At 67.9% G+C, this 57,671-nt stretch carries 41 protein-coding genes (1 of these 41 running past the window's edge); 10 read left to right on the top strand and 31 right to left on the bottom strand.

Translation table 11 applies throughout. The features are described from left to right. Positions 1-10: 10 nt before the first annotated feature. Entirely contained in the window at positions 11-2,734 is a 2,724-nt protein-coding gene (locus WI697_RS24075) for an SIR2 family protein (RefSeq protein ID WP_345960211.1), read from the bottom strand. 197 nt (positions 2,735-2,931) lie between these two features. On the opposite strand from WI697_RS24075, the gene WI697_RS24080 reads away from it, so the two are divergent. Beyond that, positions 2,932-3,633: a cysteine hydrolase family protein gene (locus WI697_RS24080; protein ID WP_062768626.1), complete on the top strand. Its 702-nt coding sequence runs from the start codon at positions 2,932-2,934 to the stop codon at positions 3,631-3,633. A 36-nt stretch (positions 3,634-3,669) separates the two neighbouring features. On the opposite strand, the gene WI697_RS24085 is transcribed toward WI697_RS24080, so the two are convergent. Genes WI697_RS24085 through ptsP form a run of 3 tightly spaced genes read right to left on the bottom strand, consistent with a single transcriptional unit; the run spans position 3,670 to position 9,006 of the window. After that, the gene (locus WI697_RS24085; protein ID WP_345960212.1) at positions 3,670-5,451 is read right to left on the bottom strand and encodes a PTS fructose transporter subunit IIC; all 1,782 of its coding nucleotides are present in this window, start codon (positions 5,449-5,451) and stop codon (positions 3,670-3,672) included. Between the two features lie 34 nt (positions 5,452-5,485). After that, positions 5,486-6,466 carry a 1-phosphofructokinase gene (gene pfkB / locus WI697_RS24090; RefSeq protein ID WP_062768620.1) on the bottom strand — a complete coding sequence of 327 codons (981 nt, stop codon included), beginning with the start codon at positions 6,464-6,466 and terminating at the stop codon, positions 5,486-5,488. Next, entirely contained in the window at positions 6,463-9,006 is a 2,544-nt protein-coding gene (ptsP, locus tag WI697_RS24095; protein ID WP_345960213.1) for a phosphoenolpyruvate--protein phosphotransferase, read from the bottom strand. The genes pfkB and ptsP overlap by 4 nt, the downstream gene beginning before the upstream one ends. Positions 9,007-9,282: 276 nt before the next feature. On the opposite strand from ptsP, the gene WI697_RS24100 reads away from it, so the two are divergent. Next, a complete protein-coding gene (locus WI697_RS24100) occupies positions 9,283-10,293 on the top strand; it encodes a LacI family DNA-binding transcriptional regulator (protein ID WP_062768614.1) in 1,011 nt (336 codons plus the stop codon). 189 nt (positions 10,294-10,482) lie between these two features. Here WI697_RS24100 and WI697_RS24105 read toward each other — a convergent pair whose 3' ends face one another. From WI697_RS24105 to ppc, 5 genes are all read right to left on the bottom strand, one after another. Next, entirely contained in the window at positions 10,483-10,839 is a 357-nt protein-coding gene (locus WI697_RS24105) for a P-II family nitrogen regulator (RefSeq protein WP_014743937.1), read from the bottom strand. A gap of 46 nt (positions 10,840-10,885) precedes the next feature. After that, positions 10,886-13,354, bottom strand: coding sequence for a DUF2309 domain-containing protein (locus tag WI697_RS24110; protein ID WP_345960214.1), 2,469 nt, complete (start codon positions 13,352-13,354; stop codon positions 10,886-10,888). Then, the gene (locus WI697_RS24115) at positions 13,347-14,816 is read right to left on the bottom strand and encodes a proton-conducting transporter transmembrane domain-containing protein (protein ID WP_345960215.1); all 1,470 of its coding nucleotides are present in this window, start codon (positions 14,814-14,816) and stop codon (positions 13,347-13,349) included. Before WI697_RS24115 ends, WI697_RS24110 begins: the two co-directional genes overlap by 8 nt. 92 nt (positions 14,817-14,908) lie before the next feature. Continuing rightward, the gene (locus WI697_RS24120; protein WP_231889520.1) at positions 14,909-15,808 is read right to left on the bottom strand and encodes a LysR family transcriptional regulator; all 900 of its coding nucleotides are present in this window, start codon (positions 15,806-15,808) and stop codon (positions 14,909-14,911) included. 20 nt (positions 15,809-15,828) lie between these two features. Further along, entirely contained in the window at positions 15,829-18,606 is a 2,778-nt protein-coding gene (gene ppc, locus WI697_RS24125; protein WP_345960236.1) for a phosphoenolpyruvate carboxylase, read from the bottom strand. A gap of 175 nt (positions 18,607-18,781) precedes the next feature. Here ppc and WI697_RS24130 point away from each other — a divergent pair, with 175 nt between their 5' ends. Both WI697_RS24130 and WI697_RS24135 read left to right on the top strand, forming a co-directional pair. Beyond that, on the top strand, positions 18,782-19,255 hold the full coding sequence (locus WI697_RS24130) for a low molecular weight protein-tyrosine-phosphatase (RefSeq protein ID WP_345960216.1): 474 nt from the start codon (positions 18,782-18,784) through the stop codon (positions 19,253-19,255). A 127-nt stretch (positions 19,256-19,382) separates the two neighbouring features. Further along, the gene (locus WI697_RS24135; protein ID WP_345960217.1) at positions 19,383-20,408 is read left to right on the top strand and encodes an aldo/keto reductase; all 1,026 of its coding nucleotides are present in this window, start codon (positions 19,383-19,385) and stop codon (positions 20,406-20,408) included. 14 nt (positions 20,409-20,422) lie between these two features. Here the strand turns inward: WI697_RS24135 and WI697_RS24140 are convergent, their stop codons facing one another. From WI697_RS24140 to WI697_RS24160, 5 genes are all read right to left on the bottom strand, one after another. Next, positions 20,423-21,037, bottom strand: a complete 615-nt coding sequence (locus WI697_RS24140) for a potassium channel family protein (RefSeq protein ID WP_345960218.1) — start codon at positions 21,035-21,037, stop codon at positions 20,423-20,425. 203 nt (positions 21,038-21,240) lie between these two features. Further along, complete coding sequence (locus WI697_RS24145) at positions 21,241-21,798, bottom strand: cytochrome b/b6 domain-containing protein (protein ID WP_345960219.1); 558 nt, start codon at positions 21,796-21,798, stop codon at positions 21,241-21,243. Between the two features lie 3 nt (positions 21,799-21,801). Further along, entirely contained in the window at positions 21,802-22,092 is a 291-nt protein-coding gene (locus WI697_RS24150) for a PepSY domain-containing protein (protein WP_296713948.1), read from the bottom strand. Between the two features lie 152 nt (positions 22,093-22,244). Continuing rightward, entirely contained in the window at positions 22,245-24,227 is a 1,983-nt protein-coding gene (locus tag WI697_RS24155; protein ID WP_345960220.1) for an AsmA family protein, read from the bottom strand. Between the two features lie 238 nt (positions 24,228-24,465). Further along, entirely contained in the window at positions 24,466-25,311 is an 846-nt protein-coding gene (locus WI697_RS24160) for an OmpA family protein (RefSeq protein ID WP_014743926.1), read from the bottom strand. Positions 25,312-25,829: 518 nt separating this feature from the next. Between WI697_RS24160 and WI697_RS24165 the strand changes: the two genes are divergently transcribed. Both WI697_RS24165 and WI697_RS24170 read left to right on the top strand, forming a co-directional pair. Continuing rightward, on the top strand, positions 25,830-26,747 hold the full coding sequence (locus WI697_RS24165; RefSeq protein ID WP_345960221.1) for a histone deacetylase family protein: 918 nt from the start codon (positions 25,830-25,832) through the stop codon (positions 26,745-26,747). Next, positions 26,747-27,217, top strand: a complete 471-nt coding sequence (locus tag WI697_RS24170; RefSeq protein WP_385997828.1) for an MmcB family DNA repair protein — start codon at positions 26,747-26,749, stop codon at positions 27,215-27,217. Before WI697_RS24165 ends, WI697_RS24170 begins: the two co-directional genes overlap by 1 nt. 26 nt (positions 27,218-27,243) lie before the next feature. On the opposite strand, the gene WI697_RS24175 is transcribed toward WI697_RS24170, so the two are convergent. The 5 genes from WI697_RS24175 to WI697_RS24195 form a co-directional block, all read right to left on the bottom strand. After that, a complete protein-coding gene (locus WI697_RS24175; protein ID WP_345960223.1) occupies positions 27,244-27,885 on the bottom strand; it encodes a glutathione peroxidase in 642 nt (213 codons plus the stop codon). A gap of 158 nt (positions 27,886-28,043) precedes the next feature. Beyond that, complete coding sequence (locus WI697_RS24180; protein ID WP_345960224.1) at positions 28,044-30,440, bottom strand: DNA translocase FtsK; 2,397 nt, start codon at positions 30,438-30,440, stop codon at positions 28,044-28,046. Then, positions 30,437-30,883: a PAS domain-containing protein gene (locus WI697_RS24185; protein ID WP_041604788.1), complete on the bottom strand. Its 447-nt coding sequence runs from the start codon at positions 30,881-30,883 to the stop codon at positions 30,437-30,439. Before WI697_RS24185 ends, WI697_RS24180 begins: the two co-directional genes overlap by 4 nt. 112 nt (positions 30,884-30,995) lie before the next feature. Next, positions 30,996-31,784, bottom strand: a complete 789-nt coding sequence (locus WI697_RS24190; RefSeq protein WP_345960225.1) for an ABC transporter permease — start codon at positions 31,782-31,784, stop codon at positions 30,996-30,998. Between the two features lie 156 nt (positions 31,785-31,940). Continuing rightward, on the bottom strand, positions 31,941-34,544 hold the full coding sequence (locus WI697_RS24195) for a mechanosensitive ion channel domain-containing protein (RefSeq protein WP_345960226.1): 2,604 nt from the start codon (positions 34,542-34,544) through the stop codon (positions 31,941-31,943). A gap of 356 nt (positions 34,545-34,900) precedes the next feature. On the opposite strand from WI697_RS24195, the gene WI697_RS24200 reads away from it, so the two are divergent. Both WI697_RS24200 and WI697_RS24205 read left to right on the top strand, forming a co-directional pair. Continuing rightward, complete coding sequence (locus WI697_RS24200; protein WP_345960227.1) at positions 34,901-35,974, top strand: TAXI family TRAP transporter solute-binding subunit; 1,074 nt, start codon at positions 34,901-34,903, stop codon at positions 35,972-35,974. Between the two features lie 140 nt (positions 35,975-36,114). Continuing rightward, complete coding sequence (locus tag WI697_RS24205) at positions 36,115-38,076, top strand: TRAP transporter permease (protein ID WP_062768572.1); 1,962 nt, start codon at positions 36,115-36,117, stop codon at positions 38,074-38,076. 43 nt (positions 38,077-38,119) lie between these two features. Here WI697_RS24205 and WI697_RS24210 read toward each other — a convergent pair whose 3' ends face one another. Together WI697_RS24210 and WI697_RS24215 are read right to left on the bottom strand one after the other, a co-directional pair. Further along, positions 38,120-39,433 (bottom strand): NAD(P)/FAD-dependent oxidoreductase, encoded by a 1,314-nt coding sequence (locus WI697_RS24210; RefSeq protein ID WP_296713929.1) that lies wholly within the window; start codon positions 39,431-39,433, stop codon positions 38,120-38,122. 135 nt (positions 39,434-39,568) lie between these two features. Further along, on the bottom strand, positions 39,569-40,465 hold the full coding sequence (locus tag WI697_RS24215; protein WP_296713927.1) for a LysR substrate-binding domain-containing protein: 897 nt from the start codon (positions 40,463-40,465) through the stop codon (positions 39,569-39,571). 106 nt (positions 40,466-40,571) lie between these two features. Here WI697_RS24215 and WI697_RS24220 point away from each other — a divergent pair, with 106 nt between their 5' ends. After that, positions 40,572-41,252: an FMN-dependent NADH-azoreductase gene (locus WI697_RS24220; protein ID WP_345960228.1), complete on the top strand. Its 681-nt coding sequence runs from the start codon at positions 40,572-40,574 to the stop codon at positions 41,250-41,252. Here the strand turns inward: WI697_RS24220 and WI697_RS24225 are convergent. The 4 genes from WI697_RS24225 to WI697_RS24240 all read right to left on the bottom strand — a co-directional run bounded on the left by WI697_RS24225 (position 41,227) and on the right by WI697_RS24240 (position 46,677). Beyond that, the gene (locus WI697_RS24225; RefSeq protein WP_345960229.1) at positions 41,227-42,306 is read right to left on the bottom strand and encodes a PepSY-associated TM helix domain-containing protein; all 1,080 of its coding nucleotides are present in this window, start codon (positions 42,304-42,306) and stop codon (positions 41,227-41,229) included. The two genes, WI697_RS24220 and WI697_RS24225, sit on opposite strands and share 26 nt — an antisense overlap. Beyond that, complete coding sequence (locus WI697_RS24230; RefSeq protein ID WP_345960230.1) at positions 42,306-43,568, bottom strand: RhtX/FptX family siderophore transporter; 1,263 nt, start codon at positions 43,566-43,568, stop codon at positions 42,306-42,308. Before WI697_RS24230 ends, WI697_RS24225 begins: the two co-directional genes overlap by 1 nt. 4 nt (positions 43,569-43,572) lie before the next feature. Further along, positions 43,573-45,720 carry a TonB-dependent siderophore receptor gene (locus WI697_RS24235; protein WP_345960231.1) on the bottom strand — a complete coding sequence of 716 codons (2,148 nt, stop codon included), beginning with the start codon at positions 45,718-45,720 and terminating at the stop codon, positions 43,573-43,575. Between the two features lie 144 nt (positions 45,721-45,864). Then, on the bottom strand, positions 45,865-46,677 hold the full coding sequence (locus WI697_RS24240; RefSeq protein ID WP_298648745.1) for a helix-turn-helix transcriptional regulator: 813 nt from the start codon (positions 46,675-46,677) through the stop codon (positions 45,865-45,867). Positions 46,678-46,868: 191 nt separating this feature from the next. Between WI697_RS24240 and WI697_RS24245 the strand changes: the two genes are divergently transcribed. Next, on the top strand, positions 46,869-48,254 hold the full coding sequence (locus WI697_RS24245) for a multicopper oxidase family protein (RefSeq protein WP_298648749.1): 1,386 nt from the start codon (positions 46,869-46,871) through the stop codon (positions 48,252-48,254). Between the two features lie 2 nt (positions 48,255-48,256). Here the strand turns inward: WI697_RS24245 and WI697_RS24250 are convergent, their stop codons facing one another. The 6 genes from WI697_RS24250 to WI697_RS24275 all read right to left on the bottom strand — a co-directional run. After that, on the bottom strand, positions 48,257-49,036 hold the full coding sequence (locus tag WI697_RS24250) for a DeoR/GlpR family DNA-binding transcription regulator (protein ID WP_014743906.1): 780 nt from the start codon (positions 49,034-49,036) through the stop codon (positions 48,257-48,259). A gap of 107 nt (positions 49,037-49,143) precedes the next feature. Further along, complete coding sequence (locus WI697_RS24255) at positions 49,144-52,494, bottom strand: autotransporter domain-containing protein (RefSeq protein WP_345960232.1); 3,351 nt, start codon at positions 52,492-52,494, stop codon at positions 49,144-49,146. A 150-nt stretch (positions 52,495-52,644) separates the two neighbouring features. After that, complete coding sequence (locus WI697_RS24260; RefSeq protein WP_345960233.1) at positions 52,645-54,576, bottom strand: TRAP transporter permease; 1,932 nt, start codon at positions 54,574-54,576, stop codon at positions 52,645-52,647. Between the two features lie 63 nt (positions 54,577-54,639). After that, positions 54,640-55,776, bottom strand: a complete 1,137-nt coding sequence (locus tag WI697_RS24265) for a TAXI family TRAP transporter solute-binding subunit (RefSeq protein ID WP_345960234.1) — start codon at positions 55,774-55,776, stop codon at positions 54,640-54,642. 79 nt (positions 55,777-55,855) lie between these two features. Next, positions 55,856-57,061: a CaiB/BaiF CoA transferase family protein gene (locus WI697_RS24270; protein ID WP_062768549.1), complete on the bottom strand. Its 1,206-nt coding sequence runs from the start codon at positions 57,059-57,061 to the stop codon at positions 55,856-55,858. Further along, on the bottom strand, positions 57,058-57,671 hold the final stretch of the coding sequence (locus WI697_RS24275; protein WP_345960235.1) for an acyl-CoA dehydrogenase family protein. The gene runs 1,120 nt beyond the window's last position; the window shows 614 of its 1,734 coding nt (coding positions 1,121-1,734); the start codon falls outside the window, past its right edge; its stop codon occupies positions 57,058-57,060. The genes WI697_RS24270 and WI697_RS24275 overlap by 4 nt, the downstream gene beginning before the upstream one ends.

Consider the following 57,671-nt stretch of genomic DNA (forward strand, 5'->3'; position numbering starts at 1 on the left):
GCCAGGCCGTTCATAAACCCGGCGGGTTTCCGTCGTCCACATTCTGTCCGCTCCCGTTTCCTCTGGCGCGGCAGAGAATCACAACGGATTCACCGGATTCAATAACCTTCCGGACGGGCTCAGAGGTTTTAGGGTATCCAGCGGGATGCCAAAGTACATCGAAAGCATTTATTGAGATCAGAACGCGTTTTTTCTTTTTTCTCCGCAACTGGATTGCACTCTCCAGGCGAGACAGCCTTGGCATATTGTGCCAAAGATCGCCATCAAGAGGCGATCCAGTCGAACAATTCCGGCAACCCCAACCATGCGCGGCATATTCCTCCGCAAAAGCAATAAAATCGATCAACCCGTCCAGAACGGACGCAATTTCAGATGAAAAATTCAAATTCACAAAAAACGAAACCGGATACGGAGAGTCATTATGAAGCGCCATTCGGGACAAGAGGCAGAATAAATAGCCACGCCCCATTCCACGAGTGGCCGATATGATAAAGACACGCCGCGGACGATCAAGCCACGGACGACGCATCGACATCTTCATTCCGCGCCACAGTTCGTTCTTGTCGAACGTATTTGCCAGGCTGACCTGTATATCGACGCGATGACGCCCGAACGATATCCGATCGGGCTTGTTGCCAGAACTGCCCTTCTCCTGATGAAAACGCACTGCCGTGTAGCGATCTGCCGGCAATTCTCGCCAACCCCGTTTCCAATCCCCCCACCCCCGCTTTACCTGATGGAGCAAAACGACAATTGATATGTGCTCAGCCAATCCCATTATACCATTGCAAAATGTATTAATATAATGTTGAATATGATTAGCGCGCTGTTCGCTGAATTCTTCATTCGAAATCAATTTCAAAAATTCAATAAATCTGTAGATAATTTCTATTATTGAAATAAAATAGTTATAAATTTCTTTCGATATATTTTCTTTTTTTGTTATATATTCTGAACTATACGATGAATTCAATTTCTTCCAAATTTCTAAGTGTCGTTCGAAATCTTCAGATCCGCGGTTCATAATATACAAGTTTGATCTCTCTTCTTCATCACCAAAACGAATCGTCCTAAGAAAAATTAATAGAGAATCCACTAAATATAAAAGGCTTTCATTTTTTACAAGTTTTGATACTAGATCTTCTTCATCTTCTGGAAATTCACCATAGTGGATCAGATAGATCCCATACTCTACAAAACTCTTGATTGCAAACGCCTCTCGCGCAGAAATAGAAGATTTCGAGTCCCGTATGACGATAACAGGGCGGCTTTTATATGGCCGTCGTGCAACGAATTCGCGAAATGGCCGCAAGACATCTGCCTCTTCCATCCCGATGCCCGCAAAAAGCACCGGATTACCGCCAAAGGTGACGTCCAACCCTTGCCGGAAGAGCATATTCCGCTGATGATCTCCCGCATAAGCGCGCTGATAATCCGTGCTCGTGATTACAAGATCATCATCCTGTGTCGCACGGCCATGAAGATGAATGACCTGAAGATTATAATCTTCGGCATCAAACCCAAAATCGATTAAATTGGTCACCTGCGCCGGCGGAAGCGTCATGTCCCTGGCTCTGCCGCCGAGCGGGCCGATCCGTTCGACTGAATCCTCACCTGTTGCGAGATAACTACCTTCCGGAATCTGGAACCCGAGATCCTGGAAGAAACGTTCGATCTCAAGATCCCAGTTGAGAGTGGCGAAGCGCTTGACCTCCAGATCAAAGGCCATCATGTGCAACTGATCAAGCGCGAGAGGCACCATGCTACTCCTGGATCGCCATGTAGAATCGCCTGAATTCTTCCATATTTCCTCGAATTCATTACAAATATTCAAAATTGATAGTTTATTTTTGTCCTGAAGGAGTGAACTATAAAGAAGTGATACAATAAAATACCCTGAAACAGGAATTTCCCCAGGAGACATCCCAAGAAGTAATTCTGTTAATTTAGACGACAATTCCGTAGTTTTAGATATATCATTCTTATGTTTTTGACATATTTTGTTTAATTTATTAGCAGATTCCCTTCCGAATATTTTCACATAATTGCGATTTCTACGCTCAGAGGCGGTCCGGGACAACGGGGCCGCCTCCCCTAAAATGCCGTCAAGGACTGACGGGTGCTGTGGAGAGCCGCGGAATTCCCTCAGGCCCGCCTGGTCAAGCAGCTTCTCGATGAAGCGATGTTCATCAATAACCTCGCGCATGATCATGCGCCTGAAGAGCGAGCGACCCCGCGCGCCACGCCCTCTCGCATCCATGTCCAGTGGGAGATTCGCGGCCGTCGCAGCCTTGGTCAGATCTTCATCGGAAAGCGACAGCCAGAAATGTTCGCAAATCTCGAGCGCAAATGTCAGATCGCCCCCTCTCCATTCGCGCTTCTCGACATGATCAAGAATCGTCGTCAGGCGGTTTTTGATGCGCTCAGCATGCGGGCCACTGCTATCAAGTTTGATCTTTTGAATGACCCGGAGGTGGTCGATGCAGAGATCTGTCCAACTCACGCGCCCGTAGCTGGTCGACACCCCAGATCCGACCAGTGCCACCAGATTGCCGACATTGAGGGCCCGGTAGAGCAACAGGCGCCCCTGCTGCTCGATATCCGCCGGGTCGAATGTCGATTCGACCCGCGTGTAGTTGTAAGCCCAGTCCTTCTCCAACGCCTCCGGTTTGCCTGCCTCTTGTGTCATTGCCCCCTCCAGAACATCCCGCGCCAATACCGGTATCGATATCATGATTAAATGGTCACTCTATTTATAGTGGAATAAACTGCCTGAATCGAAATTCGTATCCCCGTTGCCCGAGGTAAAACGTGCGCGACCAGAGGCCGGGGCTGGATGTCCCGCCCCGCGCCATCTACCATCGCCTGCACCCCTGCGTATGCTGGCGCGGCGATCCGGATCGTCGCGCCGCACAGGGGAGTCTGCGCGTGATGCATGTCTATATCGATGGTGCCCGGCAGCCGCTGGGCGCCGGGTTCGACGACTATCTGAACCCTGGCCGCACGGCGGTGGTGTCGATCGATCTGCATCGGGGCCATCTGGAGGATGATCCCGACTGCCCCTGCCCCGCCCCCAGGGCGCGGGCGATCGTCGGGGGCGTGAACCGGTTTCACGCCGCGGCGCGGGCGGCCGGCGTGCCGGTGATCCATGTCCGCAGCACGCTGCGCAAGGGGGGCGTCGACGACATCGCCGGCATTCCATCGGCCTGGCGGCGGGTGTTCCCGCTTCATGTCGGCCCGATCCCCAATTCCGACGGCCATGCGATCGAAGGCTCGCGCTGGACGGAGTTCGTGACCGAGGTCGACGATCGCGATCTGGTGGTTTCGGGCAAGAAGCGGCTTTCGGCCTTCTACCCCACCGATCTCGACTTCCTGTTGCGCAATATGGGCGTCGAGGCGCTGATCCTGAACGGCTGCCTGGCCGATTGCTGCGTGCTCAACACCGCCTTCGACGGCTCCAATATGGGCTATCGGGTCACGGTGCTGCGCGATCTGGTGGCGGGCACGACCGAGGATCTGGAAGCCGCATCGCTGAAGATCGTCGCCATGCATCTGGGGCTGGTCGCCGATGCGGAGGATCTGCTCGGCGCCTGGCAGGAGCGGCAGCCCGCTGCAAAAAAACGGGCGGGATGATCGCCATCCCGCCCGCGAGCCCCAAGGCAGACCGGCTTAAACCGCGGCCGGTGCCGCGGGTTTGGCCAGCGGCTTTTTCAGGATGCGCAGCATGATCGCGGTCACCACCGTGCCCGCGATCAGCGCGACCAGATAGCCGCCGAGCGAAACCACGGCATTGGGGATCGGCAACACGAAGATGCCGCCATGGGGCACCTTGAGCTGGGCGCCCACCGCCATCGAGATGGCGCCGGCAAGACCCGAACCGACCATCAGCGACGGGATCACCCGGAACGGATCGCGCGCGGCGAAGGGGATGGCCCCCTCGCTGATGAAGGCGAGGCCGAGCACGGCCGCGGCGTTGCCCGCCTCGCGCTCGTCACCCGTGAACCGGCCGGGGAAGAGCTTGGTCGCGAGCGCGATGCCGAGCGGCGGGGTCATGCCGGCCGCCATGGCCGCCGCCATCGGCCCGTAGATTTCAGAGGCGATCAGGCCGGTGGAGAAGGCATAGGCGGCCTTGTTGACCGGGCCGCCCATGTCGAAGGCCATCATCAGCCCGATGATCAGGCCGAGCAGGATGGCGCTGCCGCCCTGCATGTTGCGCAGCCAGTCGCTGAGGGTCGCCAGGAGCTGCGCCACCGGCTCGCCCACCACGAACAGCATCAGCAGCCCGGTGAGCAGCGAGCCCAGGATCGGCAGGATCAGGACCGGCTTCAGCCCCTCCAGATTCCTGTGCAGGCGGATGTTGCGATTGAGCCAGGCGGTGCCGTAGCCGGCGATGAAGCCGGCGACGATGCCGCCCAGGAAGCCGGCGCCGATCTGGGTGGCGATCATGCCGCCGATCATGCCCGGGGCGATGCCCGGCCGGTCGGCGACCGAATAGGCGATATAGCCGGCGAGCGCCGGCACCATCAGCGCGAAGGCGCCCTTGGCGCCGATCTGGAACAGGGCATAGGCGAGCGTGCCCTGATTGGCGTCCTCATAGGCATAGATGCCGCCCAGCGCGAAGGCGATCGCGATCAGCAGGCCGCCCGTGGTGACGAAGGGCAGCATGAAGGAGACGCCGGTCATCAGATGACGATAGGGACCCGTGCGGCCGGATCCCTGTGCGCCCGCCGCCTTCGACGCAGCCGGTGCCGCATCATCCGGGGCCGCGGCACCCTTGCCCTGCACCCTGGCATCGGCGAAAGCACGGTTGATCAGCCCCTGACCGTCATTGATCGCAGGCTTGGTGCCGGAGAGATAGACCCGCTTGCCGTCGAAGCGCGACAGGTCGACCTGGGTGTCGGCGGCGATGATCACCAGATCGGCGGCGCGGATCTCCTCGGCGGTCAGCCCGTCCCGCGCCCCCACCGAGCCCTGGGTCTCCACCCGCGCCTCGTGCCCCAGCGCCTTCGCCGCCTGAAGGATGCCCTCGGCGGCCATGAAGGTATGGGCGATGCCGGTGGGACAGGAGGTGATGGCGACGATCCGCCGGCCGCCGGCCTGTGGCGCAGCAGCGGCCGCCGCCGGGGCGGGTGCCGCCTGCCCCGCCAGGGCGCGGGTGAGCACCGCCGCCGGGTCGCGCAGCACGTCGTCGACGCCTGCAGCCGTCACGGCCTTGCCGGCAAAGCGCGGATCACCGCCGTTGCCGCCGATGGCCAGCACCGCATCGGCATCGGCGATGTCGGCAGCCGCCAGCACATCGCGGGCGGTCTCGCCGTCGTGGAATTCGATCGCGATCGCATGACCGCCGTCATGGGCATGCTTGCGCAGCGCTTCGGCCGCCAGCACCGCCCGTGTGCCGAGCCGTTCGGTCCCGGCCTCTTCGGCCGTGATCACGGCCACCAGTTTCGACATGTTTCCCCCTTCTGCCGCGAGAGGCGGCAGCGGATCAGTTCCGGACCTGAAGACGGTCGGCGATATCGGCCTCGGCCAGATGCACGCGGGCCATGGCCGCCTCGACCACGCCCCGCCCCGGCAGATGCGGCCCCACAAGGCCAAGCTTGGTCGCGGCGAAAGCGGTGCCGGCGCGGGCGATCCGTTCGAGATCCCCCCCCTCCGCATGGGCGGCGACGATGCCGGCAACCATGGCGTCGCCCGCCCCCACCGTGCTCAGCACGCGCTCGGGCGGCAGGCCGGCATGGATCGCGCGGGTGGCGGTCACGAACAGGGCCCCCTCTGCCCCCATCGAGACCACCACCAGCGCGATCCCCCGCGCCACCAGACCCTGCGCCGCCGCCAGCAGATCGGCCCTGGTTTCGAGCCGCCGGCCGGCCCAGGCGGCAAGCTCGTCCCGGTTGGGTTTCACGCAGTCGGGCAGCGCATCCTCGTCGGCACCCAGGGCGGTGGCGAGCGGCGCACCGCTCGTATCCAGCACCACCCGGGCGCCGCGGGCGCGGAGCCTGCGGCAGAGATCGGGATAGATCCCGACCGCCACCCCAGAAGGCAGGCTGCCGGCCAGCACCACCACCGATCCGGCCCCCGCCACCTCGTCGAGCACGGTGCGCAACCGGCCGAGATCGGCGGCCCCGACCGCCAGGCCGGGCAGGTTGATATCGGTGGTGTCGGCTGCGGCCAGATCGGCCAGTTTCACATTGACCCGGGTCTCTCCGGGCACCCTGAGAAAGCGGTCGGCGATGCGGCCGGCGGCGAAGATCTCGTCGAAGGCGGCAGCATTGTCGCGCCCCAGAATGCCGGTCGCGGTGACCCGCAGCCCCCAATCGGCCAGGCAGCTTGCGACATTGACGCCCTTGCCGCCGGGGCTGCGTTCCACCCGCTTCGCCCGATGAACCTCTCCCGGCACCAGATGGTCGATCACGATCGTCTGGTCGATCGCCGGGTTGAGGGTGACGGTGATGATCGCGGCCGTCATGCCCCGAGCCTCGCCTCCAGCGCCCGGACATCGGCCGCGGTGCCGGCGGCAAGGGCCTCTTCGGCCAGCGCCTTCAGCGCCCCGTGGTCCAGGCCGCGCAGCCGGGCCTTCACCGCCGGAATGTCGCGCGGCGTCATCGACAGCTCGCGCACGCCAAGGCCTGAGAGCAGCGCCGCGCCGAAAGGATCGCCGGCGATGCCGCCGCAGACACCGACCCAGCGGCCGGCACGGGCGGCCCCCTCGACCGTCATCCGGATCAGCCTGAGCACGGCCGGATGCAGGCTGTCCGCCTCGGCGGCCAGATCCGGATGCTGCCGGTCGATCGCCAGGCCGTACTGGGTGAGATCGTTGGTGCCGATCGAGAAGAAGTCGACATGGGGGGCGAAGACATCCGCCTGCACGGCGGTCGACGGCACCTCGACCATGATGCCGAGCGGCACCTGCGGTGCATCGAGATCGGCGCGGATGCGGTCGGCGATCCGGCGCAGCTCCAGCACCTCGCCCAGCGAGGTGATCATCGGGAACATGATCGAAAGCTTCGCGCCCTCGCGGGCGGCGCGATAGAGCGCACGCAGCTGGGGTTCCAGCAGATCGGGCCGGCGCAGCAGCAGCCGGGCGCCGCGCACGCCCAGGAAAGGGTTCTCCTCATGCGGCAGATGCAGATGCGCCACCTGCTTGTCGCCGCCGATATCGAGCGCCCGCACGATCAGCGGCCGGCCGTCGAGTGCCGCGGCCATGTCGCGATAGAAGGCATACTGCTCGTCCTCGTCGGGCGTGCGGTCACGCTCGAGGAACAGGAATTCGGTGCGCATCAGGCCGACGCCCTCGGCCCCCTGATCCAGCGCCAGCGGCACCTGATCGGGCCGGTTGACATTGGCCCCGATCTCGACGGTGTGGCCGTCGGTCGTCCGTGCCGGCAGGCCGCGTTCCTCCGCCGCCCGCGCCCGCAGCGCCGCCTGCTCGTCGGCCCAGTCCCGGGCGGAGGCAAGCGCCGCATCCGACGGCTCGACATAGAGCCGCCCGGCCTGACCATCCAGGATCACCTGCGTGCCGGGGGTGATGTCGAGCAGCGCACCGCCTCCGGCCACCATCGCCGGCAGCCCCAGCGTGCGCGCCAGGATCGCGGTATGAGAGGTGGGGCCGCCCTGGGCGGTGGCGAGGCCGATCACTTTCCCCGTATCCAGCCCGGCCGTGTCGGAGGGCGAGAGATCGGCGGCCAGCAGGATCACCGGCCCCTCGGGCAGGTCACCGATGCCGCCCTGGGCGAGGCCCGGCTCGATCCGCAGCAGCACCCGCCGGCCGACATCGCGCAGATCCGCGGCCCGGGCGGCAAGGACCGGATTGTCTGAGGCCGCCAGCCGCCCGGCCAGCCGCTCCACCGCCTCGTGCCACGACCAGGCGACGCCATGGCCTTCGACCATCAGCTGGCAGGCAAGGGTCACCAGATCGGCATCGTTCAGCAGTTCGGCCTGGGCCTCGAAGATCTTCGCTTCCGCAGCGCCCAGCCGGCGGGAGGTATCGTCGGCCAGAACCTTGAGCTGCTCGCGGGTCAGCTGCAATGCACCGTGGAGGGCATCGCCGCCCTCGATCAGCGAAACCGGCCGGTCCGGGACGGTGATCGGCCCCGCTGCCAGCACATGGACACGACCGATGGCGAGGCCGGGTGCGGCGGGCAGGCCCGCCACCGGCACCAGCCCGGCATCGGCGGGCGGGGTCCAGCCGGCAACCGGTGCGGCGGCCCGCTCGGCCGCACGGGCGGCTGCCGCCCGTTCTTCCTGCCCCAGACGGTCCATCACCGCCTTCATCTGCTGCAGCGCCCGGGCGGCATCGGCCCCTTCGGCCGAAACCCGGACGCTGTCGCCCTGCTTCAGGCCAAGCTGGAGCAGCGGGATCATGTTTTTGGCGTCCGCCGCCTCGCCGCCATGGCGGATGCGGATCCGGGCCTGGAACCGCCGGGCCGTATCGGCCCAGACAGAGGCGGGGCGGGCATGAAGGCCGGTCGGGTAGTCGACCGTCCAGTCGAAGCCTTCGGCGAAATCGGTCGCCTCTCCCGCCGCAGTGGCGGGCAGATCCTCGCCCGACAGCGCCCGGATGATGTCTTCGGCACGGCTGGTGCGGGTGAGTTCGGCCAGCCGCGCCTCATCGTTCAGCAGCCGGGTCAGGCGGCGCAGGATCGCGATATGGGCATCGGATCTGGCGGCGATCGCCACCACCAGGCGGGCGGTCTGGCCGTCATTCCAGGTCACGCCCGCCGGCACCTGCAGCACCGCCACGGCATTGCCATGGACCAGCGCGCGGTCGTCGACCATGCCGTGGGGGATGGCGACGCCGGCGCCCAGGAAGGTGTTCGCCACCGCCTCGCGCTTCAGCATGCTGTCGACATAGGCCGGTGCGCAGACGCCGGCGGCCACCAGCATCTGCGCCGCCTCGCGGATGGCTGTCGCCTTGTCGGCAGGGGCGGCCCCCAGCCGGATGAGATCGCGGCGGATGGCGGCGGCGCCGTCGGCCGGCGGCGCGAAGGGCTCGGGGGCTGGCGTCATCGTCTGGTCTTCCTCCCCTGCCCGGCCGTCTGGGTCCGCCCCTGTTGTCGGGGCCACCGGGCGTGTCGACAGGCACGGCCCCGGCGGCCCGCGGGGCCGGCTTGGGGCGTGCGGAATTTTCGTGCCGGACGGCACCTCGGGGTGAATTGAAATCGATTACACAAACACTGTCAAGGCAGCACCCTTTCACACATATGCTGCACTGCAGCAAATGCTTGCATTCCGCCAGCCGATGGGCGAAAATCCGGTTTACGGAACTGAAAACGATTTCAGGCTATGTCCACGCTCAAGGCCAGAATCAAGGATGTCGCCCGCGAAGCCGGGGTCTCGGTCGCAACCGTGTCGCGGGTGCTGACCGGCGGCCCCGTCAGCACGCAGCTGCGCGACAAGGTCGATGCGGCGATCCGCGCCACCGGCTATCGCCCCAATCTTTCGGCCCGCCGGCTGCGCTCTCAGCACAGCCGGACGATCGGCCTGATCGTGTCCGACATCCGCAACCCCTTCTTCACCGCGGTCAGCCGGGCCGTGGAAGATGCCGCCTACGAGGCCGGCATGCGGGTCATCCTATGCAACACCGACGAGAACCCTGAGAAAGAGGCGATGTATCTGCGCCTCATGCAGGAGGAACGGGTGACCGGGCTGATCTTCGCACCCACCCGCACCTCGGCCGAGGCCCTGTCGCAGACCGCGCTCGACTTCCCGGCGGTGCTGATCGATCGCGTCGGCCCCCCGGGCCTGCACGATGCCGTGGTGCTCGACAATGCCGCCGCCGCCCACACCCTGGTCTCGCATCTGATGGAACAGGGCTATCGCCGCATCGGCGGCCTGTTCGGCAACACCAGCACCACCGGCATCGAACGCCATGCCGGTTTCGCCGCGGCCCTCGCCACCCGCGGTCTGCCGGCCCCCGCCCGTTTCGTTCCGCCCACCGCCGATGCGGGAGAGGCGGAGCTGCTGGACTGGATGCAGTCGGCCGATCGCCCCGATGCGCTGATCGCCAGCAACGGCCAGCTTCTGCTGGGCGTCGCCCGTGCGGTCCGCCGGCTGGGGCTCAGCATGCCGCATGATCTGGCGGTTGCCGGTTTCGACAACGAGACCTGGACCAGCCTGGTCGGCCCCGGCCTGACCGTCATCGAACAGCCGGTGCACGAAATCGGCACCACCGCCATGTCGCTGCTGTTCGACAGGCTGCAGCGCCCGGGCGGCCCGGCCCGCAAAATGGTGCTCTCGGGCCGGCCAATCCTGCGCGGCTCCACCGGCGCCCGGCTGCGCGCCGTCGCAAACTGACCCCTTCAGCCCGGCCCCGCCGGGCTTTTTCGTGCCGCACGCCATGCCCGGCGGTGGAGGGCATGTCCGTCATGTCTGCGACCGCGACCAACCGGCCTTCGACAAACGCACAGGTGCACGTGGCCCGGGGGCCACGTGCACATCCATGCTTTGACCGTCCACCGGCCTCATCGCCGCGGGTCGCCAGGATTATCCGGCCTCGGGCCGGGTGAAATGCTCCAGGCGCACCACCTGCACATCCGAGATGAACATCACCCCCGACTGCTTGCGGAAGAGCGGCGCCAGGCCGGCGGCGATCCGGCGGATGGCATTCTCGGGCGCCACGGCAAGCAGCATCACCAGGCTGGCCTGGTCGTTGAACAGCAGCCGCCCCTCCTGGAAGCGGTGATGCCCCTTGCCGGCGACGTCGCGGATGAGGGTGTAGCCAGAGACGCCCGAGTCGTCGAGCAGGCGCCGGACGAAGGGCTCGGTCTCACCGATGACGATGATCTCGATCTTCTTGAGCGGGTGGAACAGGATCTGATCGGAAGCGGCTGCGTCGGTCATGGGTACGTCTCCTCGGGATCGGATCGGGGTCGGATCTGACATCGGTTCAGGCCGGAATCGGGGTGGCGGAGGCAAGGGCACCACTCTCGGACATCGCCTCGGGTGCCTGTTCGGGCAGCGCCTGCAGCCAGGTGCCGCTGCGGTCGCGCCGCCAGCTGCATCCGGTTTCGGGATCGAGCACCGCGAGCGCGACCCAGCCATTGTCGAACAGGGTGGAGAGCACGGCATGGCGTTCGATGGCCGCCTCCACCCGGGCGCGCGGCGCCTGGACCACGGCCATCAGCCGAAGCGGCTCGTGCCGGATCTGCCCGTCCGCCACCATCACCGACTGGAGCGGCAGACCGACGGCGAGATCGGGGCCGTTGCCCTTCAGCACGCCGAGACCCGCCACCGGATCGTGGATGGTCTTCGACCCTGCCCCCCAGGTGTCGTTGTCGAGCGTCGAGAACAGATACTGAGTGTTGATCCACTCCGCGACCACCATCGGCGCGGTCAGGATCACCTCCAGGAGCCGGCCGTCGGCATCCGCCTGCCAGTCATAAGAATGCAGGAAGGTCCGCCCGCCAAGGTCGAGATGGCGGGTGAGCGCCCGATCGCCGACGATGAAGGCGGCATTGCCGGCCAGCGCCCATTCGGGCCGGACTTCGGACCAGTCGGCGGCCCGCTTTTCCACCGCCCGGACCGGATCGGCCGGATCGGCATCGGTCAGGTGCGACGCCCGTTCGGCAGCCGCCGCCCGCCGCGCCCGGTCCAGATCGGCCTGGAGCCGCCGGAAGCTCTGCCGGGACGCCGCCACCGGATCGGGATCGAGAGAGACCCGATCGGTGGTGGTGTCGTGCTCTGCCGACAGGAAGCGGGTGGTCTCGGGGATCACGATGCCCCGCTCCGCCAGCGCCGCCCGCACCGCCGGCGCATTCAGCAGCGCCGCCAGGATCCGGGCGTTGGGCCCGCCCCGATTGCCGCCGCAGGCGCCGCAATCGAGGCCCGAGGCGAAGACGTTGTTGACCGTATGACCGCCATGACCGCAGAAGACCACCAGCTCGGCGAAGCCCTTGGTCAGGCCCATCACCCGCAGCGCCCCCTCGGCGAAGAAGGCCTGCTCGGCAGGCGACAGCCCCAGGATCAGATCCTCAGCGTCGTCATGGTGGTGGTGGTGGTGATGATCATGGTCGTGATGCAGATCCAGGCCCGGCACCACCGGCACCTCAGGCATGACGGCCCGGCCGAAGCCGGTGGACAGCCGCTCCGCCAGCCGGGGGCTCAGCGTGCGCAGCATCATGGCCGCACCATGGGCAAGGCCCGTCGCCTCGATGTAGCCGAAGCTGCCGGCAACGCCCGCCTTCAGCTCCTTGACCAGAGACTTCAGCCCGCCCAGCCGCCGCCGGCCGGCAAGGTGCCGCGCCGCCAGATCCGCCGCCTCGGGCAGCGGGTGTTCGTCGACCAGATGACGGGGCCGGAGCAGCACCGGGCACGAGGCATGGGGGTCATCCTCGCCGAAGGGCCGCACCGCGACCGGGATGCCGAAGAAGCCGGCGAAGCCCAGCGTCGCCCAGGGGCCCGTCGCCTCCAGATGCCGCCGCAGCACTTCCGAGCGCACATCGATGCAGAGAACGATCTGGCCGAGAGGCTGGTCCGCCCCCGCAGCATCCGCCGCGGGCGGGGTGGCGGTCAGCATGGTCAGCAGCCGCTGGCGGTGGCTTTCCTCCCAGGCTTCCAGCGCCACCAGACCGGCCGGCGCGCGCAGCCGCCTGTCCGCGGGCCCGGCCGGCGCCGCGACCGGCGGCAGGGTCACCCCCAGCAGATCCGCGAGTGCCAGCCGCACCGCCACATAGTCGAGCAGAGAGGCGGGAGCGACGGCGTTCCAGGGATGATGCCCCCCTTCGGCCACCCGCCAGCGCAGATGCGCAACCCAGCCCGGCAGGGCCACCAGATGGGCCCGGATGATCCCCTCGCGGGTTGCGATGTCCAACCCGGCCAACCGCTGGTGGACCAGCACCGCCGGATCGTCCGGCAGCTGGTCGATCCGCCGCCGCTCGGGGATCGCCCGATCATGGCGGGCCAGCCGCCGCCAGGCCCGGTAGAAGCCCAGCTCCCGATCCGGCATCGCCCATGTCGCCTGCCCCTGGTCGAGGAAGGCCGCAAGCCAGAAGCCGGTCAGCCGGTCGAGATCTGCGGCGGCGCCGGTGGCCGCCCGCCGGCCGGGCACGACCTCGTGCTGCAGGGCCTTGATCAACCGGTCGGGGTCGGCCAGCTCCGGCCGGCCATGGCGCAGCGCCGCAACCGTCAGCACCGGGGCCGAGATCCGGCCATCCGCCAGGGCCGGGGCCACCATCCCGGCATCGGGCCAGGGCCGGCCGCCGAACAGCCGGGCCGCCTCGGCGGTCGCCGCCTCGAAGGGCAGATCCTCAAGCCCCTGAAGGGGGTTGATGGCAATCATGGTGTGGAGGGGCCGCCAGGGAGCGATGCAGGCGGCAGCGGCTTCGATCTCGGCCAGGAGCCGTGCGGTCTCAGGCATGGGAAGCACCCTTCGTGACGGAGGAGGTGGTGGCAGCGGCGGGCCGCGCCGCCGTGGCGAAGAAGGTCCAGGCAGCGGCGGCCCGGCGATCGAGGCCGAGGGCGATTCCGCCCCAGCCCATGAGCAGCGCCACCGGCAGCAGAAGGTGATACAGGGCGAGCGGCTGCGGTGCCGCCGCGACGCCCGTCAGGGCATCGACGATCAGGATGACGGCGCCATAGAGACCGCCGGCGATCAGGGCCGCCACCGGCAGCGCCAGCAGCACCACCATGGTCCGGGCGCCGGTGCGCAGCACACCGGTTGCAAGCTGCAGCCCGGCCAGCCCCGCGATCGCCACCAGGATGGCGCCGGTATCGGCCCGGCCCCCAAGCGTGGCGTCGAGCTTGCCGGTCACCAGGGCGAAGCCGGCGCCGGCGGCGATGGCCGCAGGCCAGGCGAGCATCAGGCGGGACGCCGTCACCGGCACCGACGCCCTGGGTGCATGGGCACCGGCCAGCGCCGAGCCCGCCCCCAGGAAGAGGCTCGCCTTGTAGAGCCCGTGCAGAACGAGATGGGCAAGAGCGGCGCCGGGGAAGCCCAGCGCGGCCTGAACCGTCATATAGCCCATCTGCGCGCTGGTAGAGGCAGCCAGCCCCCGCTTCACACCCGTCTGGGCCCGGGACGCGGCCGCCCCGATCAGCATCGCAAGGCTGCCCATGGCGAAGGCCGCGACGGTTGCCGCCGGCACCGCTTCAAAGACCGGCAGGGTCCGCAGCATCAGGATGCCGCCGGCATTGACCAGGCCCGCATGCATGAAGGCGGAGACGGGGGTGGGCGCGGTCATCGAGGCCATCAGCCAGCCATGAGCGGGCGGCAGCGCACACTGCACCACCACCGCAGCCACCAGGGCCAGCGCCGCCAGCGTGATGATCATCGGATCCGCAGCAGGCAGCCCGGCTGCGAGGCCTGAGAAGCGGTGCCCGCCCGTGGCCAGCCAGAGCAGAAGCAGGCCGACCCCCAGAAGCACCGTGCCGCCGATCAGGCTGCGGCGCGCAAGGGACGCCGCGGCATCGGCAGCCGCCCAGCCCCGGGCGTGGCCGATCGCCCGCGGCAGCACCAGCGCCACCACCGACCAGGCGGCCAGGAAGGCCAGCATGTGGTCTGCGGCGGCCAGGACCAGGGCGGCAAGCGTCAGGATGCCGAGCCGGAGATCGAAGCCGCGACGGTCGCGATCACCGTCCATGTAGCGCCAGGCGAAGCCCTGGACCAGGGCGGACAGGCCCAGCACCGCCGTGGCCAGGAAGAGCGCTGCCCTGTCGATGGTGAGCGGGCCGAGGACGATGCCGTCCCCGACCGGCAGCGCCACAAGCGCAACCACTGCCGCCAGCGCGGCAGCGCCGGTCAGATGACGAAGCCCCGGGCGACGGCCGGGAGCCTGCGGCAGGGACTGAACGCTGCGGGTCGCTGTCTGAAAACCGGTCATCTGCGGACACCTCCATTGCGTGGGGACGTGACCGCTTTTCGCATATGCAGAAAAATCCGTGAAACGGATTTATCTAATCAATCTTATCACGTTTATCGATAAGTCTGGACCCGTTCCCGGATGAAGCCGGCAAGGGCATCGGTGGCCGGATCCGGCCGCGGCACCGACAGCAGGCAGATCTCGGCATCGCTGAGCGCCGGCCATCCGCGGCGGGAATCGAACCCCACCAACCCCTCGGGCACCATGGTCCGGGGCAGCACGGTGAAGCCCAGCCCCGCCTTCACCGCCGCGACCGCACCGGCAAAACTCGGGCTGGAATAGGCCACCGTCCAGGGCAGGCCGATTTCGGCCAGCGCGCGGGTCGCACGGGCCCGGTAGACGCAGGGCGGCGGCGACAGGACCAGGGGCAGCGGGTCGGCGGATGCCGCCTCGGCCACCTCTGCGAAGGGGGTCTCGGGGCTCATTTCCGGTCCGCCGACCCAGACCAGATGTTCCCGCCAGAGCCGGATGCTGTCGGCATGCAGATCGTCCGGATCCTGCTTGATGACGATCAGGTCGTAACGCCCGGCCTTCAGGCCGTCGATCAGATGCAGGGTCAGATCGCAGTTCACATCCAGCCGGATGCGGGGATGTGCAGCCGCGAAAGCCGCCAGGATCTCGGGCAGATAGCGCGTGGCAAAGTCTTCGGGCGAGCCGAAGCGGACCTCGCCCGCGATCTCGGGCGTACGGAACCGGTCGAGCATCGTATCCGACAGCCGGATCATCTGGCGGGCATAGCCCAGCAGCACCTCGCCCTCGCGGGTCAGGCGGACATTGCGCTTGTCCCGGTCGAACAGGGTGCAGCCGACCAGATCCTCCAGCTTGCGGATCTGGGTGCTGACGGCCGATTGCGACCGTCCGACCCGTTCGGCGGTGCGCGAAAAGCTGCGCGTTTCCGCCAGAGAAACGAAACTGCGCAGCAGCGCGGTGTCGATGTCATGCACCGGAGACATGCCTCCCCGGATCTGCGGGGTCAGCCGCTGTTGCGCAGCCCGGCCGAGATCCCGTTGATGGTGAGATGGATGCCGGAGAGATGGCGGTCGCTGCCCGCCTCCGACCGGTGCTGGCGCAACATTTCGACCTGAACATGGTTCAGCGGATCCAGATAGGGGAAGCGGTCGCGGATCGACCGCGCCAGCTGCGGCGTCCGCTCCAGCACCATCGTCTGACCGGTGATCGCCAGAAGTGCCGCCTCGGACGACTGCCATTCGGCACGGATCCGGCCGAACACCGCCTCGCGCAGCGCCTCGTCGGGCACCAGTTCGGCATAGCGGGAGGCGATCGCCATGCTGGTCTTGGCCAGCACCATCTCCATGTTCGACAGCAGCGTGGTGAAGAAGGGCCAGTCGCGATACATCCGCCGCAACCGGTCGAGCCCGGCATCGCCATGACGGTCACGCCAGGCGGTCACCGCCGCCCCGAACCCGTACCAGCCGGGCAGCATCGCCCGACACTGCGACCACGAGAACACCCAGGGGATCGCACGCAGATCCTCGATCCGCCGCGTGCGGCTGCGCGAGGCCGGACGGCTGCCGATATTGAGCGAGGCGATCTCGGTGATGACGGTCGAGGCCCAGAAATAGTCTTCAAAGCCGGGCGTTTCGTAGACGAGGGCCCGATAGGCGGCAAAGGCGGTGTCGGACAGCTCTTCCATCGCCGCCATGTCGGCCTCGAGATCGGCGCAGGCCGGCTGCGGCAGAAGGCTCGCTTCCAGCGTGGCGGCGACGAAGGTTTCGAGGTTGCGCCGGCCAAGGCCCGGATTGGCGTATTTGCTTGAGATGATCTCGCCCTGTTCGGTGACCCGGATCCGGCCGCCCACAGCGCCGGCCGGCTGGGCCAGGATCGCGTCATAGGCTGACCCGCCGCCCCGACCGACCGAGCCGCCGCGCCCATGGAACAGGCGCAGCGCCACCCCGGCCTCGCGGAAGCAGGCGACCAGCTCCGTCTCCGCCTTGTAGAGTTCCCAGCGCGAGGTGACGAAGCCGCCATCCTTGTTGCTGTCGGAATAGCCCAGCATGACCTCCTGCATCTCATCGCGCGAGGCGACGAGGCGGCGATAGGCCGGGCAGGCAAAGACCCGCCGCATGATCTGCGGCGCGGCCCTGAGGTCGGCGATGGTTTCGAACAGCGGCACGATATTCACTGCGGCGGTCCCGTCGGGCCGCACCAGCCCGACCTCCTTCAGCAGCAGCGCCAGTTCCAGCAGGTCCGAAGCCCCATCGGTCTTCGAGATGATCACGTTCTCGATCGCCTGGGGCCCGAGGCGGCGATGGGTCGCCGCCGCCTCTGCGAAGATTGCGAGTTCCGCGGTGGTCTCTTCGCAGTATTCCGCAAAGGGCGATACCAGCGGCCGGGTGGTCGCAAGCTCGCGCTCCAGAACCGCGATGCGTGCCTCTTCGTCCAGCGACAGATAGTCGGTGCCGGGGGCGGCCACCTCCAGCAGCTCGGCCACCGTGCGCTCATGCACCGCCGAATTCTGGCGCAGATCAAGCACCGCCAGATGGAAGCCGAAACAGTCGACCGCCCGCCTCAGACGCCGCAGCCGGCCGCGGGCGAGCAGAACCGAGCCATTGGCCACCAGGCTCTCATAAACGACGTCGAGATCCCGGGCAAGCCCGGCCGGATCGGCATAGCGCGGCGCCACGGGCACCGGGCGGGTCACCGCATCGGCCGCGTCGAGGGCCACCGCCGTCGCCGCCATCCGGGCATGAATGCCGGCCACCGCCAGGCGATAGGGTTCCTGGCGCTGATGTTCGGGCGTCACCGGCGAGGCCGCAGCCAGTGCCGCCAGATCGTCGCTCACCGGCACCAGCGTCGCCGACAGCGAGAGTTCGGCCCCCAACTCGTGCAATTCGGCAAGATAGAATTTCATCGCCTGGCGGGTGTGCAGCCGCATGGTCGTGCGCAGCACGTCGGCGGTCACGAACGGGTTGCCGTCGCGGTCGCCGCCGATCCAGCTGCCCATCTTCAGGAACGAGGCGACACCCGCCCGCGCCTCGGCGGTGCTGCCGGCGCGGCGGGCGAGCATGTCTTCCACCCGGGCATGAACGGCCGGCACCTCGGTCAGGAAGGTCTCGTCGTAATAGCTCAACCCGTTGACCACTTCGTCGATCACGGTCAGGCGGGTGCGGCGCAGCATGGCGGTCTGCCAGAGGGTGAGCACCGCGCGGGTGACCTCTTCCTCGATCGCCGCCGCCTCTTCGCCCTGCGGCCGCTCGCGGTCGCGGCGGTCGAGCAGGCGGGCGATTTCCGCCTCGCGCGTCAGCGTGCTCTTGCGGCGCACCTCGGTCGGATGGGCGGTCAGCACCGGCCCCACCCGTGCCGTGTCGAAAAAGGCCGCCAGCCGATCGGGATCGAGCCCCTCGGTCGCCGCGCGCGCCATCGCATAGTCGAGCGTTCCGGCCGCCGGACCGTCGCCATCGGGCATGCCGGCGCGCGACTGGCGCAACCGGTCCTGATCCTCGGCGATGTTGGCGAGATGGGAGAAATAGCTGAAGGCGCGGACGATCTTCAGCCCCTGCACCGTGTCCATGCCACCCAGCAGCGCATCGAGTTCGTCATGGGCGGCACGATCCTCGTCGCGATGGAAGCGGATCGAGGTCTGGCGGATCCGCTCCACCAGATCGAAGACCTCCGCCCCCTCATTGAGGCGGACGATGTCGCCCAGGATCCGGCCAAGGAAGCGGATGTCGTCCTTCAGGGCTGCATCGGAGCCGTTGCCGTTGGCCGCCCTGGCGGGACCGCGCGTCATGCCGTCGTCGTCGCTCACACCCTGCTCCCTGCTCTTCCGCGGGGTCGTGCCATCCGCCACCGCCTCCATCTATTGGTAAGGCTGCCGGCGCGGCATCACAAGGCGGAGACTTGCTCCTTTCGCCGCAATGCGGCAGAGAAAGCTTCATGCCAGCCACCGTCACCGGACCCCGATCATGACCACCACGCCGCCCGCCATTCTGTTCGTCTGCCTGGGGAATATCTGCCGCTCTCCTCTTGCCGAAGCCGCGATGCGCCGGGCGGCCGCGGCGGCGGAGCTGGAGGTGGTGATCGACTCCGCCGGCATCGGCGGCTGGCATGCGGGAGAGATGCCCGACGGACGGGCCCGGGCCGTGGCCGCCCGTCACGGCATCGATATCAGCGGCTATCGTGCCCGTCAGGTGAAGGGATCCGACTTCACCCGTTTCACCCACCTGGTCGCCATGGATCACGAGAATCTGGAGGCGCTGCGCCGACTGGCCCCCGCCGGGGCCACGGCAGAGATGTCGCTGATGCTGGATCATGTCCCCGGCCGGCTTGGGCAGGCGGTGGCCGATCCCTATTACGGCGCAGACGCAGGCTTCGACCTCACCTGGGCCCAGGTCACGGCCGGGGCCGAGGGGCTGGTGGCGCGGCTGCGCCAGGGCTGATCCCCCACCAGGGTGAATTCCGCTCAGGCTGCTCCCCGGCCGATTTGGGGGTGACCCGGCCGCCCGCTTCCGCTCTGCTGCAGGTCTGCCGCCTTGCGCGGCAGACCGCAACCGGGGAGGACGATCCATGGAATACCGCACGCTCGGCGGTTCGGGGCTGAAGGTCCCGGCACTGATCCTGGGCACCGCCACCTTCGGCGGCGGCACCGAGTTCTTCCGCAAATGGGGGGAGACGGGGGTGGCGGAGGCCACCCGGCTGGTCGATCTGGCGCTGGATGCCGGCTGCACCATGTTCGACACCGCCGACAGCTACTCGCTCGGCCGGTCGGAAGAAATCCTGGGGGAGGCGATCCGCGGCAGGCGCGACCAGCTGCTGATCGCGACCAAGACCGGCATGGCGCTGGGGCCCGGCCCCAATGATCTCGGCACCTCGCGCAGCCGGATCATCGCCTCCTGCGAGGCGAGCCTGAAGCGGCTCGGCACCGACCGGATCGACCTCTACCAGCTTCACGCTTTCGATGCGGTGACGCCGGTGGACGAAATGCTGCATGCGCTGGATACGCTGATCCGCGACGGCAAGATCCGCTATGCCGGGGTCTCGAACTATTCCGGCTGGCACCTGATGAAGATGCTGGCGGCGGCCGACCGCCTGGGTCTGCCACGGCCGGTGGCGCACCAGGTCTACTATTCCCTCGTCGCCCGGGATGCCGAATGGGAGCTGATGCCGCTCGGGCTCGACCAGAAGGTCGGTACCCTGGTCTGGAGCCCCCTCGGCGGGGCCCGGCTCTCGGGCCGTGTCGGCCGCAACCGACCGGCACCGGCCGACAGCCGGGCCGCGACCGATGCCAGCTGGCAGGTGCCGGACGAGCGGCTTTATGCGATCACCGACGTGCTCGAGGCCCTGGCGGCCGAGACGGGGCACAGCGTTCCCTGCCTCGCCCTCGCCTGGCTGCTGGGCCGGCCGGGGATTTCCGGACTGGTGATCGGCGCCCGCACGCCGGAACAGCTGGCGGCCAATCTGACGGCAGGCGAGATCATGCTCGACACCGACCAGATCGCCCGCCTCGACGCCGCCAGCGCCGTCAGCCCACCCTATCCCTATTGGCATCAGCAGCGGACCATGGCCGCCCGCAACCCGCCGCCGGTGCCCTGAGCGCGGGGGCCCGATCAGTCGCCCGCGCCGGTGTTATGGTCCGAGATATGGTCGGCGCGGTGGCGCACGTCCTGAATATGCGGCCGCCACGGGGCATGCGGATGCCAGGGCTGCCAGGCATGATGCCCTTCGGGCTGGCCCTCTCGCGCCTTGCGCGCCGACCGGCGCTCGTCATGGCGCTCGATCGCGCTGGTCAGCACCGCCACCACCACGGCGGTGGTCCAGCCGAACAGGATGATACCGTTGACCGAGGCCATCGCCCCCAGCAGCCGCCACTGGTGGTCGAGCACGATATCGCCATAGCCAAGCGTGCTGAAGGTCACCACCGAGAAATAGAGCGCGGATTCGAGGTTCGAGAACTCGCCCAGCCAGAGCAGCATCACCGCCCAGCCCCAGATCTCGATGGTATGGGCGACCAGCATCCCCAGGGTGGCGGCCGCAACCATCATCGGAACCGCAATAAAGGCATCGCCCAACAGTTTCGACATCGTCGGCTCGAAGCGCCGGAGCCCGGCGATCACTGCGACGGTCGCAATTGTATGCAGTGCGATATTGCCGAGGATCGCTGCCGTCGCAACCACGAGCTGGAGGCTGACGCCAATATCAGGGGCAATGTCGACTTCGGTCATGAAGGGCGGCTCCGGGCACGGGCGATCTGCCACCGGCAAGGGTGGCTCGACAGCCTAGCGCCGTCGCCACCGGCCGCAAAGTGCTGCCGACCAAGGTGCATGCGATCCCGCCTTTTCAGGCGCCCCCTGCCGAAAAAAACCGCACCGCCGCGCGGGGCGCGGCGATGCGGCGACAGCAGATAGGGGCAGCCGGGCGGAGCGGCTCAGCGGCGCCAGCGCTTGCGGCCGGTGACCATGGCTGCAACCAGGTTGACCCGGCCGAACAGGCTCTCCAGGATCGCAACCGCAGCATGGACCAGGGCGAGCGGAATGATCGCCTCGGCCGCGGCCTCATGAAGCCCTTCCACCCAATCGACGCCCCAGAAGGTATCGGTGGTCGTCATGATGCCGGTCACCGTGACCACGGCCAGCAGGGCCATCAGCGCCAGCATCATGACCGCACCTGCCGGATTGTGCCCGACATAGTCTCGGGCGCGGCCAGCCAGAAGGTCGCGAAAATAGCCGATCAGCCGGCGCGGCGCGGGGACGAAGTCGGTAAAGCGCGCATGACGCGTGCCCACGAACCCCCAGATGATCCGGATGGCCAGCACCGCCGCCAGCACATAACCGACCAGACGATGCGGACCTTCGCCTTCTTCAAGCAGCCCCAGATCGAGCACGCAGCCCACGACCGTCATCCAGTGGAAGGCACGCACGACCGGATCCCAGACCCGGACCCCGGGCCCGCCCGGCCGTGCGGCCGCCTCGATCCCCGCAGCCATGGCTCAATCGATCTCCTGCTTCACGATGTGGCCGTCGGTCGGGTCGAAATAGACCTCGACCTTCCGGCCTTCCTTGTCGTGGCCGTAGATCTCGTAGCAATTGCCCTTGGTGGTCTTGAAGGTGCGGATGTCCTTGTAGCCCATCTCGGCGATCTTCGCCTTCATCTGGTCTTCGGACATCCACTTGTCCTTGGGGGCGCTGGTGCAGGTCGTGCTGGCCAGGGCCGGTGCGGCCAGGATGGTCAGAACGGCGGCGGGGGCCGCAACGGCGGCAAACAGACGAGCAAACGACATGGGGAGAGACTCCAGAGGGCAGTGGGGAAGCTGATCCGATGTGGCGGCGCAGACGGCACCGTCCCGCGCCACGTCATCAGCCTACCCATGCGGGCTTTCACCCCACTTACCCACGGCTTGCGCGATCCTTACGGCCCGCGCCCGGGACGATCTCAGCGCCCCAGAAGCCCCTTCAGCGCATCGCCGAAATTGCCCGAGCGCACGTCGTCGAGCGCCTTGCGCGTGGCGTCGGGATCTTCGAGCGTGCGCTTGACCGTCCCTTCCAGATCAGGCCGGAACGACAGGTTGTCCCAGGGACCCTGAACCAGAACCGGCACCATCACGCCAGAAAGCCCGGTCTGTCCGCCCTGGCCTTCCAGATTGGCCACGGCCTTGGGCTCGATGCGATAGTCGACCCGCCGCGCCGGCAGATCGACCGCCCCCTGCCCGCCGACCCGCAGCAGCGGCGCCTGCATCTCGGCGTCGCGATTGGTCAGGATGCCCTTGTCGAGGGTGTAGGTCCCGGCCAGGCGGGCAAAATCGGTCTTGCGCGCATCGGCCGTATCACCGCGCAGGGCGCCGGTCGGATCACGGATCAGCGCCGCAATGTTGATGCCGCGGATCGCGCCGTCGGTGAATTCGAACAGCCCCTTGCCGCCGAGCGACCCGATCAGGGCACGCTGGCTGTTGCCGCGCGCCGTCAGATCGGCCTCCAGCCGGCCCTTGCCTTCCAGACGGTCGAAACCGGCGGCCGCCTTCAGCAGCGGCAACATGTCGAGACCGCTGAAGGTGGCCTCGACGTTCATCGACGCAGGCGCCGCCCGGCCGTCCAGGCCGATGGTCGCCGAACCGCTGCCGCCATAAAGCGTGGTCTTCGGCACCTCGATCCGCGCCCGCCGGTCATCGAGGGCCAGGCGGAGTTCGGTCGCCCCCAGCTTGGTATCGCCGAGGCTGACCGAAGTCGCATTCAGCGTGACATCGGCATCGAGCAGCCCCAGGGCGGAGAGATCGATCGGATCGTCGCTCCAGCCGCCCGCGGCCTTGTCCGTCCCGGCCGCGCCGTTCCCGGCACCGGGCTCCGATCCGCCTGCGACATAGCGATCAAGCACCAGATCGCCGGTGGTCAGCCCGGCGGTGATCTTCGGGCGCGGCCCCGCGATATCGGCCGAGAGCGAGCCCGTGGCCTTGATGTCGTCGACACCCAGTTTCATGTCGGTGAGGGCGACCCGCGTCGCCGTGGCGTCGATCCGGCCGTCGAGGTTCAGCCGGGTGGCGACGCCATCCGGCAGGGCCGGCCCGGGGGCCGCGGCGGCGATGATCGACCGGAGATCGGGCAGCGACAGCCCGACCGTCCCGTTGAAGCCCGGAGAGGCACCAAGATCGGCATCGCCGGCGAGATGGATCTTGCCCTCACCCAGGCCGAGATCCAGGCTGACGGGGGTCTTGCCGCCTTCAAGCACCGCCCGGGTCTGCCCCGCCTCGGCCGAAATCGTCACCGGCTGATCCCGCCAGCTGGCATCGCCCGCAAGCGTCAGGCTGCTCTCGAGATCGGGGGCGGCAAGGGTCAGGTTCACGTCGTCGAGCCGCTCGTCGGTGCCGCTCATGGCATCGGTGTAGATGACCGTGCCGTTGGTGATCTTCACCTCGCCGAGGCTGAGACCCGAAAGCCCGCCACCGGAAGACGGCGTTGCAGCCGGCGCAGCCGGGGCCGACCCGCCGGCCGCGGGTGCCGCCGGTGTCAGGGTGCCCGTGCTCGTCTGCCCGCCTGCATGGATCTGCCAGTTGGCCGCGCCATCGGCGTTGCGCTCCAGCCGGATCACCGGTTCGTCCAGCACGAAACGCCGCACCTGAACATCGCCCGACAGCAGCGGCCAGAGGGCGAGTTCGACCTGAAGCTGGCCGATACGCGCCATGTCGCCGGCATCCGACCAGGGGGCATTGGCGAAGCGGGCGCCGTCCACCCGGACCGCAAGATCGGGCAGAACGTTCAGCCCGACATCCCCCTCGATCACCAGCTTGCGCCCGGTGCGGGCCTCCACCTCGGCGGTGACCCGCTGCACGATCGCCTCGGTCGGGATCAGGAAGGGGGCCGCGATCGCGGCGCCGGCCAGCACGACCACCAGCACCCCAACTGCAATCAGGATCTTCTTCATCATCCGCGCCTCTCTCCCCGGGGACCAGGATACGGTCTGTCAGATGTTCCGAGCCCACCATGCCTTATCCCGGCCCGGTTGTCCGGTGACAGAACATGTCACGGCCCGAATGGCTGCACCCGCAGGGCTACGTCCCGCGACGAAAAAAGGGCGGACCCGCCGAAGCGGATCCACCCTTTCTGTCGTCTTCGCGATCTCCGGCCCGGTCACCCGGGCCGGCGTCGGTCAGGATCCGCCGGGATCACTGCGCCAGACGGATGATCACGACGCGGTTGCGCTGCTCGCGCACGCCGTCGGCGGTCGGCACCGGCACGTCACGCTCGCCATGGGCAACGGCGGTGATCGCGTTGCGCGGCACGCCCAGCTTCACCAGCTCGGCGGTCACCGACTCGGCGCGGCGGGTCGACAGGCGGTCGTTGTACGGGATCGGGCCCGAACGGTCGGTGTGCGCGTCGAGACGCAGCGCGACCGACTTGCGCTCCTTATAGGCCTGGGCCGCATCACGGATGATGTCATAGGCCTGGCCGTGCAGCTGGGCGCTGTCCCACGGGAAGAAGATCTGGAACTCGACCGGCTTCACCACGGCGACCGGCTGCGGCGCCGGGGCGGCCTTGGCCTCGAGCTCGGCCATCGCATCCTCGAACATCTTGCGGCAGGCCGCGATGTCCTCGGGCTGATGGTTCTCTTCCTGCTCCTGGACCCAGCAGTCGAAGCCGGCCTGGGCCTTGGCGGCCGCAACCGGCTTGGCCGAGGTGGCACCGCCGTTCAGCTGCGTCATCAGGCGCTGACGGGCCGAGGACAGGGCCGGAACCGAGGCGGCCGGCAGGTACCAGTCGGAGAGCTGCTCCGGCGGCACCATGGTGCCTTCGCGGGCCCACTCGCCCTTCTGCGCGAAGACGTCGCCGTCGACCCAGTCGAACTCGGCGCGCTCGGCGCGGGCCAGCGCCAGATACTCGTCCGACAGCGCTGCGAGGAACGGATCGGCCGGGGCCGGGGTCTGCGCGATGCTGTCGGGGTCGATCAGACCGCAGGCAGAGATGCTGCCGGCAACGAGGCCGACCACGGCAATGCGGTTCAGCGCGTTCATTATGGATTACCCTCCTTGGTGAAGCCGTTGGGGTGGTTGCCGGGCATCCTATCGAATACGGCAGATGATGCCCGAGTCATCGTCGTGGCTTTTTCGTCACCCTTGATGCCCACCATAGAACACGGCCTGCATCAGGGCTTCTGGCGCGTGATTTCCGGTATCCGGCCGGGTTTCAGACGGTCGGGCACCGCAGCTCACGCTGCCATTCGGAGATCATGCAACCCCCGCTGTGCTTCGCGAGCCTGCACCTTCTCCACGCCGCCCGGCGAGGGGAATGGCGGCAGGCTTCGCACGAAGGCGCGGCTTCGAGAATACTCCCGAAACCGGCCGGGAAAAACAGGCAACCGGCGCCGTTCCGGCCGATCGGGCTTCGCGACGGGCGGGCTCCGGCGTGCCCTCCGTCGCTCAACTCCTGCGGCCGTTTTACGATCCATGATGGGCGGACCGGATTGACGCCACATATTGTCACAGCATCCTTAATGTTTCGCGACACGGGGTCAGGTCAAGGGTTGCGTCGAATGAGTCTGAGCTTGGTGCATCATTCCTGCTACACTGTGCCCTTCCCGCCACGACACCGTTTCCCGATCGGCAAGTTCGCGGCCCTGAAGGCGCATCTGGACCGGGGGCCGTTCGCCGACAGGTTTCACCATATCGTGCCCGAACCTGCCGAGGCGGCTCTGCTGGAGCGGGCCCATACGCCCGATTACGTCGCCGACGTGCTGGCCTGCCGGCTGGATCCGACGGCGATCCGCCGCATCGGCGTGCCCGTCACCCCGCCGGTGGTGATGCGGGCGACGGCATCGGTGGGCGGCACGGTCGCAGCGGTCGAGGCAGCCCTGGCCCGCGGCATCGCCAGCAACACCGCCGGCGGCAGTCATCATGCCCATGCGGGTTTCGGTGCCGGGTTCTGCGTGTTCAACGACGTCGCCGTGGCCGCCTGTCATGCACATGCCACGGGGCGGGCCGGGCGGGTCGCGATCATCGACCTGGATGTTCATCAGGGCGACGGCACCGCCCGCATTCTGGAGGATCAGCCCTGGGCGGTGACCTTCTCGATGCACGGGGCCCGCAACTTCCCGGTCCGCAAGGCCCGCAGCACCATCGATATCGAGCTGCCGGACGGCACCGGCGACGCGGCCTATCTCGATCAGCTGGAAGACGCCCTGCCCGGGCTTCTGGACGCGCCCCGGCCGGATCTGGTCATCTATCTGGCGGGGGTCGATCCGCATCGGGACGACCGGCTGGGCCGGCTGGCGCTGACCGATCGCGGCCTGGCCGCCCGAGAACATCTCGTGCTCGACCGGTGTCTCGCCCGTGGCATTCCGGTGGCCACGGTGCTGGGTGGCGGCTATGACGAGGATGTCGAGGCCCTGGCACGCCGCCATGCGCTTGCGATCGAAACCGCCGTCAGACTTGCAGAGGCCTACAGATTGTGATGGACGACGAGGCGAAGCCCCCCGCTGCCGGCAATTCGGTCGCGGGCATCGCGGCCATGGTGGCCGCCGGAACCAGGCGGATGCTGGAAGAGGCGATGGATATGGCCGTGCTCGCCGAATTTCCGCTCGCCTCGGGCCGGCGGGCCGATCTGATGGCGCTCGACGCCAGAGGGCAGTTCACGCTGATCGAGATCAAGAGCGGCGCCGCGGATTTTCGCACCGACCGGAAATGGCCGGAATATGCCGGCTGGGCCGATCGTTTTCTGTTCGCCGTCGCCCCCGATTTTCCGCAGCAGATCCTGCCCGAAGACGAGGGGCTGATCCTTGCCGACGCCTTCGAGGCGGCGATCCTGCGCGAGGCGAAACCACGCCCGCCGCTCGCCCCGGCCCGCCGCAAGGCGCTGACCCTGCGCTTCGCCCGGATTGCGGCGCGGCGACTTTCGGGCGGCACCACGCCAAGGGACGTCTGAAGGGAGCCTGGCCCTCTGAAGGGGGCTCAGTCCAGTCTGGCCTGCCGCCGAGGCAGGACGGCTTCGATCGCCGAGACGATCTCGCGATCGGTCGGCTCCACCCGCGAGGGCCAGCTCTTTACCGCCCGGCCCTGGGCATCGATCAGATATTTGTGGAAATTCCAGCGCGGCGCCGCGTCGTCGCCAAGCGAGGCGGTCAGCCAGCGAAAAAGCGGATGCGCCTCGTTGCCGCGCACCGTCTGCTTTTCCGCCAGCGGGAAATCGACGCCATAGGTGACGGTGCAGAATTCCCTGGTGCGACCGGCCTCGTCGTATTCCTGGCCGCCGAAATCACCCGAGGGGACGCCGACCACCACGAGGCCGCGGTCGCGATAGTCCTGCCAGAGCTTCACCAGCCCTTCATACTGCCGGGTGAAGCCGCAGAGCGAGGCGGTGTTGACGATCAGCAGCGGCTGGCCGCGCCAGGCCGCCATGTCGATCGTGCCGCCATCGATAGCCGGCAGGGAAAAATCATAGGCCGTCATGCCGCCCACCTCCGCCGTCGCCTGTGTCGACGCCTCACCGCCGGTGCTGCGCGGCAGGGCAGAGGCCGGCAGCACCGCCACAGCCGCGATCGTGGCCGCCGCGGTTACGGCGATACCTGCCGCCAGGATCCTGCCGATGGTCATGATGCGCGCCTTTCCGGCTGAGACACAGAGCCTGAAACGTCAAACAAGCCTGAAACGTGAAGGGCCGCCCTGCCCTCTCCCGTCAGGGGAGAGAATAGGACGGCCCGTCGGTCGTTCAAGCCCGGAACCGGGGGTGCGCCCCCGGGAATTTCCGGGGCTCAGCTCTGCTGGCGCCGCTCGGCGAAGTAGTTGCGGGCATTGACCAGGATCTGGCGCCGGCCGACATGATCGGGCGGGCTGATCATGCCCTCGGACTCCATCCGCTCCACCAGCCGGGCGGCACGGTTGTAGCCGATCTGCAGATGGCGCTGGATGAAGCTGACAGAGACCTTGTCTTCGCGCAGGATCAGCGAGACCGCCTGGGCGAAGATATCGCCGTCATCCTCCCCCTCGGCCGCGACATCGTCGGAGGGCAGCCCCTCCACCGGACCATCGCCGTCATCCTCTTCGGTGACGCTGTAGACATAGTCGGGCCGGCCCTGGCCGCGCAGATGCTCGACCACCTCTTCGACCTCGCGATCGCTCACGAAGGGGCCGTGGACGCGGGTGATGCGCCCGCCGGCCGCCATGAACAGCATGTCGCCCTGGCCCAGAAGCTGCTCGGCCCCCGCCTCGCCCAGGATGGTGCGGCTGTCGATGCGGCTGGTGACCTGGAAGGAAATCCGGGTCGGGAAATTGGCCTTGATGGTGCCGGTGATCACGTCCACCGAGGGCCGCTGGGTGGCCATGATCAGATGGATGCCGGCGGCGCGGGCCATCTGGGCCAGCCGCTGGATCAGGGTCTCGATCTCCTTGCCCGCCACCAGCATCAGATCGGCCATCTCGTCGACGACCACCACTATATAGGGCAGGTGTTCAAGATCGACGATCTGCTCCTCGAAGATCGGCTCCTGCTTCGCCTTATCGTAGCCGACCTGCACCCGGCGGGTCACCTGCTCGCCGCGCTCGGCAAGCTCGGCCACCCGGCCGTTATAGCCTTCGATGTTGCGCACGCCCAAAAGCGACATGGAGCGGTAGCGGCTCTCCATCTCGCGCACGACCCATTTCAGTGCCGCGACCGCCTTGTTGGGGTCGGTGACGACCGGGGTCAGCAGATGCGGGATCTCGTCATAGACCGACAGTTCCAGCATTTTGGGGTCGACCATGATCAGCCGGCACTGTTCCGGCGGCAGCCGGTAGAGCAGCGACAGGATCATGGCATTGATGCCGACCGATTTGCCCGATCCGGTGGTGCCGGCGATCAGCAGATGCGGCATGCGGGTCAGATCGACCACCACCGGCTCGCCGCCGATATTCTTGCCCAGCGCCAGAGGCAGGCGGTGATGCGCCTGGGTATAGGCGGGCGAGGCCAGGATTTCGCGCAGATAGACGGTCGCCCGCGACTCGTTCGGCAGCTCGATACCGATCACGCTGCGTCCGGGCACCACGGCGATGCGCGCGGTGATGGCGCTCATCGACCGGGCGATGTCGTCGGCGAGGTTGATCACGGTCGAGGATTTGGTGCCGGGCACCGGCTCCAGCTCGAACAGGGTCACCAGCGGCCCGCGCCGGACCTCCATGATCTCGCCGCGCACCCGGAAGTTCCTGAGCACGGTTTCAAGCTTGCGGGTCTTGTCGGCCAGCACGCCCTCGTCCAGCGCCGGATCGTCCTCGGCTTCCGAGGTCGCCAGCAGGGCCAGGGCAGGCAGGACATAGCCGGCATCCTGGCCGGCGTCGTCCCAGCTCTCCGGCTCGTCGCCCGCACCGTCCTCAGCTGCCCCGGCCTCGCCGGCCTCTTCATCGGCGGCCGCCTCGTCTTCATCGGCAGCCTCGGCTGCCAAGGCGTCCGCGTCGTCGAGATCGTCATCAACGATATCGTCGAGAGGATCCGCCTCCTCGTCCGCAGAGGCGTCATCAAACGCCGGATCGGCATCGACCGGCGCTTCGGAGACATCCTCCGCCGCGTGCTCGACCGCGGTGTCCTCGTCCGCCATATCCTCGGCAGGCTCGACCGCATCCGTGTCGGCATCGTCATCATCGAGGGTATCAGCGACGGGCCCGGCCATATCGACCGCCTCTGCCTCGGCATCTGCTTCATTGGCGGCGGCCAGCGCCTGGAAGTCGAAGACCGGCTCTTCGCCCGGGATCACCTCGGCGGTCAGCAGCTCGCCTTCCATGAGCGGCGGCGGCAGAACCAGGGGCATGGACAGAGCCAGGGCGAGAGCTTCCGCCTCGTCGGGCCAGTCTTCGCCATCCTCGGGCTCCAGCGCCGGGGCAAGGGCCGCTTCCGACCATTCCACCCCCGCCAGGAAGCCATAGGCAACCGCCAGCGCCTGCGCCTCGTCGATGGTGCCGGTGGCATAGATGACGGCCGCCTGCTCGGTGCCGGGATGGGCTTCGATCGCCCATTCCGGCTGGCCGCTATCGTCCAGCGCCAGCTTGATCAGACGGAAGGGGCGGTCGGTCATCGCGCACCACAGGCCGAATTCCTCGGCACGTGGCGGCATGGCGTTGTCCTGCTCGGGCTCGCGGCGCGGGTCCAGATCGGGCAGCGTATAGGGGCGCCGTGCGGTCATGCGTCCACCCTGTAGGCGGCGACGAGGAGCTTGCTCACCTCGCCGTCGAGATCGAAGAAGGGCAGCACCAGACGTTCCCAGGTCTGCTGCTCGCCGTCGAACATCGCCGTGTACACCCGCGAGACCGGCAGCCGGTCGGCGCGCACCGCATCGTATTCAGCGGCAAGCACGGCGGCCCGGTCGGCCGCGATCCGGGCCAGGGTGCAGCCGGTCAGGTCGCCGCCGAAGGCGGATGCATAAGCGGGGCTGTAATAGCGATAGACGTAACCGCCGGTTTCGTCCAGACCCAGGATGGCCATGTTGTCGAGCCAGGGCCTGAGGTCGGCCGGCGACATGCCGTCGAGAGCGGGAAAGCTGCCGCCGGCGCACAGCCGGAGCCAGAGGCCATAGAGGGCCTTCAGCTTGGGATGCCGCACGACGAGCGCCAGAGTGGATGAGGACATCGCGGAACCGATTACGGTTGGAGAGACGGAACGGAAAGAGGTCGACGCAACGCCGAAGACGGCCGCATCCGGCAGGCCTGCCGGCCACGACCGTCGCGGACGATCCGCCGGATCAGGCCTTGAGCTTCCAGCCGCGGGCCAGCGCCCGCCAGCAGGCGATGCCAAGCACCAGGTCGACGCCGGCCAGCACGGCCATGCCCGCCAGCACCGACCCGTCGGCATGGCCGGTGACGCCATAGCGGAACCCGTCGATCATATAGAAAAACGGGTTGAGATGCGCCGCAAAGCTCCAGCCTTCGGGCAGGCGCTCGACCGAATAGAAGGTGCCCGACAGGAAGGAAAGCGGGGTGATCACGAAGTTGGTGATCGCCGCCATCTGGTCGAACTTGTCGGCCCAGACGCCCACCAGAATGCCGATCAGCGCCATCATCGCCGAGGCGGCGACCAGGTGATAGATCACGAAGCCCGGATGGGCGAATTCGAAATGCACGAAGGGGCTCATCGCCGCGATGAGGACGATGCCGACGGTCACACCGCGGGTCACCGCCCCCAGCGCATAGCCCAGCGTCATCTCGACGGCGGAAAGCGGCGCCATCAGAACGTCGACGATATTGCCCTGCACCTTCGAGATCATCAGCGACGAAGACGAGTTCGCGAAGGCGTTCTGGACCACCTGCATCATGATCAGGCCGGGCGCCAGGAATTCCAGATAGGGCACGTCGCCCACCGTCTCGACCGCCCGGCCGAGGGCGAGCGAGAAGATCGCGAGGAACAGCAGACCCGTCACCACCGGTGCGGTCAGGGTCTGGCCCGCCACCTTCACGAAGCGGCGCACCTCGCGCAAATAGAGGGTCGCGAAGCCCCGCCAGTTGACCGCTCCCATCTGTCGCGGCTCGCCCATGTCGTCACCTCGCTTCCACCGGACCCGACGGCACGCGCCGCCGCCCCCCTGCTTCCGGCCGTTCACGAGCCGGATGGGGCCGCCGGAGGATAAGCGCCATGGGCCGGAGGGGCAAGAGCGGGGCGGGAACGTCTGTCGTACACGCCGGCCCAGGCCTCAGCGTGAGGGTTGGGAGTCGCCTCCCGCTTCCCCCGAATCCTCATCGATCCGCGGCGGGCGGCGGCTGTCTTCGTCGCCGGGCACCGCATGAACGTCGCGCCGGTCCTCGGGGTCCTCTGCCGCTGTTGCCACCGCCGGCAGCTTGGGGGCCGCATGTCCCGTCGCACCCGAGCGCCAGGAGCCTTCGGTCTTAAGCACCTGCACCGGCGCAGCCGGCGCCTTGCCGTCCTTGCCTACACCGAAATAAAGCGTGGTATGCGGGAAGGGGATCTCGATGCCGCGCTCGTCGAAGACCTGCTTGATGCGGGCGAAGAAGGCGCGCTTGATCCCCCATTGCTGGCCGGGCTTCGTCATGATGCGGCCGCGGACGACCACGTCACTGGCACCGAAACGGTCGAGCCCGAAAATCTCGATCGGCTGAAGGATCAGATCCCGGAACTCGGGATCGTGCCCCATGGCGAGCCCGACCTCGCGCATCATCTCGGCCACCTCGCCCACATTCTCGCGATAGGCGACGCTGATATCCAGCAGGGCGTAGGAGAAGTCCTTGGTCAGGTTCTGGACGATGTCGACGGCGCTGAACGGCACGGTGCGCACCACACCCTCCACGTCGCGCAGGCGGATGGTGCGCACGGTCATGCGCTCTACCGCCCCCGTCTGCCCGGCGACGGTCACCACGTCGCCGACCGAGATCGTGTCTTCGAACAGGATGAAGGCGCCGGTGATGAAGTCCTTGACCAGCGTCTGGGCACCGAAACCGATGGCGAGGCCGACGACGCCGGCACCGGCCAGCAACGGCGCGATATCGATGCCGATTTCCGAGAAGACGGTCAGCACCACCACCAGGGTCAGGATGATCATGACCACATTGCGCAGCATCGGCAGCAGGGTCTTGGCGCGTGTGGTGGGCGCGCGATCCCCATCGGATTGCAGGCGCCGCGAAATGGCCCCGTCGACCATTTCCCAGATCACCGCGGCACCGACCACGAAGACCACGATCTTGACCAGCGCCCCCACCACCCGGGCGCCGGCGTCGGAGGCGAGCCAGGCCAGACCGCCCAGACCCCAGACTTCCAGCAGCGCCAGCACGGCGAAGACATGGATGAAGCCAACGATGGCGGTTCGGGTGATGGACAGATAGCGGTTCACCCGGGTTTCGATGCCGGGATGGCGCAGGATGAACTCGTCCGAGACCGAGAACAGCCGCTCCAGCATCCGTTCCGCCGCCATCACCGCCACCCGGTCCAGCAGCAGGATCAGGATGGTGGCGCCGGTCGCCTGCGCCAGAAAGGTGAAGCCGCCATCGACCCCCAGCAGCCAGATCCCGGCCGCAATGGCGACATAGGCCAGCGCCAGCACGTGCCAGACATCGGCGAGACGCGCGCGCAGGGTCGCCATGCCCATGCGCGTCACCTCGCGCGCACGGTCGGCGGCCGCAGCGGCGAGATCGGGGGGAACATCGTCGTCGGTGGTCCGGACATCCGCCTCTGCCGGCGTCACCCCAAGCGGTGCCGAGCCGTCGCCGGGATCGGCCATCGCCGCCTCGGTGCCGGGCACGTCGTCGGCAGCGAACTGGAGCGGCCGGCGGCCGGCGATCACATCGGCGACCTCGCGGCGGTTCTGCAGCACCACCACCGCCGCCAGGCTGGCCACGAACAGGCCGAAGACCTTGGACGCGACCAGCAGTACCGGCGGCGAGACCCCAAGCGTGCGGGCGACATCGTACAGGAACCAGCCATAGACGGTGATGCGCGCGAAGCGCTTCAGCCAGATGTAGAGATAGGCGGCGGTTTCGTCAGAGAAGGGCAGCGGCCGAAGCCGGCGCACCTGCGGACGAAGCGCCATGCGCCCGGCCGCCAGTATGGCGCGCACGGCGATATTGGCCTGCACGACGGCGATCGCGATCATCGCCGCATCGCCGGTCGGGCGCACCAGGGCGGTTGCCGCGGCAGCACCGCCCGCAAAGCCCGCAATGCCCAGAAGATCGATCAGCAGCAGGCAGATACCGCGTGCAGCCCGGCGCCAGCGCGAGGCCGGCGGATTGGTCCCAAGCCGCAGGCGGGGGCGCGACAGCAGCGCCTTGACGATCCATTCCAGCAGAAAGCCCGCCGCAACCACCGCCGCCAGGCGGCCGATCAGCTCAATCCACTGCTCCCGCTTCCGGTCGTTGGCAAGGCCGCGGCCGATACGCTCCAGCTCGTCGGGCGTATGCGACAGCGCGACCGCCGCCTTCTGCAGGTCGCGCCCCAGCGCATCGAGGCGATTGGCGATCACCGTCGCCGGGCCGTCGAGGAAGGGCATCACCAGTTCGGCCGCCAGCTCCTCGCCCTCTGCGGGTGTCGCAGGGGTTTCGGCCGCCTTCAGGCGTTCGATCAGCTTCTCCCGACCCTCCGGATCCTCGAGCAGCTTGATCAGCGCATCCACCTCCGCCTGACCGTCGCTGGCGGCGGCATCGGCAGATCCGGACCCCGTGGAAGGCAGTCCGGGCAGGGTCTGGGCCTGCAGCGGGGCGACGGCGACCGTCGTCAGAAGAAGCAGGCAGACCAGAATCGCAAGCACGATTCGGCGCAGGCGGGCGAAGGCGGTAAGGCGCGGCATCATCGTCTCGCTCGACACGAATGGAACCGTGCCTGAACCGGCACGACCGGGACTGTGGAGACCGTATGTAGCCCGCATCCCGGCGTCAATCATTGCGCCGCACGCCCTGGAAACGTCACGGCCGCCCCCGCATGCTTCGGTGCCGCCGCCCGGCTCAGACAACTGCGTTGCAACGCCCGGATTCGCGTAATTCGGGATGGATATGCGAAACGGATTCAATTAAAGATATAAAAACAACGTATAAGGCGATTTATAAAAAGTATCATATCCTGATACGAGAAAACGCCGAGGCGAGCCGGACCCGCATCCGCATCGATGCGCTCCGTGGGATGGAGCGAAGAGGGGGAGAAGAGGGGCAGATGAGGACGAGCATGGGCCGCGCATGGCGCGGCGGACTGGCAGCCACCCTGAAAGCGGCTGCCGGAACGATGGCCTTTTGCGCCTGGGTGGCAGCCGGCCTGTCACCGATCGGGCCGGCCGCAGCCGCAGACCCGGTCGAGGTCAAATTCGCGACCATCAGCAATACGTCGGATGAATACGCGCTGGGGGTCACCTGGTCCACCCTGCTCGACAAGACCCGGTCGGGCATCACCATGGAAGTGGTGGCCCATGGCGGCACGCCGAAGCTGCTGCGCGGCGTGGTCGACAAGGATTGGGATATCGGCATCATCGCCTCGCCGCATCTGCTCTATGCGCGCGACGGGCTGTTCATGTTCAAGGGCAGGGCCGAGGACGGCAAATACTATGACGACGTCCGCGTGCTGCTGACGCTGGAAAGCGGTGTCGCCCATTATCTGACGCGCGCCGGATCGGGCATCCGCACTCTCGCCGATCTTCGCGACAAGTCCATCGCCGTCGGCACGCCCGGCGGCTTCTCGGGCACGATCAATCTTGCCCTTCTGGCGGCCCATGGGCTGGATCCGGCCAAGGGTGAGGTGAAGGCGCAATACCTTGAATACTCGACCGCCATGGACGAGCTGCGCAACGGCATGCTCGATGCGGTCTATCTCTGGGGCGGCCTGCCGCAGGGGGCCGTCGCCTCGGCGGCGCTGCAGAGCGACCTCGCCTATGTGGGCCTGGATCCGGCCGCCATGGAAAGCTGGCGCAAGACCTTTCCGGCCGCGGAGTATTACGACCTGGTCACGCTGACCCCGGAGCGCATCTCGACGGCCTATGACGGCCATCTGAAGCCCGAGGCGCCGGTGGTGAGCTGGACGACGCGCATGCAGATCATCGTCCATCGCGACATGCCTGACGATGTCGCCTACCGGCTGGTCAAGACGCTGTGGGAGAACATCGACGAGGTTCGCCAGGCCTCGCGCGAACTCTCGATCATGTCGCTCGATCAGGCGGTACAGAGCGCCAGCGGCATCATCCATCCGGGCGCGAAACGCTTCTACGTCGAAGCCGGGGTGATGAAGCCCCAGTCCTGATCCCGGGTGCGCCCCCGCCGCCCGCGACCGCCACGACGGATCCCGAAGACGACCGACCGACCGACCGGCCCGCCCTTTCAGGGCTCGGGCCGGTCGACCGGAAGAGCTGCGTCTTCGATCAGCACCCGAGGACACATCCGATGAGTGTCATCACCGACGGTCCGGCCCGTGCATCGGCGGCCCGTTCCGACACCTGGACGCGGACCACCCGCGGCCTCGCCGATGCCTGCGGCCTCGCCCTCATGATCTTCATCCTGGCGACGATCGCATTGGGGGAACTGCCACTGCCCGTGCAGCGCGGCGCGGTGCTGCTGCTCGGCGCCGCGGCCATCCTGTTTTCCACCCCCACCCTGCCCGCCACCTGGCGCAGCGGACGAACCGGCCGCCTGGCCGATCGGGCACTGACCATCGTCTTTCTGGCCGCCATCCTGGCAGCGATGATCTATGTGTTCATCGACTGGTTCGAGATGTTCTCGTACCGCATGGGCTTTCCGCTGCCCGAAGACGTGATGGTGTTCTGCGCCACCCTGATCGTGACGCTGGAAATCACCCGTCGGGCCTGCGGCATGGGAATGGCCCTTCTGGTGGTCGGCTTCATGGGTTTCGTCTGGGCCGGTCCCTGGCTTCCGGGGGTGCTGCACCACTCCAGCGTGCGGCCCGAAGTGGCGCTTGAAGAGATGTTCGGCCAGGGCGGCATCCTGGGCTCGTCGCTCGGCCTGATGGCATCGATGATCTATGTCTTCGTGCTTTACGGTGCCGTCCTGCGGGCCAGCGGTGCCGGCGAATCGATCATCCGTCTTGCCGGCCGCGCCACCCGGCGCGTTCCCGGCGGGCCCGCCCAGGCCGCCGTCGTCGCCAGCATGGGTTTCGGGTCCCTGTCCGGCTCGGGCCCGGCAAACGTGCTCGCCACCGGCTCGTTCACCATCCCCTTCATGATCCGGGCCGGCTATCGCCCCGCCTTTGCCGGCGCGGTCGAAGCCTGCGCGTCCACCATCGGCCAGATCACCCCGCCGGTGATGGGTATCGTGGCCTTCCTGATGGCCGACATCACCGGCATTCCGTATGTCACCATCGTCGTCGCCTCGGTTCTGCCCTGCCTGCTGTTCTATGCCAGCATCTCGCTCAGGGTTCTGTTCGCGGCCCGGGCGCGCGGCATGGAAGCGGCCGATGCCCGTGCTGCCGCCGAACTGCCGCCGGTCGACCGCGGAGACGTGATCCAGGGCCTGACCGTCGCCGCATCGGCCGGCGGCATCGTCGCCCTGCTCGCCTCGGGCTATTCACCCGCCTATGCCTGCCTTGCCGGTATCGCGGTGATCTTCCTCGGCGGCATCTGGCATGCGCCGATGCGCATGGGGCCGCGGGTCGTCATCCGCGTTCTGATCGAAGCGGCCCGCGACGGGCTGGGCCTGCTCGCCATGTGCGCCGCCGTCGGCATCATCCTGGCCGTGGTCAACATGACCGGCATCGGCCTCGCCTTCAGCAAGCTGGTTCTGGCGGTCGGCGGCGACGACCTGTTCATGGCGCTTCTGGCGACGATGGCCGCCTCTCTGGTGCTCGGCACCGGCCTGCCGACGACGCCGGCCTACCTGCTGCTCGCCTTCACCGTGGTGCCGGCCCTCACCCAGCTCGGGCTGTCGGTGATCACCGCGCATCTGTTCATCTTCTATTTCGGCATCATGTCGGCGATCACCCCGCCGGTGGCGCTGTCGGCCTTCTCGGCCGCCTCGATCTCGCGCGTTCATCCGATGCGGCAGGCCATGGCCGCGGTCCGGCTGGGGGCGACCGGTTTCATCATCCCCTTCCTGATGGTCTACCATCCGGGAGTGCTGATCGTGGACCAGGCGCCGCTCACCGTCCTCACCTCCACCCTTGCCTGCCTGGTGGCGGTGACGGCGCTGGCGGCAGCCGATCAGGGCTGGCTGATCCGCCGGCTCCATCCGGGCTGGCGGTTGCTGCTGGCAGCCGCGGCCTTCGGGTTGATCCTGCCCGAGGCGCTGTCCACCGTTGCGGCCGTGGCGGCGCTCACCCTGGTGATGACGGTCCAGATCGTCCTGGCCCGTCGCGAACGGGCCGCACGGCCGGCGGCACTGGCCGCGGAATAGGGCGCCCCCGATCCCCAGGCGTCACAGGTTCCGGCGCCGCGACCTACAGCATGTCGCGGAGCCGGAACCAGGCCATGGTCGCGACCAGCAGGGGGGTCCGCGCCCAGCCGCCGGGAAAATCGATGTGGCGCAGGCCGTGGAACAGATCGAAACGGCTGCGATCACCGGTCACGGCCTCGGCCGCCAGACGCCCGGCCAGCGCCGTGGCAGCCAGGCCATGGCCTGAAAACCCCTGCAGCACCAGGATCTCTGGCGTCACCGCGGCGAAATGCGGCGTGCGGTCATGGGTGATGTCGACGAACCCGCCCCAGACCTCGGCGGTCGGCACATCGGCCAGATCGGGGAAGATGCCGATCATGGTCCGGCGCATCGCGGTGTCCAGGTTCAGCGGCTCCAGCGTCGAATAGCTGACCCGGCCGCCGAACAGCATCCGGCGGTCGCCGGCCAGGCGGAAATAGTTGAGCGCGAACTTGCAGTCCGACACCGCCACCCGGCCGGGCAGCAGCCGCTCGGCCAAGGCCGGATCCAGCGGCTCGGTGGCCAGTACATAGGTGCCGACCGGCATCACCTTCCAGCGCACCTCGGGGATCAGCCGGCCATTCTCGTGATTGGCGGCGGCGACCACCGCATCGGCGGTGATGCTGCCATGCGGCGTCTCCACCCGAGGCGGCGCGCCCCGGTGGAGGGCGGTGGCCGATGTCTCCTCGAAGATCCGGACTCCCGCCTCTTCGGCCACGCGCGCCAGACCGAGCGCATAGGCCAGCGGATCGAGATGGCCGGCGCCGCGGTCCAACATGCCGCCGATATAGCGCGGGCTGCCGACATGCTCGCCGATATGGGCGGCGGGGATCAGCTCCGACCGGTCATAGCCCCAGGCGCGTTCGCGGGCCAGCTCCGCTTCCAGCCCCCGCATATGGCGGGGCTTCAGCGCGGCCATCAGAACGCCCTCGGCAAAGTCACAGTCGATTTTATGACGAGAGATGCGATCGCGGACCAGGTCCAGCGCCTCGACGCTCATGCGCCACATGGTGCGGGCCTTGTCTTCCCCCACCTTGGCGATCAGCCGGTCGGTGCCGGCCGCGAAGCCGTTCAGCAGCTGGCCGCCATTGCGCCCCGAGGCCCCCCAGCCGATCCGCCGCGCCTCCACGACCGCCACACTGAGCCCGCGCTCCGCCGCCTCGATCGCCGTCGACAGCCCCGCCAGTCCGCCGCCGATGACACAGAGATCGACCCTGAGATCACCCTCCAGCGGCGGCCGCCGGCGCATGCGCCCCAGATTGTCTGCGGCATAGCGCGACCGGACATGCGGTTCGGGCGCAAGCGCCGGGACAGGGGCGGTGGTGACGTCGGCGCACATCGGGGCCAAACCTTCCTTCTGGCAGCACGAGGGCGCTCCGTTTCCGCCGGGAGGGAAAAGAACGCCCGGCGAGAGTAGCCCGGCGAAAGTATCGGGCGCACCCGCAGGCCGGTCAAGGAAGCCCCGCGGAGGGTGTCACGACGCCGGGCCGGCGGCAATCTCCAGCAGCCAGTCGCGCACCGCGATCACGTCCGGCGCCGATCGTTCCGTTTCCGGGATCAGCAGGTGATAGCCGTCCCCCGGCAATTCCGGGCCGAAGGGCGCCGTCAGCAGGCCGGCGGCAAGGTCGTCGGCGACCAGGGTCAGGCTGGCGATCAGCGCCCCATGGCCGGCGATCGCCGCCTGGATGGCATGGGCGTCGTCGGTGAAGCTCAGCACCGCCGTGCCCGCGGGTTCCGGCCTTCCGGCGGCGCCGGCCCAGGCCCGCCAGTCGGGCACGCGTTCCTGCCGCCGCCAGTCGACCCTGAGCAGCGGCACCTTCTCAAGATCCTCGGGCGACCGCAGGCCCAGCCGCGGGCTTGCCACCACGCCGAAGCGATCGGTGATCAGGGTTTCGGCCACGAGCCCCGGGAAGGGCCCCCGGCCGTAGCGCACCGCCAGATCGGCAATGCCGGTGCCAAGCTCGACCACATCATCCGAGGCGTGCAGGCGAAGCTCGTGACCGGGGAACCGCGCCCGAAACCGGCCGAGCGCCGGGATAAGCCGCTTCGCAGTGAACAGGCCGAGTGCGGTCAGTGTCACCGCCCGCCGCGGCGCCGGGGGGCGAAGCGCCGCCACCGCCGCCGCCATGGCGTCGAAGCCGTCGCGCAGCACCGGAAACAGCCGGTCGCCGGCGGGGGTGGTCACCACCTGCCGCACCCGCCGTTCGAACAGGGGCAGGCCCAGCGTCTCTTCCAGCAGGCGGATCTGATGGCTGACGGCGGTGGGGGTGACACCAAGCTCGGCCGCGGCCAGCCGGAAGCTCTGATGGCGGGCCGCCGCCTCGAAGGTCTTGAGCGCCTGGAGCGGCGGCAGCCTGCGGGAAGGGATCATGGATGAACTGATCTTCATTATCGGCTGAGGGATACGATTTTGTCAGCCGCCGGAATTCAGGGCAATTCTCATGTCATCCACACTCCACGGATGAAGGAGATGCATCATGATCCGGCTGCTGCAGATCGATGCCAGCGCCCGCCCCGGCCGCTCGGGCACAGATCCCCATGGCTCTCACACCCGCCGGCTGACCGCGCGTTTCGCAGATCGGTGGCGGCAGCATCGCCCCGACGACGAGATCATCTGCCGCGATGTCGGTCTCGCGCCGCCGGCCCCCGTCGACGCCGACTGGGTCAGGGCTGCCTTCACCCGGCCCGAGGCGCGCGACGACGCCATGCAGGCAAGGCTTGCCGAAAGCGACCGGTTGACGGCGGAACTCCTTGCCGCCGACATCGTGGTGTTCGGGGCGCCGATGTACAATTTCGGCCTGCCGTCAGCGCTCAAGGCCTGGATCGACAATATCGTGCGGGTCGGTGTCACCTTCGGCTTCGACCGCGCCCGCGGCGACGCGCCTTATTGGCCGATGCTGCCGGCGGGCAGGCGGGCGGTGGTCCTGACGGCACGCGGCGACCTGGGATATGGGCCGGGCGGCATTCAGGCCCATAACGAGCTGGTGGTGCCCGGGCTCGCCGCCCCGTTGCGCTATATCGGCATGGGCGCGGTGGATGTGGTGGCGATCGAGGGCGACGAATTCGGCGACGACCGCCTTGCGGCTTCGATCGCCGCGGCAGAGGCGGCAGTGGACCGCCTGGTCGACCGCCTCACCGTCGGCGGCGCAGCCAGATGACGAGACCTGTGACATAGAACACCGGCAGGGCGAGCCCGGCCAGAAAGGCCACCACCTGCCCGGGCCATCCCAGCATCAGCCGGCCGTGCAGCGCGTTCATGACCCCGTGCAGATCCGGACCGTGGGACATCGCTTTCACGGTGCCGCAGCCCGGGTCGACCATGAGCCTGCCGGTGGTCGTCGTGACCATCCAGCCCGGCCCGGCTGCCATCACTCCCAGAAAGCCACCGCTTTGCGATGCGGCGAGCCCCAGGCGCACCGCGGTGGCGGCATCCGGCACGGCCACGCAGGCATCGTCCGGCACTGGTGGGGCCGCAGCGGCGGGCGGCAGACCACGCCGCGCGCCGCCAATCAGATCGGGGCGCGCAAGCAGTGTGCCGGTCACCGCCACCACCGCCAGCGGCAGCAGCAGCCAGATGCCTGCGGTCACGTGCAGCACCCTGATCTGCCGATGCCAGGGCCCGGCGAGCGACGGCAGCAGCCTGCGGCGCCAGGCACCCGGCCGCCGCCCGCCTTCCGGTCGCCGTGGCCACCAGAGGCAGGCCCCCGTCGCAAGCGACAGGCAGAGCACCACCCCGACCACCGCCACCAGCCCGGCGCCGATCGGGCCGCCAGCCAACGCCCGATGCAGATCCAGCACCTGCGCGAAGGCGAGATCCCCGAACGGACGGATGCCGAGCAGGTCGCCGCGCGCGGGATCGAAGGTCGCGACAAGAAAGCGCGGACCGCCATCGCCGGCCGGTTCGGTCAACAGGGCAAGCACGGTGGCGACCGGCATCGGCCCGCTGCCGGGGGCCGTGACAGACAGCAGACGGCGCGGCCCGGTTGCGATCGCCTGGGCCGCCTGCACCTGAAGATCGGGCGGCAGGGGCGCCGCGGCAGGATCGACCGGTCTTGCCATCGCCCCCAGTTCCAGGCGGAGCCACGGCTCCTTCACCACCAGGGCGGCACCGGTCACCCCCAGCAGGGCCGCCACCGCTCCGATGGTCAGCCCCAGCCAGAGATGCAGCTGCAGCCAGATCTTCCGCCAGGATGGCCGGACAGGGCGGGGCATCACGGCGCCTCCCTGAGCCCGGCCTCGGCCAGGCGCAGCGCCGCCGACCGCCGGGCATGCAGCACGGCCGCGACGGCGAGACCGGCCGCAACGGCCACCGCCAGGAAGGCACCGCCATAGCCTGCGGCGGCGGCAAAGGCGGTGACCGCCGACGAGGTGCCGATTTCTCCCAGATCCCGGGTGCTCTGCACCGAGGTCATGTCGGTCCCGGCCTGGCCGGCGGCAGCGGCGAAGCGCATGGCCAGGGCCATGGCCGCGACCGAGGCCGCCCCGGCCCCGAAGGCGCCGAGCGCGGCGGCGAGAACAGGCAGTGACAGAGGCACCGGGGCGGGCGTGAGAGGCAAAAGACCCGCCGCCTGCGCTGCCCAGATCAGCGCCGCCAGCCCTGATGCCCCAAGTCCGGCGAACAGCGCCCGCCAGGCGCCGAGACGCGCCACCATCCAGGCCCCGCCACCACAGCCCAGCAGAATGGTGACGGCACCGGCCGCGATGCCGAGCCGGCCGACCGCCGCGATCGTCCAGCCGGCATCGATCAGGAACAGCTTCCAGAGGCCGAAGCCGGCGCTGGCTGTGACGGCGGAAAGCAAGGCCACCGCCAGCAGGGGCAGTGCGCCGGGCCGGGTGGCGAAGGCTTTGAGGCTGGCCCGGCTGCGCGGCGCGTCGCCATGCTGCAGGGCCGGCCCCTCGCGCCAGAGCAGGGCCAGCACCAGCCCTGCCGCAACCACCCCCGCCACCACCAGCAGCGCGCCGGTCAGGCCGATCAGGCCGGCCAGCACCAGCGTGCCGGAGCCGCCGAAGAAGAAGCCGATCATGGTCCCGGCCACCTGAATGCCGTTGGCTCGGGCCAGATCGCGGCCGTGGAAGTGTTCGGCCGCAAGCCCGTCGGTGGCGGTGTCCTGGGTGGCGCCGGCAAGCGAGGCAAGCGCGAAACCCGCCACCAGCCAGCCCGAGACGGTCTCGGACACCCCCGTCGCCACCACGGCCAGCAGGGTTGCCAGCACCAGCGACTGCATCGGCAGCACCCAGCTCCGCCGACGGCCGAGGCGCGGCGACCACCGGTCGTCGACCAGCGGCGCCCAGAGGAATTTGAGCACCCAGGGCAGCCCGACCAGCGGCAGGAAGGCGAGCCTGTCAAGGGCCGCCCCCTGCTGGCGCAGCAAGCCCGGCAGCGCCTCCATCGCCAGGCCCAGCGGAATGCCCTGGGTCATGTAGAGGACGGCGATCATCAGGAAGGCGAAGGGACGACCGGTTCCGAGGGTCATGGCGTCACCAGCTGTAGCGCAGGCTGGCCACGACCGTGCGCTCATAGCCCAGGCTGCAATTGGCCTCGGACGAGCAGCCGGCGACGTAATAGCGGTCGAAGAGATTGCTGGCGTTCACCGCCACCCGCCAGTCGCCCAGCTGATAGCGCACCCCAAGATCGACGAGCGTGACATCGGGCACGGTGAAGCTGTTGCGGGCATCGCCGGCACTTTCGCCCACATAGCGGACACCGGCCCCCAGCCCCAGCCCGGCCAGCGGCCCGGACCGCACCGTGTAATCGCCCCAGAGCGAGGCCATCTGATCGGGGATGCCGGTCGGCTTCCTGTGCAGATCGGCGCCCAGGCTGCGGGTCACCTCGGGATCCTGCCAGGTATAGGCGCCGATCAGGCTGACGCCTCCGCCCAGTTCGGCCACCGCCTGAAACTCGATACCGCGGCTCCAGATCTCGCCGGTCTGATAGCGGGCCGCCGGGTTGGTGGGGCTTGCGGTGACGACATTGGTCTGGGTGAGATCGAACCAGGCCAGGGTGAAAAAGCTGTCGAAACCGTCGGGCTGGAATTTGGCCCCGACTTCCAGCTGCTCCGCCTCCGACGGCCGGAACGCCCGGCCATCGACATCCGTGCCCGAGACCGGTGAGAACGAGGTCGACCACGAGACATAGGGGGTCAGGCCCGCCTCGAAGGCCCAGGCCGCCCCCGCCCGCCAGGTGAAGGCATCATCGGACCGGCTGGTGCGGGCGTCGTTGTCCATATGGTCGGTGACCCGGCTGCGGGCCCAGTCCTGCCGGCCACCCAGGCTCAGCACCAGCCCCTGGGGCAGGCGGATCTGCTGGTGGGTATAGACGCCGATCTGGTCGATCCGGGTGGTGTTGTCCGAAACCTTGAGCGACGGGTTGGCGATCGCCTGACCATAGACCGGGTCATAGAGGTCGATCGGCGTTGCCGCACCCATGAACTGGTAGAAATCCTCGGCGTTGTAGCGGTAGTCCAGGCCGAAGAGCGAGGTGACGGACGCCGGCCCCGCCTGCCAGTCCGCCTGGAGCTGGGTATCGGTGTTGAAGAGATCCGCATCGACACCGAAGCGATAGGCACCCCGGTTGACCATGGTGCCGTCGGTCGCAAGCGGGGTGTAGGCGTAGACATTGGCCTGATCGAAATCGAGCCGGTCATAGCGGGTGTTCTGACGCAGCTGCCAGCGGTCGTCGAAACGATGCTCGAAAGCCCAGCCGAAAGCGGTCTGGGTGCGGTCGAATTCGTTGAGCGATGGATCGCCGGAATAGCGATTCATCGGGATCCGGCCATGGGTGTTGGGCAGCACCGTGCCCGAGGCGGGCAGCGGGCCCGGAGTCCCCGCCTCGTCCTGCTGACGGCTGGCGAGCAAAGTGAGGCTGGTATCCTCGCCAAGTGACAGGGTCAGCGCCGGGGCGACATAGATCCGGTCGTCGCGGTTATGGTCGATCTGGGTATCGGCATCGCGGGCAAGGGCCGTCAGCCGGAACAGGGCGCGGCCGTCATCCACCAGCCGCCCGCTCAGATCCACGGCCGCCTGCAGCCGATCGTGGCTCCCGCCCGAGATTTCCACCATGTGCAGCGGATCGGCGGTCGGGCGCTTGGTGATCGCATTGATCAGCCCGCCCGGTGCCGCCTGACCATAGAGCACCGAGGCCGGGCCGCGCAGCACCTCGATCCGCTCCAGGCCGAAGGGCTCGATCCGGGTGGTCATCTGGTTCGACATCTGCCGGAGCCCGTCGCGATAGAGGCCGAGCGTGGTGGCATTGAAGCCGCGGATGGTGAGCTGGTCGTATCGATTGTCGGCATTGGCGAGGCCGGTGACGATACCCGGCGTGTAGCGCAGTGCCTCCCCCAGGCTCTGGGCCTGCTGCATTTCCATCTGCTCGCGGGTCACCACCGATACCGATTGCGGCGTTTCGGACAGCGGGGCATCGGTCTTGGTGCCGATGGTCGCGGTCTGGGCGACCACACCGCCGGCCGGCCTCCACGACGCGGGGCGCGTCTCCTGCACCTGAAGGGCGGGCAGGGTCTCGGCATCCTCTGCATCGGCGGCAAAAACCGGCGAGACCTGGGAGAGCAGCCCGGCAGCAATCAGGAGCGTGGGCGACAGCCGGGCGGAGCCGGAACGGGAGAGCGGCATGAGTGAGGCCTCTGATATCGGCAGGAACGGAGACGGACGGCGCGCGTCATGTTGCGAATGAATCGCATCTACGGCCGGTCTCCGAAATGCCGGAGGCCTACGATGGCAGGAGTCAGATCTCCGCGGACGGGCGGCGGGACCGGGTCAGCGCAACCGCCCGGGAGAGATGCCGAAGCGGCGACGGAAGGCGGTGGACAGATGATTGGGGCTGTAGCCGACCCGATAGGCGGCCTCGGCGACCCCCATCTCGCCGGTCGATATCAGGCGATAGGCCAGCTGCAACCGTTCCTCGGCGACGAAATCGGCGATGCTGGTGCCGAACTGGCGACGGAAGCCGTCGGTCAGCTTGCGCACATTCATTCCCACCCGCCTTGCCAGCACCGGCAGCGTCGGCGCATCGGCCGGCGCGGTCTTCAGGATGTGATATGCCTCTCGCAGCCGTTCCAGATCGCGGCTGGTCAGGCGCGCGCCCCGGCCGTCGGTCTCAAGGAAGCCGGCTGCAACCGTCGCGACCAGTTCCAGCCCTTTGGCCGCCCGCCAGGCCCGGCCGATACCGCCCGAGAACGGGCAGGTCGCGATCTGCAGAGCCAAAGCGCAGGCCGTCCGCCCGGCCCGGGCCTGGTGAATGCCCGGTGCGCCGGATCCGGCGCCCAGCCGCTCCGCATCGCTGCCGAGCAGATCATCGCGAGAGGCGGGATCGAGGGCGATGGTCACGTAGCGCACACCATCCTGCGCCGTCATGCCGTGGCGGGTCTCGAAGGCCCGTTCGGCCACCAGCAGGCAGATCGCCGGCCCGGCGATGTCGAGATCCCTGCCGCCGTCGACCGTCAGGCCGAAACGACCGCTCATGACAAGACCCAGCTTCAGACCGGGCAGCACCGTCTCTGTCGGCAAGGCCGACGGATCAGCGCGGAAGACACCATCCGCAACCGCGATGCTGAACGAGGAGACCGACATGCGCACACCTCCAGCCCCCGTCGACGGGGCAGGACAGGAATCACTTGCCGCGACCCTAGCATTTATTGAGAATCAATCGCAACAGAGCCCGACCCGGCAGCTGCGGCGATTTGCGCGGGTCTGGCGGCTTGAAACTCGCGCAGGTCCTGCCAGGATCGGCCCGGTAGTTCCATGACAGAAGGCAGTCGACAATGGCCGTGACCCGCCGCGAACTCCTGCTCGGCAGCGCCGCCGGCCTCGCCATCGCCGCCGGCACCAGCCTGATCACCCGCCGGGGCATGGCTGCCGCCGACCTGACCCTGCCGGTGGGCGGGCTCGACCATCCGATCGTGCCGGGCACGGTCACCCGCGACATGATGAGCTTCGCCACCGATGGCCCGCCGCCGGTGCTGCGCATGCGCCGCGGCCGGCCGTTCACCGTCGATGTGGTCAACAACCTGGCCGAGACGACCGTGGTCCACTGGCATGGCCTGCGGATCGACAACGCCATGGACGGCGTGCCCTATCTGACCCAGGCCCCGATCGATCCGGGGCAGAGCTTCCGCTACACCCTGACGCCGCCGGATGCCGGCACCTTCTGGTACCATCCCCATTGCAACACGCTGGAACAGATGGGCCGCGGCCTGACCGGGCTGCTGGTGGTGGAAGAGGACGAAGATCCCGGCTTCGACCGGGATCTGCCGCTCAACATCCGTGATTTCCGCCTGGGTCAGGACGGCCAGTTCATCGAATTCTTCCGCGCCCGTGCCGCCGCCCGTGGCGGCACGCTGGGCACGGTGTCGACCGTGAACTGGCAGGTGGAGCCGGTCTACGATCTGCCGGCGGGCGGGCTGATCCGCCTCAGGCTGGCGGTCACCGACGTCACCCGGGTCGGCCTCTACGAGGTGACCGGCGGCGAGGCGCAGGTGATCGCCCTCGATTCCAACCCCCTGCCCCGGCCGCTGCCGCCCCGGGGCGTGCTGCTGGCCCCCGGACAGCGGGCCGATATCGCGCTGCGCATGCCCGACAGTGCGGACGAGATCGTCACCCTGGCCCTGCGCCTGCCCCAGGGGCCCCAGCCCATCGCCCGCTTCCGGCCGGCCGGCAAGAGCGCCCGGCGCAGCCTGATGGAGCTGAAGCCGCTGGTGGCGAACCCGGTTGCGGAGCCCGATCCTGCCCGGGCGGAGATCCTGGAATTCGTCTTCGGCTGGTCGCCCGGCGGCAAGCCGCCGGTCGCCAGCATCTGCGGCACGCTGGGCTACACTTTCTGGTCGATCAACCGCATCGCCTGGGAAGGCGACACCCCCGACCCGATGGCGCCGCTCGCGGTTCTGAAACAGGGGAAGCCCTATGTGCTGCGGCTGCGGAACGAATCGCCCAACGACCATCCGATCCACCTTCACGGGCTGACCTTCCGGCTGCTGCGGTCGGACAAGCGCGAGATCCTGCCGCTGCTCACCGACACCGCCCTGCTGCAATCGGGCGAGACCATGGACGTGGCCCTGGTCGCCGACAATCCCGGCGACTGGGCCTTCCACTGCCACGTCATCGAACATCAGAAGACCGGGCTGACCGGCTATCTGCGCGTCGAGGCCTGAGGTCAGCCGCCCGCCAGTTCCACCCCCACCCCGGCCACGGCGAGCAGGGCCGTGATCGCGGGCGGCGGCGGGGTATCGGTCACCACCAGGTCGACCTCGGTGATCACCGCCAGCGAGACCAGACCACGGCGGAAGAACTTGCTGCCGTCGACCGCCAGGATGGTGCGCTTCGCCTGCTGCATCGCCGCGCGCACCGCCTGCACCTCGCCATGATCGTCATCGCCCATGATGCCGTGCTCGTCGATGCCGCTGACCGAGATCACCGCGGTGTCGAAGCGGAAGGCGCCGATGAAATCGACGGTCTCGTGGCTGAAGACGCCGGCATCGACATGGCGGACGAACCCGCCCGGAACCGCGACGGTGGCGCTTTCCACCTCGCTCAACAGGGCTGCGCTGCGCAGGCTGTAGGTCACGACCCGCAGGTTCTGCCGCCCGGTCAACGCCTGCGCCACCGCTTCGCAGGTGGTGCCGGTATCGAGGAAGACCGCCGATCCGTCCCCGACCAGCTCTGCCACCCGCGCACCGATCCGCGCCTTGCCGTCGGCATTCTCGACCCGGCGCTGACGATAGGTCGGCGGGTCTATGGGCGGCGCCGCAAGCGTGCCGCCGCCGTGGAGCCGGCGGACCAGCCCCGCCTCTTCCAGATCGATGAGATCGCGGCGCGCCGTCTGGGTGGTCACCCCGAAGCGGGTCGAAATCTCGTCGAGCGAGATGAAGCGATGTTGCTGAAGATGCGCGACGAGCTGCGCCTGCCGTCGGCTCTTCTTGTCCGTGTCGTCCATTCGTCCCCCGAAACCGGATGAGGTCTCGCGTCGATGAGACCTCACTATATACGCGGACGGGGAGGGGGTGTCCCCCTCCCCGTCCGTTCTGACGACGGTGGCTGCGATCAGAACTGAATGCGCAGCTTCGCCGTGACCGAGTGGTCGGTGACGTCGCTGCCGAACTGGCCGCCATAGCCGACCGACAGGGCGGTGTCGTCGGTGAGCCCGACCTCGAGACCGGTGCGCAGGACGGCGGTGTTCTCCGCAATCGCGGCACCGGTCACGCCGAAGCCCGAGCCGCCGGCGGCGAAGCGCAGATCCGCATCGGGGTCGACATCGCCGAAGGCATGACGCCAGCCCAGTTCCGCCCGGAAGGCCGCCGGGGTCTCACCCAGGCCGAATTCCTGCACGGTGCGCAGGCCGAGGGTCGTGAAGGTGGTGCGCATGTCGACGCCATCGCCCGCGAGGGCCGCAGCACCGCCGGTCTCGGTGAAGTCGTCGCCCGACAGGCTGATATGGGCCACGCCGGCGAAGGGCTCGAAGGCGCCATGGCTGGTATCGAAGCGATAGTTCACCTCGCCGAAGACCTGGGCGGCATTGACGTCGTAATCCGCGGTCAGGGTTTCGGTGGTGCCGGCATAGGCGACATGGCGGGTGGTCTCGGCGTCGTTCAGGCTGTAGGCCGCACCCAGATGCGCGCCGAAGCCGCCCATGCGGGTCGCGGCATAAAGACCGACATGATAGCTGTCGGCATCGAGCTTGCTCCCCGTGCCGTCCTGCTTGACCGAAGCCTGACCGAAGCCGGCGAAGGCACCGATCCGCCAGTTTTCGCCGACCGCGGCATCCAGGCCGAACAGCGTGCCCGAGGTGTTGCGGTCGATCGAGGTGACGTCGTCGCCATCGTTCGAGCCCCAGGCGCCATAGGCCTGCAGCCACATCCGCCCGGCACCGAAGGCCGCGGAAGCCGGGGCCTCGATGCCGGCGCTGAGCGCGCCCTGGGCGGCGACCACGTCGCCGACCGCCATCGCACCCTGCATCAGCGCACCGGCCGCCGAGGCATGCAGCTCGCCCGACAGGCTGTCGAAGGCGGCACTCGCCGTCCCGGTGTCGGTCAGCACCACCGCATCATAGACGGCATTGCCCATGGCAAGGCTTTCGACCGCGGCAGCCGTGGCGCGCTGATTGGCCGTGCCGGCCACGCTCCTGAACGAGGTGTCGTTGCGCTCCAGGCGGAGCGTGACGTCCTTCGCCCCATAGCTGAGCGTCGGGTCGAGGAAGGCCAGAGAGCTGGTCACGGTGCCGAAGCTGCCGGTCACGCCCTCTTCCGCGGTCAGGATGGTGTAGTCGGTCAGCGGCGCATAATTGCCGCCCGCCGCCATCGCCAGCACCGAGCCCGCAAGGGAGGCGCTGCCGGTGACGTCGACCCGGTCGGCCTTGCCGTCGGCATCCACCTCGACCTCGTAAACCGAGCCCTCGGCCATGGTCAGGTCGCCTGCGACCTTCAGCGTGCCGATCGACCGGCCCGGCGCCAGACGGCCACCCGAGGCAAGGGTCAGATTGCCGACGGTGCCGGTCCCGCCCAGAACGGCGCCGTCCTGAACCGTCGTCAGGGTCGAGCCCGCCAGCGAGCCGTCGACATTCAGCCGACCGGCCGCAACCGTGGTGGTACCGGTGAAGCTGTTCGCGGCCGTCAGCGTCAGCGTGCCGGCGCCGGTCTTGGCAAAGGCACCCGTGCCGCTGAACACGCCCGAGGCGGTGACCGCCGCATCGGCATCCGCCACCTCGATGAAGCCGCCGCCGGCCTCGACCGAAACATTGCGGGCCAGCGTCGCCATCTTTGTGCCGGCAATCCGCAGCCCGCCATTGTCGAGCCGGAGCTGCGCCGTGGCGTTGCCGAGTGCCGCGTCCTCGTCCACGATCACCGTGCCACCATCGGTCACCAGGGTCTCGCCGATGAAGGAATGGTCGTCGATGCAGTATTCCTGGATGGCAGCCTGGAAGCGCGGATCGTCGCTGGCGCAGTCGAGCAGGGTCTTCTTCTCAGTCTCGGTCAGGCCCGCCAGAACCGGCATGCCGTTCTCGTCCGAGATCTGGCCCAGATAGAGATCGGTCCGCATGTTGTTGCGGGTGAGGTAGAAGACCTTGCCCTTCTCCTCGAAGACCGCGGCAGCGCCACCCCAGACCAGCCGGGTCGCCTCGGCCTCGTCTGCGGTGCCGGCGCCGGTGGTATAGGTTTCGAGCGCCGGGCCGACCCATTTGACCACATGGGCCACGGGCTCGTGGTCGGAGAGCGGCGTGGTGCCGTCATTGGCATAGCCGGTGTCGTCGAGCACGCCGGTATAGGCGTCATCGGCGGCATCGGCCAGGACCTGCCACTTGCCGAAGGGGCGCGAGGCCATGAAATGGTCGATCGTCACCCGGTCCCAGCTGGTCCAGGTGTTGGTGTGATCCTCACCCGCCGACGGCCAGGTGGTGCTGCCGTCCGCCAGGTCATGGGGCGCGTAGGTCTCGCGCTCGCTTTCCTTCTGCAGCAGGATGTACTGCTTCTTCAGGATGTTCATGGTCTGCGGCGTGTTGCCGGCAACCGGATAGGTCTCGTCCTCGAAGGTCAGGCCCTTCTCGGCCATGTCCTTGGCGACGATCTGTTCCCATTGCCGCCAGCTCATGCTGGAAATGCTGTCGATCCCGGGGAATTCGTCGCGATGGGTGTCGAAATAGCCCTGGATGACATTGCGGTAATGGGCGCTGCCATTGCCGTCCACCGCCTGCATGGCGGCAACATAGGCCTCGAAATCGGCCTCGCGGCCCTCGGGCGTGTACTGCTGGGCCAGCTGTCGCCAGAGCTCCGAACTGCCGCCGTCGATGATCGTGCGGGCAAAGAGATAGGACTGCTGTTCGGCACGATGCAGGCCACGCTCCGACAGGTCGCCGGCATTGAAGTCGCCGGTGATGATGATCGGCTTGCCCTGGGCCCGGGCCCAGTCGTTCAGCGCCTTGGCCTCGTCGATACGATAGGTCGGCTCGTCGTAATAGTTCAGATGCACCGTGCCGACGATGGTCTCGGGCGTCCGGTTCTGCGCCTCGACCGTCTGATACGAGATCCGCACGCCGTTCTCATAGGCGCCATGATCGCCGGCGAGCCGGGAGGCGAGACCGACATCCCCGATCTGGCCGGTGGTGTAGGTGCCGAGCCCTTCGCTCTCCAGCAGCGGCGGAATGGTCGCGAGGTAGGTCGTGCCGCCGCGCAGCTCCTGGAAGGTCAGGATGTCGTAATTGCCGTTGACCAGGAATTCCGACATCGCCGCCGCCGGGTTCGGCTTGAAGCGGTCACCCCAGGTGTTGAGCGACAGAATGCGCAGCTCGCCGTCCTCCGCATGGACCGGCGTATGCAGAAGCGGCAGGATCGCCACCGTGGACAGAAGCAGCATCTGCAAGCGCCGGCGGGGCGGCCTTGCGCGAAGGTCGGAGCGGGTCATCTCATCTTTCCTCACATGCGGCGCCGGAGGGGAGGCCGAAGCCGGCGCCGAATGTAAGGATAGCGACTCTTAATGTATGAAAGATGACATTCTGGACGATCAGGCGACTCTCATACTCCCATACCCTTGTATCGCCTCCGGAACATCGGATCAGGCTGCCGGGCGCCGGCGGCTCCGGCGCCGCCTCGCCGCCAGATGCATCAGAAGCACCAGGGCCAGAAGTCCCAGCCCGGCAAGTTCGCTCATCCGATCCGGGGTCATGATCAGCAGCCCGGCCACGAAGCCGGCCATCCGCTCCGGACCGCTGATCCTGCCAAGCCCGTAGGCATAGCCCTCCAGGGCCGAAGCGAGGACGATGATCGCCGCGGCCGCGGTCGCGATCGAGGGCAGCACCGCCGACGGCGGTCCGTCCAGCAGCAGGGCCGGCTCCAGTACGAACATGAAGGGCAGGATGAAGAGCACCGCGCCCAGCTTCATCGACATCACCCCGGTCTTCAGGGCCTGCGCCCCCGAAATCTGTGCGGCGGTGATCGAGGCGAGCGCCACGGGTGGGGTGATGTAGGACAGCATGCCCCAATAGAGGATGAACAGATGCACCCCCACCGGCGGCAGCCCCAGCTCGACCAGAGCCGGCGCCAGCACGGTGGCGAGGAAGATGTAGCAGGCGCTGACCGTCATCCCCATGCCGAGCACAAAACTGGTTGCAGCTCCCAGGATCAGCAGCAGGACGACGTTCCCGTCGCCATAGAGGATCAGCTCCCGCGAAAAGGCGCTGCCGACACCGGTGATGGCGAGCGACCCCACCACCAGGCCGATGCCGCAGAGGGTGGCGACGAGATAGGCGATATTGCCGGTCAGTTCGCGCAGCAGCGCCAATGCCCGGGCCAGACCCGGCAGGCGACGATGGCGGATGAATGCGAGCACGAGCATGAGCGCCGTGGCGTAATAGGCGGCACGGGCCGGCGACACGGTGAACAGCAGCACGACCAGGGCCGCCAGCGACAGGATATGCGGCCAGCCATCCGCCAGGATCCCGCCGAGCGGCCTCAGACCGTCGAGGCTCCCCGCCTGAAGCCCGTGACGTGCGGCGTGGAGATCGACCTGAAACAGCAGGATCATGTAGTAGAGCACCGACGGCACCAGGGCCGCGAGCATGATGGTGGTGTAGGCGGTATCCAGGAACGAGGCCATGATGAAGGCCACCGCTCCCATCACCGGCGGCATCAGCGTGCCGCCGGTCGACGCACAGGCCTCGACGGCCGCCGCATAATGCGGGGCATATCCGGCCCGCATCATGGTGGGGATGGTCAGCCGGCCGGTGGTCAGCACGTTCGAAATCACGCTGCCGGACAAAGACCCGAACAGCGCGCTCGAAATCACCGAGACCTTGGCCGGCCCGCCGCGGCTGCGCCCCATCAGCGCCAGCGACAGATCCATGAAGAACCGGCCGCCGCCCAGGCCGCTCAGGATGCAGCCGAAGATGATGAAGCCGACCAGCGTGTCGGCGACGACCCTGAGCGGAATGCCGATGATGCTTTCGGTGCCCATGGCATGTTCGGCTGCGGTCTCCACAAGGCTGAGCGACGGCCCCCAGAGGAAGCCGGGCATCATGTCGGCGAACAGCGGATAGACCGCAAAGACGGCGCAGATCACGAGAAGGAGCGGCCCGCCGAACCGGCGCACGGCTTCGAGCGACAGCAGCACCAGCGCCCCCGATACGATACTGGCCGGCAGGGGGGCGACGACGGCCCAGCCCTCGGTGATGATCGCTTCGGCATTCCAGGCCAGGAAGCCGCCACAGATCAGCGCCATCGCCGCAAGCGCCAGGTCCAGCCACATCGTCGCGGTCCGGTGGGGACGCCCGGGCCCGGCCAGAAAGGCCGCCGTCAGGAAAAGGCCGATCAGGACGTAATAGTAGCGGGTGGCCAGAAGCGGGAAGAGACCGAACAGGTGGATGTTGAAGGTCTGGAGCAGGATGACCACAAGGCCGGTCAGCCCCACGGCCGCAAGCATCCCGCTGATGAAACCGGGCAGGCGCCCGGCCGTCCCGGCCGCGGGCGAAGGAATGTCGGTGACGGACATGTCAGAGACTCCGGCAGGATCCAGGGCGGGCCCGCCGGCGACAGATCCGGCGGGCCGTGACGGTCACTGGCCGATCGCGCGGCGCTTTTCCGTCCAGAAGGCGCTCCAGTCCTGATCCGACATCCCCTTGTCCATCGCCTCCTCGCTGGCGGTCTGCCAGGCCTTTTCCACCGCCTGCAGGCGCGCCAGCCGCTGGTCGTTCCAGGCCTGATCCGCCTCGGTCCAGACACCGATGTCTTTCAGGTAGCGCACCGCACCGGGGTGAAACGGCGCATCGGCAGGCGTGGTGCCGGCCTCGCCCAGTTTCCAGTGCGGCATCGCCGGCGTCGCCTTGGCATACAGACCATAGGTCTCGTCCAGCGCCTTGGTGAAGGCATAGACCTCCTGGTCGTCGGTATCGGCATAGACCGTGATCATCGGATAGCGCACCGAGAAGATCTGCGCCGGATGCTCGGGAGAGATGCCGGCCCCCTGTGTCGCCATGGCGGGGGCGAAGAAGCTTGCGACCGACCTGATCGCCGCCCAGCCGCGGTCATTGTCCGGCGGCATGGGCACCCAGCTCAGGCCGCGCGGAGAACTCTCCAGCTCATAGAGCGTGGCGGCCGTGGGCGTCGATCCGGCGGCATCGACATCGCCATCGACCAGCGCCCGCAACGCCGCACCGTAGGACGGCATGTCCACCACCTGCACGTCATCCCAGGTCAATCCGCCGAAGGCCATGATGGCCTCGACCTTGATGTTGATCGACGGATTGGCCTTGATCCGGGGCACGCGCTTGCCGCGCAGATCTTCAATCGTCGCGATGCCGGCATCGGCGGCGGCGGCAAGTCCGAAGGTCGACGGCCGACCGGCCACGACACGCAGATCCTGCGGGCCCCATTCGCGGGCCGCGAAATCGTAGAGGCCCTCGGTGGCGAAGTAGAGTTCATTGGCCAGCCAGCCATATTGGGCACGCCGGGTTTTCAGGGGCAGCAGCCGGCCGATCGAGGTGCCGGACGGCGTGATGCGCACGCGCACCCCCGTCTCCCGCCCCATGGCATCGGCGATCGCAGAGGCCTCAGCATAGCCGCTGGATCCCACATCATAGGTCGCCCAGACCATGGTACGCGGCAGGGCATCGTCTGCAGCATGGACGGGCGCCGCGCCCGACCCGCAGGCAAACCCTGCCAGCAGGCCGATGACCGGAAGCATCTTCCTCATGATTTCCTCCCCATATCCTTATTGTCGTTCAGGTCTTTGTCATCCTGGGCGCGCCCTTGTTCCCCGGCGTCGCCTGCCGTCAGGTCCGGCGTCTGGTGGGGGTCACCTCCGATGTTTCGAGCGCCGTCACCTCGTCGTCCGAGAACCCGTGCTGGCGCAGAATGTCGGCCGTGTGCTCGGCAAAACCCGGCGGTCTCAGACGGTAGCCGGGGGGCGAGCGGCGGGGCCGCACCGGCGCACCCAGCCCCCGATAGCCGTCGATCTCGATCGTCATGCCCCGATGGACGGTGTGGGGATGACGCAGGCTTTGGGCGACATCCAGGACCGGACCGGCCGGCACCCCCTGATGGAGCAGGCGGTCGGCCAGTTCCACGCCGTCATGAGCGGCGAGCGCCGCTTCCAGCGCCCCCCGCAGCGCATCCCGGTGGATCACACGGTCCCTGTTCGATCGGAAGCGGCTGTCCTTCGCAAGATCGGGCGCCCCGACAGCCGCGCAGAGGCGCGCGAACTGGCGGTCATTGCCGACCGCCAGATAGATCGGGCAGCTGCCTGTCCGGTAGGTCGAATAGGGTGCGATATTGGGATGATCATTGCCGGTCCGCTGTGGCAGGGCACCGGACAGCATGTGGTTGGCGGCATGCGGGTGCAAAAGCGAGATCGCCGAGTCGAACAGCGTGGCATCGACGAACTGGCCCCGCCCGCTCTGGTGGCGCGCCTGGAGGGCCAGAAGCACGCCGATCACCGCATTCAGGCCCGTAACCATGTCCACCACCGGCAGGCCCACCCGGGTCGGGTCGCCCCCGGCCGTGCCGTTGACGCTCATGATACCGCCCATCGCCTGGAGGATGGCGTCATATCCAGGCATGCCACCAAGCGGGCCGTCGCTACCGAAGCCGCTGATGCGACACTGGATCAGCTGGGGAAAGCGGGGCGCCAGCACCGTCTCGAAATCCAGCCCCCAGCCTTCAAGCGTGCCGGGCTTGAAGTTCTCGACCAGAACATCCGCCCCTTCGAGCAGGCGAAGCAGGACATCGCGGCCCTGCTGCTGCCGCAGATCGAGCGCGATCGCGCGCTTGTTGCGGTTCAGCCCCAGAAAATACGACGCCGTCTCGTCCTGAAAAGGCGGCCCCCATTCACGGGTTTCATCCCCCGCCGGCGGCTCCACCTTGATGACATCCGCCCCATGATCCCCCAGGATCTGGGCGGCGAGCGGTCCGCCGAGAACACGGCTCAGATCAATCACCTTCAGCCCGACAAGCGCGCCGGTCGTGACCGCCGCGCTCATGGCCGGGCCTCCGCCGCCATGGCGACATCACGCAGGGCAGCATCCAGCAGCGCTTCAGCCGCCTCGTCAGACCCGGCCATCGCCAGCGGGTCCCGCGGCACCAGCTTGTGACGCACCACATGATCGGCCATCACCAGGCGGTCGCCGCCCTGGTCATTGCACAGGCTGCGAATGCGGGCGTCTTCCCAGGCCATGATCACGGCAGAGGTGGCGTTGTAGACGGCAGAGGCCGCCCGGCGGACATCCGCCTCGGCATCGCGGCTGTTGGCGACCTGATCGAGGAAACCGGCCGCCCGATGGAAAGCCTCCGCGATGGCAGAAATGCCGGCCCCGTCTCTCTCCGCCTCGTCGAGCAGTCGCTCCGCATGCCTGGTCAGGGCGGTCAGCGCGTCCTCGCGGCGGACGGCACGGGCGACATCCAAGGCGACGATGTTGCTGGTCCCCTCCCAGATGGAGCCCAGATGGGCATCGCGCAGCACCCGGGCATCCGACCATTCCTCGATATAGCCGCAGCCGCCCCGGGCCTCCATGGCATCTCCGGCGACCTTGCGGGCATCGCGGCAGGCGCGAAACTTGATCAGCGGCGTCAGGATCCGCAGGACAGAGGCCA

The sequence above is a fragment of the Tistrella mobilis genome, from assembly GCF_039634785.1.
In the GTDB taxonomy this organism is placed as follows: Bacteria; Pseudomonadota; Alphaproteobacteria; order Tistrellales; family Tistrellaceae; genus Tistrella; species Tistrella mobilis.

What these genes read in the sequence shown, in the direction of transcription:
- WI697_RS24080 (WP_062768626.1), top strand. Translation starts at nt 2,932, where the DNA reads ATGCATGTCTATATCGATGGTGCCCGGCAGCCGCTGGGCGCCGGGTTC.
- WI697_RS24170 (WP_385997828.1), top strand. Translation starts at nt 26,747, where the DNA reads ATGGACGACGAGGCGAAGCCCCCCGCTGCCGGCAATTCGGTCGCGGGC.
- WI697_RS24200 (WP_345960227.1), top strand. Translation starts at nt 34,901, where the DNA reads ATGAGGACGAGCATGGGCCGCGCATGGCGCGGCGGACTGGCAGCCACC.
- WI697_RS24165 (WP_345960221.1), top strand. Translation starts at nt 25,830, where the DNA reads ATGAGTCTGAGCTTGGTGCATCATTCCTGCTACACTGTGCCCTTCCCG.
- WI697_RS24270 (WP_062768549.1), bottom strand. Translation starts at nt 57,061, where the DNA reads ATGAGCGCGGCGGTCACGACCGGCGCGCTTGTCGGGCTGAAGGTGATT.
- WI697_RS24220 (WP_345960228.1), top strand. Translation starts at nt 40,572, where the DNA reads ATGATCCGGCTGCTGCAGATCGATGCCAGCGCCCGCCCCGGCCGCTCG.
- WI697_RS24245 (WP_298648749.1), top strand. Translation starts at nt 46,869, where the DNA reads ATGGCCGTGACCCGCCGCGAACTCCTGCTCGGCAGCGCCGCCGGCCTC.
- ptsP (WP_345960213.1), bottom strand. Translation starts at nt 9,006, where the DNA reads ATGACGCCAGCCCCCGAGCCCTTCGCGCCGCCGGCCGACGGCGCCGCC.
- WI697_RS24155 (WP_345960220.1), bottom strand. Translation starts at nt 24,227, where the DNA reads ATGATGAAGAAGATCCTGATTGCAGTTGGGGTGCTGGTGGTCGTGCTG.
- WI697_RS24120 (WP_231889520.1), bottom strand. Translation starts at nt 15,808, where the DNA reads ATGTCTCCGGTGCATGACATCGACACCGCGCTGCTGCGCAGTTTCGTT.
- WI697_RS24075 (WP_345960211.1), bottom strand. Translation starts at nt 2,734, where the DNA reads ATGATATCGATACCGGTATTGGCGCGGGATGTTCTGGAGGGGGCAATG.
- WI697_RS24160 (WP_014743926.1), bottom strand. Translation starts at nt 25,311, where the DNA reads ATGAACGCGCTGAACCGCATTGCCGTGGTCGGCCTCGTTGCCGGCAGC.
- WI697_RS24195 (WP_345960226.1), bottom strand. Translation starts at nt 34,544, where the DNA reads ATGATGCCGCGCCTTACCGCCTTCGCCCGCCTGCGCCGAATCGTGCTT.
- WI697_RS24180 (WP_345960224.1), bottom strand. Translation starts at nt 30,440, where the DNA reads ATGACCGCACGGCGCCCCTATACGCTGCCCGATCTGGACCCGCGCCGC.
- WI697_RS24140 (WP_345960218.1), bottom strand. Translation starts at nt 21,037, where the DNA reads ATGACCGAAGTCGACATTGCCCCTGATATTGGCGTCAGCCTCCAGCTC.
- ppc (WP_345960236.1), bottom strand. Translation starts at nt 18,606, where the DNA reads ATGACGCGCGGTCCCGCCAGGGCGGCCAACGGCAACGGCTCCGATGCA.
- WI697_RS24175 (WP_345960223.1), bottom strand. Translation starts at nt 27,885, where the DNA reads ATGACCATCGGCAGGATCCTGGCGGCAGGTATCGCCGTAACCGCGGCG.
- WI697_RS24105 (WP_014743937.1), bottom strand. Translation starts at nt 10,839, where the DNA reads ATGACCGACGCAGCCGCTTCCGATCAGATCCTGTTCCACCCGCTCAAG.
- WI697_RS24135 (WP_345960217.1), top strand. Translation starts at nt 19,383, where the DNA reads ATGGAATACCGCACGCTCGGCGGTTCGGGGCTGAAGGTCCCGGCACTG.
- WI697_RS24185 (WP_041604788.1), bottom strand. Translation starts at nt 30,883, where the DNA reads ATGTCCTCATCCACTCTGGCGCTCGTCGTGCGGCATCCCAAGCTGAAG.
- WI697_RS24235 (WP_345960231.1), bottom strand. Translation starts at nt 45,720, where the DNA reads ATGCCGCTCTCCCGTTCCGGCTCCGCCCGGCTGTCGCCCACGCTCCTG.
- WI697_RS24150 (WP_296713948.1), bottom strand. Translation starts at nt 22,092, where the DNA reads ATGTCGTTTGCTCGTCTGTTTGCCGCCGTTGCGGCCCCCGCCGCCGTT.
- WI697_RS24215 (WP_296713927.1), bottom strand. Translation starts at nt 40,465, where the DNA reads ATGATCCCTTCCCGCAGGCTGCCGCCGCTCCAGGCGCTCAAGACCTTC.
- WI697_RS24145 (WP_345960219.1), bottom strand. Translation starts at nt 21,798, where the DNA reads ATGGCTGCGGGGATCGAGGCGGCCGCACGGCCGGGCGGGCCCGGGGTC.
- WI697_RS24115 (WP_345960215.1), bottom strand. Translation starts at nt 14,816, where the DNA reads ATGACCGGTTTTCAGACAGCGACCCGCAGCGTTCAGTCCCTGCCGCAG.
- WI697_RS24265 (WP_345960234.1), bottom strand. Translation starts at nt 55,776, where the DNA reads ATGAGGAAGATGCTTCCGGTCATCGGCCTGCTGGCAGGGTTTGCCTGC.
- WI697_RS24190 (WP_345960225.1), bottom strand. Translation starts at nt 31,784, where the DNA reads ATGGGCGAGCCGCGACAGATGGGAGCGGTCAACTGGCGGGGCTTCGCG.
- WI697_RS24230 (WP_345960230.1), bottom strand. Translation starts at nt 43,568, where the DNA reads ATGACCCTCGGAACCGGTCGTCCCTTCGCCTTCCTGATGATCGCCGTC.
- WI697_RS24130 (WP_345960216.1), top strand. Translation starts at nt 18,782, where the DNA reads ATGACCACCACGCCGCCCGCCATTCTGTTCGTCTGCCTGGGGAATATC.
- WI697_RS24085 (WP_345960212.1), bottom strand. Translation starts at nt 5,451, where the DNA reads ATGTCGAAACTGGTGGCCGTGATCACGGCCGAAGAGGCCGGGACCGAA.
- WI697_RS24210 (WP_296713929.1), bottom strand. Translation starts at nt 39,433, where the DNA reads ATGTGCGCCGACGTCACCACCGCCCCTGTCCCGGCGCTTGCGCCCGAA.
- WI697_RS24205 (WP_062768572.1), top strand. Translation starts at nt 36,115, where the DNA reads ATGAGTGTCATCACCGACGGTCCGGCCCGTGCATCGGCGGCCCGTTCC.
- WI697_RS24100 (WP_062768614.1), top strand. Translation starts at nt 9,283, where the DNA reads ATGTCCACGCTCAAGGCCAGAATCAAGGATGTCGCCCGCGAAGCCGGG.
- WI697_RS24255 (WP_345960232.1), bottom strand. Translation starts at nt 52,494, where the DNA reads ATGACCCGCTCCGACCTTCGCGCAAGGCCGCCCCGCCGGCGCTTGCAG.
- WI697_RS24260 (WP_345960233.1), bottom strand. Translation starts at nt 54,576, where the DNA reads ATGTCCGTCACCGACATTCCTTCGCCCGCGGCCGGGACGGCCGGGCGC.
- WI697_RS24225 (WP_345960229.1), bottom strand. Translation starts at nt 42,306, where the DNA reads ATGCCCCGCCCTGTCCGGCCATCCTGGCGGAAGATCTGGCTGCAGCTG.
- WI697_RS24250 (WP_014743906.1), bottom strand. Translation starts at nt 49,036, where the DNA reads ATGGACGACACGGACAAGAAGAGCCGACGGCAGGCGCAGCTCGTCGCG.
- WI697_RS24240 (WP_298648745.1), bottom strand. Translation starts at nt 46,677, where the DNA reads ATGTCGGTCTCCTCGTTCAGCATCGCGGTTGCGGATGGTGTCTTCCGC.
- WI697_RS24110 (WP_345960214.1), bottom strand. Translation starts at nt 13,354, where the DNA reads ATGCCTGAGACCGCACGGCTCCTGGCCGAGATCGAAGCCGCTGCCGCC.
- pfkB (WP_062768620.1), bottom strand. Translation starts at nt 6,466, where the DNA reads ATGACGGCCGCGATCATCACCGTCACCCTCAACCCGGCGATCGACCAG.